The sequence below is a fragment of the Acinetobacter sp. 148 genome (assembly GCF_031196675.1).
Lineage (GTDB): Bacteria > Pseudomonadota > Gammaproteobacteria > Pseudomonadales > Moraxellaceae > Acinetobacter > Acinetobacter baumannii.
Map to the genome: position 1 here is coordinate 173014 of NZ_JAVIMT010000005.1, position 57671 is coordinate 230684.

Here is a 57671-nt window from a genome sequence, read left to right on the forward strand (position 1 = left end):
TTTATTCGAACCATCCGAGGACTGGGCTACCGTTTGGGGCAATCATAATTTAAAATTTCGGGACTTCATAAAAGTGCATTATTCATTAAAAAAACGACTAATTTGGGGCACCTCAATTTTCAGTGTCATCTTAGGTTGTATTTTAATTTTTAGTGCTTATAAGGTTGCACTTCAAGAAGTCGATGAAATTCTAGATACTCAAATGAAGTATTTAGCGGAAAGAACAGCTGAGCACCCTTTAAAAACTGTAAGCAGTAAGTTCGATTTTCATAAAACTTACCACGAAGAAGATCTGTTTATCGATATCTGGGCTTATAAGGATCAGGCCCATTTGTCTCATCATTTACATTTGCTGGTTCCACCTGTTGAGCAAGCGGGATTTTATTCTCATAAAACCGCTCAAGGTATAGTCAGAACTTATGTTTTACCTTTGAAGGATTACCAGATTCAGGTCAGTCAGCAAGAGAGGGTTCGTGAAGCTTTCGCTTGGGAGCTTGCGGGCAGTATGTTTATTCCGTATTTAATTATTTTACCTTTTGCAATATTTGCCTTAGCAGCCATTATTCGTCGTGGTTTAAAACCAATAGATGATTTTAAAAATGAGTTAAAAGAACGCGATTCCGAAGAACTCACTCCAATTGAAGTACATGATTATCCTCAAGAGCTTTTACCTACTATTGACGAAATGAATCGTCTTTTTGAGCGCATCTCTAAAGCGCAAAATGAACAGAAGCAATTTATTGCCGATGCTGCTCATGAACTACGAACACCTGTGACTGCATTGAACTTACAAACCAAGATTTTGCTAAGTCAGTTCCCCGAGCATGAATCATTGCAAAACTTAAGCAAAGGTTTGGCACGTATTCAGCATTTGGTGACTCAGCTTTTAGCATTGGCAAAGCAAGATGTAACTTTAAGTATGGTCGAGCCTACTGGATATTTTCAACTCAATGATGTGGCATTAAATTGTGTGGAGCAGTTGGTTAACTTGGCTATGCAAAAAGAAATCGATTTAGGTTTTGTTAGAAATGAACCCATCGAAATGCATAGTATTGAACCTACTGTACATTCGATTATTTTTAATTTAATTGATAATGCAATTAAGTACACCCCGCATCAGGGTGTTATTAATATTTCAGTTTATACCGATCCAGATCACTACGCATGTATTCAAATTGAAGATAGCGGTGCAGGAATAGACCCTGAAAATTACGATAAAGTCCTTAAGCGTTTTTATCGCGTGCATCACCATCTTGAGGTGGGAAGTGGTCTAGGTTTATCTATTGTAGATCGTGCAACTCAAAGGCTTGGTGGGACTTTAACTCTCGATAAGAGCTTAGAGCTTGGCGGTCTTTCTGTATTAGTGAAATTACCTAAAGTCTTACATTTACATGAAACAAGAGCGTGATTACGTAAGCTCTTGTTTCACTTGTTTTTCGAACTCAAAACGATGAATACAAATCGCATAAAATAAAATATTTATTGCCCAAACGACCCAGCCTGTCCATAAGTTATGGCTTAGGAAATGTGCTCCTCGCATCATTTGCGCCCAACCCATCATGAAACCTAATAAAATACCGGAGAATAAATAAAAGTAAGCACGTTTAGGTTGTTCAAGACGATAAACAAAATATCCTGTCATTAAAATAAAACCTGCACTTGCATGACCGCCTGGAAAACAATGGCCATGTTTAGCGCTAAAGTCCCAAATATAGCTTCCTAAAGTATTAGGGTGAACCATATTCCAAGGGCAGGCGTGAGCAGATTGTGATTTTATTAGGCCAACTATACTGCTACCGAGCATACTGACAAAAAACATATAGCCATATTGCCAGCGATAAGGTTTTAATTTTTTTAATTTAAATGACGCAAGCCATAAACCAAAAAAGATAACATAAACGGCGGTGATGATTTGTTTTACAATTTCATGATTAAGTCTTTCAAGATACCAATTGTCCCGATTGAAAAAATGACCTGTTGAATCAATCCAAGGTTGGATGAGGTACATATCAATCTTCCCACCGACTGGAAATACAAATAGAAGAATAAAAAAACTGAAAAAAAGAAAGAGAATATTAATTTGGAAAAAAAGTTTTTGATTAGTCATTCTGATGCAATATCAATCGACAATAGGTGCGACTAATTACATAAAATTAACCTTAAATTGCTCTTAAACTATATTAGTGAAAGAAGTTCAATTTTCCATAAAAAATAAAAAAGCGACGAGTAGTATCGTCGCCTTAAGCACTTTAGAAAGTATTAAAACATACCTTCTTCAGAGTTTGCTGAGATCTTATGAATAGATAAGTCTGCACCACGGAACTCATCTTCTTGAGATAGGCGAATGCCAATGGTCGCTTTAAGGATGCCATAAACAATGAAACCGCCAGCCAGTGCAATGGCAATCGCGAGTGCTGTACCGATGAGCTGAGAGATGAATGATACGCCGCCTAAACCACCTAGCCATTTTTGACCAAAAATACCTACGGCAATACCACCAAATGCACCGCATACACCATGTAGCGGCCAGACACCAAGAACGTCATCAACTTTGAGTTTGTTTTGGGTATAGGTGAATAGATACACGAACATGGCACCCGCTGCACCACCAATCACAAGAGCACTGACTGGATGAACAATGTCAGAACCTGCGCAAATAGCGACTAAACCCGCAAGTGGACCGTTGTGTAAGAAACCAGGGTCATTTTTTCCAATCGCATTTGCTGTAATCGTTCCGCCGACCATTGCCATAAGGGAATTAATCGCAACGAGACCAGAGATTGCGTCAACACGCTGAGCACTCATCACGTTAAAGCCAAACCAGCCTACAATCAAAATCCATGAACCAAGTGCCAAAAATGGAATAGAAGAAGGTGGGTGAGCACTTACACGACCATCTTTCTTATAACGGCCAGAACGTGCGCCCAACAATATGACAGCAGCAAGTGCAATCCAACCGCCCATAGCATGTACTACGACTGAACCGGCAAAATCATGAAAAGCTGCGCCAAAAGTTGTTTCTAACCACTTTTGCAGACCGTAGTTGCCATTCCAGACCATTCCCTCGAAGAACGGATAAACCAGTGCAACCAATGCGAGTGTGGCAATCGCTTGTGAACGCATTTTTGCGCGTTCTGCAATACCGCCAGAAATAATGGCAGGAATGGCCGCAGCAAAAGTGAGTAAGAAAAAGCAACGCATGAGGTTATAACCATGATCATTGGATAAAACCGTACCATCATGAAAGAAGTGCTGACCATACGAAATGTAGTAGCCAACAAAGAAATATGCGATTGCGGAGAGGGCAAAGTCAGTCAGAATTTTACTAAGCGCGTTCACCTGATTTTTGTGGCGAACTGTACCAAGTTCCAAGAATGCAAAACCTGCGTGCATGGCAAGAACCAAAACTGCACCAAGTAATAAGAAAAACAGATCTACATTTTGCATAGCATGCTCGAAAAAAGTGCTAAATTCCATTTTGGAACAAATCTGGGTCTGTAAATTGCACCAAAATAGATTTAAGGAATCTAAAAACCTAAGTTTGTCGAAACAAACTCAATTGCATAAAAGTGAATATGCAATAAGCGCACCAATTTGGATTGAAATAGAGGATTTTGGCGATAAATGGTGCGTTGATTTATTCAAGATAGGGCAATAAGGGCACTTTTTACGTTACAAGTCATCTAATATGTTGATAAATTGATCTGAAAGAGATCGTTATTAAATTTTTAAAAATTATCTATATTCAATTAATGATCGGACCAAACCTCTTGAGCAACTTCAATAAATGCTTTTACGGCTGGACTGATGTGTTTCTTATTTTTTACTGCAAGACCAATAGAACGTTTAAGGTTTGGTTTAAATGGTCGTTTAACTACGTTTGGATAAAGCGAGAGTAACTCTTTGGTGATTACCATATCAGAGACAATCGAATTCCCTAACTGGTTGTGGACCATACTCACAATGCTTAGAATTTGTGAAACATAAAATTTGATATCTGGTTTGACATTAAAATTTTTTAAAATTAATTCGACCTGATGTCGACTACCCGCCATTGTCATAATGAAAGGACAATTTTCTAGCTGTGCTGGATCAATATAGAGTTGCTGCGCGAGCGGGTAACCACTCGGAATTAGGGCCACAAAACGATCTTCAATTAAGGGAAATGTATCAAAACGCTCATCTGGCATAATCAAAAAACCAACTTCGATGCGTCGCTCTAATAACCACTGAGCAACTTCTTTATCCTCACCTTCATCGATATAAATTTCGATTTTTGGGTAGCGTTGCCGAAAGGTTTCTAAAATTTCAGGCAATAGATAAATAGAGGATGAAGCTCCAAAAGAACCGATACGTAATGTGCCTTCATTTAAACCATGAATGGCAGCTACTTCTTTTTCTAAGGTATCGGAAATACTCAACAGCTCTTTTACATGGGTTAATAACTGCTGACCTGTCGTCGTCAGCTCAATATCGCTTTGAGTTCTTGAAATCAGGTTAATGCCCCATTGTTGTTCTAATGATTTAAGCGCATGGGAAACTGCCGACTGTGAAATTCCCAGCTTTTCTGCGGTAGCTGTAAAGCTTTTTAGTTCAGCAATGAGTGCGAAAATTTCAAGCTGGGTAAATGTCATGTTGTACTTATTATGAGTAAAAACTCATTTTATCATGAGTTTTCATTATCTTTAATATATGAGTAAGCCAAGCTAATTGCCGAAACAGTAAGCCTCAACAAAACTCGAGTAAAGAAATGAATAGTATTGTTTTATCTCTTTTTCCTTTAGTTGCATTAATTGCATCGGGATACTTATTTAAAAAATATCGTTTTTTTAGCGATGAGTTTTGGGCTGGGGCAGAGAAGCTCAATTACTATATTTTATTCCCCGCTTTGCTTTTTAGTACGCTCTCGACTGCAAAAATTGGCTTAAAAAGCTTGAGTACAGCCATCATTGCGATGTTGATTGTAGTTTTGGCAGTCACCGCCTTTTTATACATACTTCGAATGTTTTGGCACATACCACCCGCACGTTTTGGTGTGCATGTACAAAGTATGGTTCGCTTTAATACCTATATTGGTTTGGCTCTAGTCACTTCGCTTTTTAAAAGTGAAGGAATGGCAATTCTGGCAATTTTATTAGCGCTTTGTATTCCGCTTGTGAATGTTATTTCGGTGCTCGCTTTAACGTCTAAAGAACACATGGCAATTAAACCTGTTTTGATTGCTCTTCTTAAAAATCCATTAATTGCATCGTGTGTAGTCGGGGCAGCAGTCAATGCACTTCACCTCCCGATTTGGGAAGGCTTTACTCAGTTTATTAAGCTTTTTTCAGTGTCGAGTTTGCCACTAGGTTTGTTATGTGTTGGCGCAGCTTTACAGTTTATGCAAATTAAAAAAGACATTGTGGTATTGGCGGCAGATACGTTTGCTCGACTTTTAGCAGTACCTGCTTTGGCTTATATGGTCTGCATGTGGTTTGATTTACCAAGCTTGCAAACTCAAATTTTAGTTATTTTCTTTGCGCTACCGACTGCTTCTGCTTCATACATTTTAACCAAAGTTTTGGGTGGCGATAGTCAGCTCATGGCAGCCGTAATTAGCTTTCAAACGTTATGCGCCGCCGTGACTTTGCCACTAGTGATTTGGTGGATTTCTTGAGATATAAATCTTTAGTCTGACTCGTATTTAAAGAAGGCTTTGCTACCTTCCTCATATAATTATTGCTACACTTTTTTCTTTTTCGGGTGGATGAGTATGTCCTTTGATCTCAAAGTGAGCTTGCAGCAAAGGTCTGAACCATCTGCACAGCAGAAAAAACTGAATCGCCTGATTGATAAAATAGAACAGCAAAAAGTTAGCCTGAGCGCTTGGCAAAATGCACAAGCTGAGATTCAACAGCACATACGACAAAAACTGATGCCTGTGTATAGCGATTTGCATGCGGTGCTATTTCAACAGTTAGAGCAACTTTGGAATATGTTACATAGCCATGAGTTTTCCAAAGCAGACATGCAACAACTCGATGAAAAAAATGCCCAGCTTGCACAAATGTTGAAACGCTCCAAAATGCTATCTGCTGAACAGTTGGAGCTAGTGAAGCAGATCGATACTTTTTATCAGCAGCATGCAGGGGAATCGGTAAAAAAGAATAAAAAAGCTCAGCCAATAGAATTTGAATATGAAGAAAATGCTGATAAAGGTTCAGAGTTTGAAGAAGAATTTGAAAAGTACGCTGCTGAGCAACAACAAGCGCGGGAACAAGCTAAACAGCAAAGACAACAACAGAAACGTGAACAAGCTGAGCAAATGGCAGCGCAGTCACTTAAAACAGTCTATTTAAAAATTGCCGCGATGATTCACCCAGACCGTGAGCAAGATGAAACTAAAAAATTAGAAAAAACGGAGCTGTTCCAACAGGCAAGTCAGGCTTATGAAAAGCAGGATTTGTTTTATTTACTCAAACTCCAGTTACAGCTTGAACAGAATAAAGGGCTAGGCGCTAAAGAATTATCTGCCGAACAGTTGCGATTTTATAAACTTGCTTTGGATGCACAAAGTCAGCAGCTTGAAAGCCAAATTACTGAGATTTTGGATTCTTTTCAGTTAGCAAAGAATGTGAAAGCAGAATATGTAAATATTAGTGATGTGTATAAAGCTATAGATGCTGACTGTGCTGAGCTAAAGCAGCAGGTGAAGTGGGAAAAGGAACGTTTAAAGCATATGAAAAAAGTGAGAGGGGTGGAGATGTTGTTGGGGCATGGGGTGCTTTAATCAGTTTCTAGGTTTTATGTGCAGCCATGAGACTACCGATGATTTGATAAGGTATAAATTCTGAAATAGGAAATCGTTGAGATTGGATTTTTTATAAAATATAGTGTGGAAATTATAAAAATTAAAAGATCGGATTTATGAATGAAAAATTTATTCAATTATCAAGAGAACTTAAACATAGACCTATTTTAGAAAAGGCTTTAGTTCATTTTCCTAACTTACCTTTAATTGCTATAGATTGCGGCTGTGGTGCTGGCAATGAATCTGCTTATCTACTCTCAAAGGGATTTAATGTTCATGCTTTTGATATTTCAATTGATGCACAAAAAGTCTGTACTGAGCGATTTAAAGATGAGTCTAGATTTAGTTTTTATCATGAATCTTTTGAAGACTTTAATTTCCCATCTGCAAGCTTAATTATTGCCTCATCAAGTCTATTCTTTTGTGAGCCAAGCTATTTTTATAGTGTAATTAAACGAATTATAAATGCGCTTCCTGAAGGCGGAATTCTGGTAGCTGATTTATTGGGGACTCAAGATGAATGGGTTGCTAGAGAACCTGCAAAATTTATAGGATTTACTTATCAAGATATAGCTGATCTATTCTTATATGATTTTAATTTATTGTTTCATAAAGAAATGAATGAAAATCTTCCTTTGTTGAGTGGTCATATAAAATCATGGCATCTCCATATGCTGATTCTACAAAAAAAGTAATTTTTAAATATAGAAAACCCAGGACCTGCTTGCACAGATTCTGGGTTCGTTTAACTAATTAAATTAAAGCGCAGCAATTTGCTCCATATTCGCTTTAACTTTCTCTAACTGAGCAGCAAACTCAGCAAGCTTCGCTTTTTCACCTTCAACAACCGCTGCTGGTGCTTTAGAAACAAAGCCTTCATTTGCAAGTTTATTTGCAATTTGGTCGTGTTGCTTTTGGATTTTATCCAAGTCTTTTTGCAAACGGCCAAGCTCAGCTTTAGGGTCAATTAAGCCTTTCATTGGTACAAATACCGATGCATGACCTACAACACTGGAAGAAGAAAGCGGTGGTTCTTGGTCTTTACCTAAGAACTCAATACTTTCGACTTTAGCCAATGCTTTGAACAATGCTTCAATACGAGTAATTTGTTCACGTTCAGCATCAGAAATGTTTTGAAGTAATACTGGTAATAAACGCGCATTACCTAAGCCCATTTCACCGCGAATGTTACGTACCGCACCAATCAAACCTTGAAGCCATTGCATATCTGCTTCAGCTTGTTCATTGATTTTTGCTTGCTCAGGAATAGGGTATTGAGCAGTCATAATTGTTGGGCCGCCTTGACCAAGCATTGGTGCAAGTGTTTGCCAGATTTCTTCTGTCAAATATGGCATTAATGGATGAGCTAAACGTAAAGAAGCTTCCATCACAGCAAGCAATACACGGCGTACTTCAGCTTTACGCTCTTCTGAAACTTCTGCATCGTTCAGAACTGGTTTAGTTAACTCAACGTACCAGTCACAGTATTCATTCCAGATAAAGTCATAAATCGCTTGAGCAGCAAGGTCTAAACGATACGTTGCAAACGCTTGGTGTACAGCAGCTTCAGCTTTTTGCAGACGGCTGATAATCCATTGTTCTGGAAGTTCCCAAAGATCAGGACGAGCATCGGTACCAACAGTTTGGCCTTCAACATTCATGAGAACGAAACGAGTTGCGTTCCAGATTTTGTTACAGAAGTTACGGTAGCCTTCAACACGTTTTAAGTCGAATTTGATGTCACGACCCGTGTTTGCAAGGGCACAGAACGTGAAACGAACTGCGTCAGTACCATAAGCATTAATGCCTTCTGGGAATTCTTTACGCGTTGATTTTTCAATCTTCGCAGCATCTTTCGGGTTCATGAGGCCAGTCGTACGTTTTGCGACTAAGCTTTCTAAATCAATACCGTCAATCAAGTCTAATGGGTCAAGAACGTTACCTTTAGACTTCGACATTTTCTGACCTTCACCATCACGTACCAAGCCGTGAACGTAAACCGTCTTAAATGGAATTTGAGATGAACCATCTTCATTTTTCATGAAGTGCATGGTCATCATGATCATACGGGCAACCCAGAAGAAGATAATGTCAAAACCAGTCACCAACACATCAGTCGGGTGGAAAGTTTTGAGTTCAGGCGTTTGTTCTGGCCAACCTAAGGTAGAGAATGTCCAAAGTGCAGATGAGAACCATGTATCAAGTACGTCTTCGTCTTGTTTAAGCTCAACATCAGCCGCGATGTTATTTTTCGCGCGAACTTCTTCTTCGCTACGGCCAACATAGATGTTGCCATCAGCATCGTACCAAGCTGGAATACGGTGACCCCACCAAAGCTGACGTGAAATACACCAGTCTTGAATGTCACGCATCCATGCCATGTACATGTTGCTGTACTGCTCTGGAACAAACTTAATACGACCATCTTGAACCGCTTCAATTGCAGGCTCTGCAAGAGGCGCAATTTTTACGTACCATTGGTCAGTTAATAATGGCTCAATAATCACGCCTGAACGGTCACCGCGTGGCGCTTTTAAGTCATACGGTTGGATTTGGTCTAACCAGCCTTCAGCTTCCGCTTGAGCAACTAATTTTTTACGTGCTTCAAAGCGCTCTAAACCAGCATAATCTGCAGGGGCAGTAATAGTTTTAGATATTTGTTCACCAGCTTTGGCAATATATTCAAACTCACCTAAAACTTCGGCGTTTTTGTTGAAGATATTAATGATTGGCAAGCTATTGCGTTTACCTAACTCATAGTCGTTAAAGTCATGAGCAGGGGTGATTTTTACACAACCAGTACCGAAGTCTTTTTCAACGTAGTCGTCAGCAACGATCGGAATTAAACGACCAGTAATTGGCAATACAATATTTTTACCAACAAGGTGCGCATAACGCTCATCTTCTGGGTGAACAGCAACAGCAGTATCACCAAGTAAAGTTTCAGGACGAGTCGTTGCAACTACGAGATAGTCTTTGCCATCTTGAGTTTTAACTGATTTATCTTCAAAGAAATATTTAAAGTGCCAAAGTGAGCCTTTTTCTTCTTTGCTTTCTACTTCAAGGTCAGAAAGAGCAGTTTGAAGTTTAGGGTCCCAGTTTACAAGGCGCTTACCGCGGTAAATTAAACCGTCTTCGTGCAATCGAACGAATACTTCTTTAACGGCGTTTGATAAACCTTCATCCATCGTGAAGCGTTCACGTGACCAGTCTACAGACGAACCTAAACGGCGAATTTGTTTGGTAATTGTGCCGCCAGATTGCTCTTTCCATTCCCAAACTTTTTCGATGAACTTTTCACGGCCTAAGTCGTGACGAGTGATACCTTGTAAGCCAAGTTGACGCTCAACAACCATTTGAGTTGCAATACCAGCATGGTCAGTACCCGGTTGCCACAAAGTGTTTTTACCCATCATACGGTTATAACGGGTGAGGGCATCCATAATGGCATTGTTAAAGCCATGGCCCATGTGCAAACTACCAGTGACGTTTGGTGGTGGAATCATGATACAGAATGATTCACCGTGACCAGAAGGTTTGAAGTAACCTTGTTCTTCCCACGTTTTGTACCACTTCTTTTCGATCTCGGTTGGATCGTAAGTGGTGGCAATATTTTGAGCGGTTTGAGCGTCAGTCATAGTAGCTTAGATCGAATATGCATAAAAAATTGCATCTATTGTAGCAAAAAATTGCCTCGAAATTAATGTGCTGAAAACAGATAAACGGTTTTGTATTTTTTTCAAAAAACGGTAGATTTATGAAGCATGGATCACAATTTAATCGTGTAGCGGCACGGCAGAAAAATTACAAAAGAATTGAAAAGGGATGCGACACATGAGCTACAAAGTTTTTTTAAAGATTTCCGATTCAACCTATACCCAGTTTGCTTCAATTCGAGAGAAATTACATGCTGGGGTAAGAGAAAGCCAGTCGAAAGTATTGGGGGATGTTCTTTCCGATTTGTCGTGTGAAATTATTGAGCAAGTTTTCTCTGTATTGTTAAAGGATGAGCAAGACAACTCTACTATGACTCAAAAACAGCGGTATGAGTCCGAGAAAGTTCTTCGGCAAATTTTAGATACTTTCCGAAAATATATGCCTTGGTCAGTCTCTTTTTTCGGTAATGAACGACTATTACCTTTAGTTGATTATATGACCTCACTCATGAAAGAACGTGAGCAAGAGGTTTATATTACATACCCGATCACACCTCAACTTGTACAACAGGCCCAAACACTGACTGAACAAATACGTGAGGGCAATATGCAAAGCGTAGAAAAAGCTTTTCAGACCTTAATTCAAATTGTGGATTTAGGTGTAACAAGCCTAGTACGTGAACCTAAAAAACGTTTAAAATTTAATTTGGTTGTCGATAAAACCCTAAATGGGGTCATTAATATGACAACGCATTTGGGCTATAAACGTTTGGAAAAATTGGGGACGCAGGTTGATCAAATGACCGCAACTCACTATATCAACCACTTTTTGGCCTTCATGCATCAAGCAGCATAATTTAAAAAGATAATAGGAAGTTAAAATGGCCAAACTTGATACTTTGCAAAATAAAGTGGTGTGGATTACGGGAGCCTCTTCCGGTTTAGGTAAAGCTTTAGCTGGTGAGTTTGCTTTGCAAGGTGCTCAAGTGATTTTAACTTCGCGTCGCTTTGAAGAGTTAGAAGAAGTTCGCGTTGGTTTACTCCATCCGGATCAGCACTTGTCGGTAGTTGCAGACATTACCAATCAAGAGCAAGTTCAAGAGGCTTATGAGCAGATTTTAAAAGCAAAAGGACGAATTGACTGGCTTATTAATAATGCGGGTTTAAGTCAACGTGCTCTTATTCAAGACACCACAATGGCAACAGAACGCGCCATTATGGAAGTCGATTATTTTTCACAAGTCGCTTTAACTAAAACCGTATTACCGACCATGCTAAAACAAAAGTCTGGCCGAGTCGTATTTGTCTCTAGTGTAGCAGGGCTTTTAGGTACGCAGTACCGTGCCAGTTATTCGGCTGCTAAAGCTGCTATTCACATGTGGGCCAACAGTTTACGTGCCGAGGTTGCCGATCAGGGCGTTGAAGTTTCGGTTATTTTCCCGGGCTTTGTAAAAACTAATGTTTCGTTTAATGCACTAAATGGTGCAGGGCAACCTCAAGGCCATCAAGATGAAGCAATCGAAAATGGACTAGAAGCCGATGTTTTTGCAGAACAGTCAGTTAAGGCATTAATGCAAGGACAGGAATATATTGTAGTGGGCGGTACTAAAGAAAAATTAGGCGTGATGGTTTCCCGTATGTCACCGAAACTACTCTATAAAATGATCCGGAAAACAAAAGTGAAATAAAAAAAAGATTTCGCCGTGCTAAATTGATGGAAAAACCCGCATAGAAGGTTCACCATGGATCAAGACTACCATCGTATTTTAGAGGTCATTACGCGTTTTCAATTGGTTTTTGACCAGAAAAATTGGGATGCGTTTGATGAGTTGTTAGCCGATCAACTTGAGGTGGACTATTTGCAGTTTAGAGGGGAGCCTTTATGTGTGGTGTCTTGTCATGAATATAAAGGTTCACGGCAACAAGCTTTGTCACATTTGCGGCTACAGCACAATTTAAGCAATCCTCTTATTCGGATTGAACAAGACCAAGCATGGTTAGAATGTAATTATCAAATTTATCGTTTTTCGGAAAATGATTATTTTCATTCTTTTGGTCGCTATTATTTTACTTTGGCAAAACAACGGGGCATATGGAAAATTACCGGAATTTGCCAACACTTAACTAAAAATATTGGCAATCCGCGTATACATTTTTCTGCTATGGGTCAGTTTAATCTTTGACTGCTGTTCCGTAGGCAAATACCTCTACCATTCCACCTTGCATACCCAGTTCGGTTGTACTCAGCCGAACTCCCATAATGTGATTGGCACCGACACTTTGAGCTTGTTGTTTTAGTCGTACAATCGCCTCGCGGCGAGCACGTTCAACAATACTTTCATAACTGGTCAGCCGACCACCTAAAATATTTTTTATAGAGGCCAGCACATATTTAAAGTAGTCATGCGAAATAACCACATTACTGCTAATAAAATGACCCAACTGGTCGCTTGTGGCAAAACGATTGGTATCAATTCTGATATGGGCAAATCGTTGCTCTTTTTCTAGAAGTTCATTTAAATGTTTTCGTTCAATATGGCGGCCAAAAGCCCAACCAATACTGAAAAGAATGAGAAAAATAACAAGCTGAAAAATAAGATTTTCCATTTTCTACCTATGCACTAAATGGATCGGGTAGATGAGGTGTTTGAGGCTGCACAACTACTGCTGTGCCATATACGAATAATTCAGAAGCACCTTGGGCAATATTTGAAGTTGAAAAACGAATACCCACAATTGCATTGGCACCAAGTTGCTGGGCTTTTACAATCATACGTTGCATAGCCTCTTGGCGAGATTCTTCTAATAATTCGGTATAACCCGTAAGTTCACCACCTACAATATTTTTTAAACTTGCCATCAAGTCGCGACCCACATGCTTACTACGGACGGTACTCCCGTAAACAACATCAAGCTGCTTTAAAATTTGGTGGCCTGGAACACTTTCTAAATTACTTAATAACATTGTTTTTTATCAAACTAAATTTCTTAAGCTTTCAAGATAAAAAATATTCAGATGAGTTGCAATAAAAAAGCCCACCGAAGTGAGCTTTTATAAGAAAGTGATTTAAAACTTATTGCTTTTTAAGTTCAGCACTAGATGGTTGGTGTACCACTGTATCTGAAGTATTTGCTTTTAAACCACCACCTAGAGTTTTGTATAACTCGATTTGGTTGTTTAAGTTTGCTTGTTGAAGCAATAACAAACCTTGTTCAGCTGCATATGAAGAACGCTGCGCATCAAGAACAGTCAAGTAACTATCAATACCAGCACGGAAGCGGGCATTTGAGAGTGTGTAGTTGCGGTTAGTCGCTTCTACTAGACGTTGTTGTGCTGTTAAACGCTCACCAATGTTGGCACGAGTTGCAAGCGCGTCATTAACTTCACGGAACGCAGATTGAACTGATTTTTCATAATCAGACAATGCAATTTTCTGATCGGTTTCAGAAATTTTTACATTGGCACGGCGTGTACCCCAGTCAAAGATTGGTAAATCTAAGCTTGGACCAACTGACCATACAAAACCACCAGACTTAAATAGATCACTTAAGTCAGTTGATGCATAACCAGCCGAACCCGTTAAGCTAATGGTTGGGAATAAACGTGCTTTTGCAGCACCGATATTCGCACCCGCAGCGCTTAAGTTGTATTCAGCAGCTTTTACATCCGGACGGTTATTTAACAAGTCACTTGGTAAACCGGCAGTAAACACATTTTGTTGAGCAATGCGTTTCACAGGTTGTGTAGGTAACAAGTTTTGTGGAACAGGTTGGCCTACAAGCAAGTTCAACAAGTTTTGTGCTTGGGCAATTTGAGTTTTGTAGTTCGCTACATCATTGCGCGCAGTTTCTACGGAAATCTGTGCTTGACGTAATGGAACTTCACTGTCGATACCTACATCAAAACGTTTTTTGTTGAGATTGTAAGAATCTAACTGTGCTTTAAGCGTTTGCTCTGCCAGTCTTAAGTTTGCTGTTGCAAACGAATAATTTAACCATGCTTGAGCAACTTGGCTAATCAGACTGATTTGAGTCGAATCACGAGCACTTTGTGTTGCAAGATAACTATCTAAAGCAGCATCTTTGAGGCTACGAACACGACCCCAGAAATCTAGCTCATAAGCAGTTACACCCAAACCTACTTGATAAGTAGAGTAGGGGTTATTCGGATCACGGCTTTGAGAAACCTGACGAATTGCACTACCACTTGCACCGATTGTTGGAAGCTGGTTGTTCTGTGTAATCTGATATTGCTGTTGAGCACGTTCAATATTGAGCGTTGCTGTACGTAAGTCACGGTTATTGGCAAGAGCCAAATCAATCACTTCAAGCAAACGCGGGTCAGCAAAGAACTGTTTATAACCCTGTTCAGCAATAGACGTACCAGAAGCGCTGTTATATGCATAGCTTTGTGGTATATCGGTTTTCACGACTGGTTCTGGGCCGCGCATGCTTTGACAAGCTGCCAAAGCAAGCGCAAGTGCAGATACCGCAATGCTACGACCTGAAATAGACCATACTTTTTGCATCACGATTTATGCTCCTGAGTGTTTATGGTTTTTGGTTTGTACTTAAAGATACTACGAATCCACACATAGAATACAGGGATAAAGAAGATACCTAAGAACGTCGCGCTGAGTACGCCACCAAGTACACCAAAGCCTACAGAGTGCTGACTTCCTGCACCGGCACCTGTTGAAAGTGCAAGTGGAAGTACACCGAAACCGAAGGCAAGGGTGGTCATGATAATTGGACGTAAACGCATTTTTGCAGCATGTAAGGTTGCATCAAGTAGATCTTCACCTTTTTCCTGCAATTCTTTTGCGAATTCAACAATCAAGATCGCATTTTTTGCAGAAAGACCGATAACCGCAATAATCGCTACCTGGAAGTAAATGTTATTTGAGAGATTTGGATCTCCTTTAATAATCATGCCCAAGTAGGTCAATACGATTGCACCAATGACACCAAGTGGTACCACAAGTAAAACCGAGAACGGAATTGACCAGCTTTCATATAGTGCAGCCAAGCAAAGGAATACGATTAACAATGAAAGTGCGTATAAGAACGGCGCTTGAGCACCAGACTCACGTTCTTCAAGTGATAAGCCTGTCCATTCATAGTCGAAACCTTGTAAGCCCATAGACGGTAACTTACCAATAATTTCTTCCATTGCTTTCATGGCATCACCAGAGCTCACGCCAGGTGCAGGTGTACCTTGAATGTTAACTGATGACACGCCGTTATAACGTTCGAGACGTGGAGAACCATACGTCCATTCGCCTGTAGCAAACGCCGAGAATGGAACCATCTCACCTTTGTTATTACGTACATACCATTTGTTTAAGTCTTCAGGCATCATACGGCTGCCCGCATCACCTTGAACATAAACTTTTTTCACACGACCACGGTCAACGAAATCGTTAATGTATGAGCCACCCCATGCAATACGCATTGTATTGTTGATTTCGGCAATACTAACGCCCATAGCACCAGCTTGAGCCTGATCTACATTAATTTGATACTGAGGAGTATCTTCCTGACCATTTGGACGCACACCTACAAGACGTTTATCTTGTGATGCCAAACCTAAAATCGTATTACGAGCTGCAATCAGTTTCTCATGGCCTTGACCACTTGAATCTTTAAGCTGCAAGTTAAATCCGGCAGTTACACCAAGTTCAGGCATTGCTGGAAGCTGTAACGGCATAACGTATGATGCATCTTTAATGATCATATTTAATGCCATACCACGCTGAATCAATGAACCAATTTGAGTTTCTGGTGTCGTACGTTTGCTCCAGTCTTTCAACTTAACGAAGCCAATACCCGCGTTTTGACCAACACCTGTGAATGAGAAACCAGAAACAGTGAAAATAGATTCCACGGTATCTTTTTCATTCATAAAGAAGTTAGTCATGGTGTCAATCACTTTACCGGTACGGTCAAGCGTTGCATTTGGTGGTAATTGTACAAGTGTCATGACCACACCCTGATCTTCTTCTGGTAAGAATGAAGACGGGAGTTTTTGGAACAAGAAGACTAAAAGGGCAACTACAACAGCATAGAGCACGCCAGAGAAGATTTTGCCTTTAAGCATGCGGCTAACACCATTTTGGTAGCTATGCGACATGCGGTCAAAACCATTGTTAAAGCTTCTAAAGAAACGCGCAAAGATATTATTGCTTGGTTCTTTATTAGGATCATGCTGTTTCAAGATAGTTGCACAAAGTGCCGGTGTGAACGTCAACGCTACAATTAACGACAGAACCATTGCAGTTACAAGGGTAATCGAGAACTGGCGGTAAATTACACCTGTTGTACCACCAAAGAAAGCCATTGGTACGAATACCGCTGTCAATACGCTGGTAATACCTACTAACGCACCAGAAATCTGCTGCATTGAGCGAGAAGTGGCGGTAACCGGATCGGTATGGTCTTCACTCATCACACGTTCAACGTTTTCGACTACAACAATGGCGTCGTCGACCAGAAGACCGATTGCCAATACCATAGCGAACATGGTTAAGGTATTAATTGAGAAGCCAAAGATATTAATGACCGCAAATGTACCTAATACAACTACTGGAACTGCAAGCGTTGGAATAATCGTTGCACGCCAGTTTTGTAAGAATAGGAACATGACAATGAATACCAAAATCACGGCTTCAATTAATGTGTGTACTACACTTTCAATTGAAAGACGGATAAATGGAGTCGTGTCATAAGCCAGTTTATCTGCAAGACCTGTTGGATAGTTCTTACGTAGTTCAGATAAACGTTGTTCAACTGCTTCGGCTGTGTCGAGTGCGTTAGCACCTGTTGCAATTTTAATTGCAAGACCAGCTGCCGGTTTACCGTTAAACTTCGAGTCGAATTGATAGTTATCCGAACCTAATTCTACGCGAGCAACATCTTTTAATCGAACCTCAGCACCTGATGCTGTGTTCTTTAAGAAGATATTTTTAAACTGTTCAGGAGTCTGCAATAAGCTTTGTGCATTTACTGTTGCGTTAAGAACTTGACCTTGTACAGCCGGAGCACCACCTAACTGACCTACGGCAACTTGCGAGTTCTGCGCTTGTAAGGCAGTTGCAATATCACTAGGCGTAAGTTGATAGCTTGTTAATTTAGCTGGATCAAGCCAGATACGCATTGCGTATGAGCCACCGAAGACCTGTACCTCACCAACACCGGCAACACGGCTAAGCGGTTCTTTAATTGACGAGTTTACATAGTCTTTAATATCAGAGTCTGACAGGTTGTTATCTGGTGAATAGAATGCAATAACTTGCAAGAAGCTCGCACCAGATTTAGTAACTGTTACACCTTGACGTTGTACATCTTCAGGTAAAAGCGCAGTTGCAGATTGCAATTTGTTTTGAACTTGAACCTGTGCAATATCAGGGTCAACACCTTGTTCAAAGTTTAATTGAATAGATGCCTGACCATTACCAGCACTGTTAGATGAAATATAACGTAAGCCATCAAGACCATTCATTTGTTGTTCAATGATCTGGGTTACAGTATTTTCAACTGTTTCAGCCGATGCACCAGGATAAGTCGCAGCAATCGTTACGGTTGGTGGTGCAATCGTTGGATATTGTGCAATAGGCATTTTTGTTAGCGTAAGAATACCCGCCAACATAATGACTAATGCAATCACCCACGCAAATATGGGGCGATGAATAAAAAATTGTGCCATTCAATCTACCCCTTATGCATTTGAAGCTGCTTTCTGTTCTGCTTGAGGTTTACCTGATTGAGCCGGTTTCGCAGCATTTGGTGCTGCACCTTGAGAGTTTGCTGGTTGAGCTTGATAAGGTTTTGCTGATACTTCTTGCCCTTCTTTAACTTTGGCAACACCATCAACAATGACTTTATCGCCGGCTTTTAAGCCGTTAGTCACAATCCAGTTTTGTCCTTGAACACCAGAGGTTTCAACAGGACGGCTCTCAACAACCCCTTTAGCATTAACAAGCATCGCTACAGCTTGTCCTGTAGGTAAACGAGTAATGGCAGCTTGAGGAATCAGGTAAGCATTTGGAACAACGCCCTGAACAATTTGCGCAGTGGTATACATACCCGGAAGCAATAAATGATTCGGGTTAGAGAATACGGCACGTAATGTAATTGTTCCTGTATCTTGGTTTACAGAAGCGTCAGAGAAAGCAAGTTGCCCTTCGATTGGATAGGTAGAACCATCTTCAAGCTTTAATTTTACTTTCGTGTTGTTACTGTTATTTAAACTGCCTTTGCTTAGTTGTTGACGTAAACGCAATAACTCAGCACTAGACTGATTAATATCAACATAGATAGGATCTAATTGTTGAATCGTTACCAACGGGTCAGTCTGGTTTGCAGTAACCAAAGCACCAGCCGTTACTGAAGAACGACCAGATTGGCCAGAAATAGGAGAGCGAATTGTAGAATAACCAAGATCTACATTTGCATTTGTTACTTGAGCCTTAGCTGCTGCAACTTGTGCTTCTGCAACGTTGACTTGACCAAGTAAGTCATCATATTCCTGTTTAGACACAGCATTACTAGAAACAAGTTGTTTATAACGATTTAACTTGGTACGTAGTGAAGCTAGATTTGCCTGTTGTTGTAGGAGTGATGCTTTTGCATTTTCTAACGTTGCACGGTTCGTTCTAGAGTCGAGCTCATAAAGCGCCTGACCTTCACGAACATAGCTTCCTTCAGCAAATAAACGTTTTAAAATCACGCCACTTGTCTGAGGACGAACTTCAGAAATTTGATATGCTGAAGTACGGCCTGAAAGCTCAACGCTTTGTTCAACACTTTGTGGTTGAGCAACAATAACACCTACTTCTGCAGGCGGCATTTTCTGAGCAGCAGCAGCTTGCTGTTTCTCATCGGAGCCTTTGCTACAACCAACAAGCGCGATACTTGTTGCTAATGCGCAAGCAGTAAGGGCTGGTGCCCAAAGCTTAGCCGACATCATTGTTCCACCTCGTTTAGATAAAATCTAAAAATATATTTGTTTTCTACTTAACCTACTTTGTGTTTGTAATAACCAGAGCCAAAGCAGTGCAATCCAAATAAAACCAATGCCCCAACCAGCGAGTACGTCTGTTGGGAAATGAACTCCTGCATATATTCTTGAAAGCCCCATACACACAAACCAAAGACAGGAGATCAAAACAATATAAGGAGAGTTAATGTTGTGCTTATGGCATAACATAATCATTGCCAGACAAGCCAGTGTTGATGCATAAACACTATGTGCACTTGGGAACGATGCACCGTAACTTTCAACAATATGATATGCCTCAGGAGGTCTAGGCCGGTTAACACACCACTTGAGCAGCCAACCCATGGTGATACTGCCAATAACTCCCAAGCTAATGAAAATAACAGTAATATATTTTTTATACCATGCTAAATATATACATACTAGAAAGGATAAAAAACATACAAAAGGCATGCCGCCTACGCGTGCAAGAAAGGTGGTTATACTATTAAGATAATCTAAACGATGGTGACTCAATGTTTGAACAGTGAGCAAGTCCAAAGATTGAAGACTTGGTACAAAAAGACCAAGAACACCTAATCCTAAAAAAACGCAACCAATACAAAGCAATAGATAGGGCATAAACACACCTTTGCTTATTCATATAGTTTTTCACTATTGAACGCCGTTGAAAGTGTACTTGCCAGTACACTTTTTTTCAAGCCTGATAGATCATCGTAAATTCATTTTGAAATTTTTTTAACATTTGGAAAAACAATCACAACAAAATTGACGGACATCACATTTTATGTACAAAGCAAAACATTTAGTGTTCTGCTTTTTTCCCACTATTGGCTTGGGCATTTTCTTCTAATTCTAGAGGCTGTTTCGGTGGCCAGAAGAAGTCACTTGGTCGGGTAAGAAAATGGGTCATGACCAGTTTAGCTAATGGCTTCCATTGTTCAAAGCGAACTCGACGTGCACGTAATGCCACAATAATAGTGAGTGTGAAACTCACAAATAAGTTGGTGAGGCCAATACAGAGTACGCCTAAAAATGAAACTATAATCAAGCCAATATCAGGACTACCATTAATAGTCATTAAACCTTGAATGAAGTTCGCTGACGCAAAGGCAATGTGACGAATATCTAGAGGTAGGCCCAAAATAAAGCCAATTGTTCCCATACTTCCTAACATTACACCAAATAGGAAATTACCTGCGAGCGCCCCTAAATTACGTTCAATATATTCTGCAAAACGGTTCAGGCGTTCTTGTCCAAATAAGTTTCTTAAACGTCGATGTGCTTTTAAACGGGGTCCTACTTTTCTATAAACTGCCATGTTGTCGAAGTAGCCCGCAATGAGGCCAGATAAAAACAAACATACCCCAGCAATCGCTGCATGCGGAACGGCTAATGAGGTAAAAGGGTTTAGGCTATGTAATAGATAAGTTGCCTTGGTATGAGTTAATAAAGGCTCATCAAGATAGAACTGCCAAGCAAAGGTAATAAGAGCAGCAGTAGGAATTGCAATCGAGATATTACCCAAAATAGCAATAAACTGAGTTCGAATAATATTGATAATAAGTGCGGCTAATTCTGCAATTTGTGCAGTTTTAGAGCCTTTACGTTGCTGAACTGTGGCTGCAAGTGCGGCAGCTGTCATTGCGGGTTGTTTTGTTGCAACAGTAAAGTGCAATACATGAATCAGAATAAAGCCAAGTGAATAGTTCATACTGAACGTAAAGGCTTGCATGAGCGGAGCCATAGTCATACGTGCAGCAAGAATTTTTAATGAGGCCATACAGGCAATAATCACACCTGCACCAGCAGCGGCTTTATACATGCCCCAAAAGCCTTTAGTGTCTGTACTTACATAGTGTTCACCAGTACGGCTTGCATTCTCTGTGACTTGAAAGGCAATAAGCTCACTGGTCGTGCTGAGTAACGAGCGGACACTTTTTTCACTATAATGTGCTTTAGTTAAGTCTGAAATTAAGTTTCCTAAAGAAACGTAACGTCCCTCGCTATCGTCTACAACTAGATAGAGTAATAATTCAATCCGATCTAAACACTGTTCAAGTAAAGACAAAAGATAGGTCAAACTTAAACTTACACCGATTCTTTTGGTCGCTCGGCGTATTTTTAAAACGACGTCTCGACACTGCTCTAGCATTACAAATGCTTGAGAGGCATCAGGAGGTGGAAGCACAGCAATGTCGTTGCTAGAAATATCCTGTTTTTTGTACTTCTCTATAAACTCAATAATTTCACGGTTTTGTACCAAAAATGGCGATTCATATTCGGTTAATTCAGGTTGTGCATTAATAAATTCAGGATAAAGACCGATACCACTAATACGGTAAGATAAGACAGTAATTGCCTTAATCATTTCTCGCTGAATGGCATGCTTTTCATCGACATTACTGTTACTTTGCCCAATAAGTCCGAACAAAGTTGCCCAATCCTTGTCATCGACATTGTTTAACCAGATTGAATCACTTTCTAAATAGAAAATTTTTCCAATCAGAATTTTTAGCTGGCTTGCATCTTCAATAAGTGGCAGAAAATGGCCGCCAAGTCTTTGCCCAAGCTGGTTCCAGAAGCCATCTAAAGACAAAATACCGCTATCTGCATATAAGCTGACTTGCTTATATTGATTAATGAGGCGTAATAAAAAGGTTTGTAAAAGGGCTGGAGCGGTAGGAGTAAGTAATAGGCTATCAATAAAGGCTTGTATTTTTTGCTCTATTTCATCCGTATCTTGGGGATCGGATGGCCGTAAAGCATTGACTAGGTCAATGAGAATATTTTCGTCAATAACAGCTTGAGGGTTTTCAAGCTGTTTCTGGATTTTAAAAAAATGTTCTGAAAAATTTATATGCATAGGCAAAATAATATCTACTGTATTCGATGTAATGCAAGCCGAGTTAAATTAATCAACGCTTGACGATAAGGTGTATCAGGCAAGATTGATAAGGCTTGCAGTGCTGCTTCTGTTTCTTCTTGGGCACGGCGCTGGCAATAGTCTAAAGCACCAGACTTTTGCACAATTTCAATCACTTTAGGTAATTGGTCAACACCACCAGTCGCAATACTGCGTCTAATAATGGCATGCTCTTCACCGGTTGAATGTGCTAATGCTGAAATTAACGGTAAAGTCGGTTTACCTTCCATTAAATCATCACCAATATTTTTACCTAATGTTTCAGCATCTGAAGTGTAGTCTAAAATATCGTCAATAATCTGGAATGCATTTCCGAAATGACCTGCAAATAATCTTAAAGGTTCGCGGTAAGCTTCTTGCCCAGCTAAAATAGCTGCACCTTCGGTTGCAAGTTCAAATAAACGAGAAGTTTTCCCGTGAATAATTTTTAAATATGTTTCTTCGGTTGTATCCGGTTGATGCTGAGATTGGAGTTGTAATACCTCACCTTCAGCAATTTCACATGTACCTGTTGAGAAGTCTTTTAATAAGGTCATGTTGTTTAAATCAACCAAAAGGTCAAAAGCGCGGGCAATAAGGAAGTCACCAACCAATACGGCCGTTTGATTGTTCCATGTTGCATTTGCAGTAGGACGACCACGGCGAAGTCCAGATTCATCAACTACATCATCATGCACTAAAGTTGCGGTATGAAGCATTTCAATAATAGCTGCCAGACGCTGTGCATTTTGCATATTGTCGAGGCCGCAAGCGCGTGCTGCAAGTAAACACATGATTGGGCGCATACGTTTGCCGCCAGCTTCAACTACATGTTTACTCACTGACATGACCAAGCCGACTTTTGAGCTAATTCCTTCATTAATCAAGTGATCCATCGCAGCAAAGTCTGTAGCAACAGGAGCGAGAATGTCTTGCTTAAAATCGATGACCATATGAAGAAAAAACCCGTATTGGTAGATAAGTGGCGTTAGTGTATCAATTAAAAGTGCATTAAACAGGGAAACAAGCAATTGATATTAATCATTTGTATGTTCATGAAGAGTTTTTTGTTCTTTATTTCGGCAAAACCATGTGTTTCCGACAAAACAATAAATTTTAATAACGTCAACATGAATACAGCTTGTTCTTGTTGCAAGTTGTGTTTGGAACTGTATTTTAAATTCCATTCAGAATCAATGAAAAGTACTAAAATCAAATTGAAGCTATTTTTATTATGTAAGAATGATGGCTTCTGTTGCTTAGTTAAAGATAAAGCACTTGTCGTTTGATCAAATTTCACTTAAAATCTGTCGCCTTGTATAACCCCAGTGGCGTTCGTTTTAAGATCGATATATCCCTTTATCGGCACGACGACACGGGCTGATTGGAGTACGTTATGTACGCAGTAATCCAAAGCGGTGGTAAACAGCACCGTGTAGTTGAGGGTGAAACCCTTAAAGTTGAATTATTGAAGGCTGAATCTGGCGCAACTATTACATTTGATGATGTATTAATGGTTGTAAACGGTGACAACATTCAAATCGGTGCTCCAGTTGTAGCTGGCGCTAAAGTAACTGCAGAAGTGATTGGTCATGGTCGTCACGACAAAATCCGCATCATCAAAATGCGTCGTCGTAAACACTACCGTAAACAACAAGGTCACCGTCAATGGTTCACTGAGTTGAAAATTACTGGTATTTCAGGCTAATCACGAGGAGTAAGAGACATGGCAACTAAAAAAGCCGGTGGATCGACGAAGAACGGTCGTGATTCAAACCCAAAAATGTTAGGTGTTAAAGTTTACGGTGGTCAAACTGTAACTGCTGGTAACATCATCGTTCGTCAACGTGGTACAGAATTCCACGCTGGTGCAAATGTTGGTATGGGCCGTGACCATACTTTATTTGCTACTGCTGACGGCGTAGTAAAATTCGAAGTGAAAGGTCAATTTGGCCGTCGCTACGTAAAAGTTGAAACTGTTTAAGTTTTAGCTTAAGAAAAAGCCCACATTTTGTGGGCTTTTTTTATGGAAATACATCAATATTGTCTTCATGATGATGAATGAAATTCTACAAACAACATGAATAACATAACAAAATATCTTATTTTCTCAATGATTAGCACAAAGTTTGTCGGTTAATATAAGTCTTGAATGAAGAGCTTGTTTAGCTGGATTAATTGAAAGGCTAGCAAGTTATCTTACAGCAACTAAAAAGGTGATGACATGAATATGCTTCGTAAAACCATGTGTGCTATTACACTCAGCGCCTCAGTGCTTGCTCCTGTAATGAGTACTACAGCGTTCGCTGCACCCGTAGCAGCACCGGAGCAACAGGCAATTGGGAACCTGGTAAATCAGTTATCAGGCTTACAGCGTTTGACTGCCGATTTTGAACAGACAACGAAAGCGAATACAAAAACTGTAGCACAGAAAAAAGGCTTAAGTGCTCAGCATATGAACCAGACATTTAAAGGTTCAATGAAAGTTGAACGTCCGGGGAAATTTTATTGGGAAACTGTAAGTCCCTCTAAGCAAACTATTGTAACAAGTGGAAAAACAGTCTGGATTTATGATCCTGATCTGCAACAGGCTGTGCGCCAAAGCCTAGATGATCAGGTCGCTGATACACCGGCTTTATTACTTTCTGGTAATACTAACCAAATCATGAAGTCTTACCGAGTAACTCAGCCAGATAAATCTAAGTTATATTTCACTTTATTCCCTAAAAAAGAAGATGGAGCTTTCCAAAGCTTAACGATTAGTTTTGGTGCCAACAAAGCACCTACACTCATGGTATTACAAGATTCTTTAGGTCAAACGACTTATGTTCGTTTCAAGAATGTTAAAGTAAATGCCTCAATTCCGGCTTCAACCTTCAATTTTACGCCTCCGAAAGGTACCGATATTATTGATCAATAAGTCTGATTATTTAGAAAGCCATCTTTACGATGGCTTTCTTTTTATATATCAAGCCTAGATACATTTTTTAACCCCGTCTTAAACTTACGCTTTGTATAGTGGTAGGAGTAAGTTTACGGGGATTAACATGCAACTTTACGATAAAAAAATTATTTTCATTCTTCCAATGTTGGCTGCCATGGTTGCGGTGAGCGGTTGTCAGCCAAAATCTACGGCTAAAGATGAACAACCGGCTTCTAGTGCTTCAGTAAAAGAGCAAAAGCAAGCTGAAGTCCCTGTCATTCAAGCAAAAGTTGTTCCGGTAAAGCTGCCAAAACCTAAAGTTTGTCTTGAAGACGGCTGCACTGAATATGATTTTCAGACCGTACAAACCAATCAAAAATGGATTAATGATTATTTTACGAACCGTATAAAGAAAGCAGACCCGAATGCTTTTGCAAATTTGGCTGATAAACCTGTTGAGGTACCGGAAGGGGAACCGAGCTCAAGTCAGAGTGCAATCTATGTCCGTTATTTAGGGCAAAATTATAACCTTGCAACCTTTGCATTCCAGACATATTCATACTCTGCGGGGGCAGCACATGGTATGTCACATCAAGAGTTTGTAAATTTTGACTTGCTAAATAAAAAGCACATTACCGTTGAAGAACTTATTAAGCCAGATGTTGAAAAACAGTTGGTTGATGCACTTTTTGATGCAAATACTAATTGGCTTCAAGAGCACAATATTAGCCGCGAAAAACTGCAATTAAGTGATAATTTCTACTATGGTGCAAATGGGATTGTTTTTGTCTATCCAATTTATGAATTAGCTTCTTATGCAGAAGGTATGTCTGAATTAACCTTGCCATATTTTGAAGCAGCTAAATATATTAAACCTGAGTATTTACCGAGTGTACCGAACTATAACTTATAAAATATAAGATCTATTCTAAGAATTGTGTGAAAGCTATTCGTTATGAAGATGATCACTATATTTTTTAGTGTTAAGGGCTTACACTATAGCCAGTTTTTTACCCATATTATGATTGATTATGATCGACCCTAAGTTACTCAGAAATAATATTGAAGTCGTTAATGCAGCTTTGGCAAAACGTGGTGTTCAGTTAGATGTTCAAGAATGGGCATCTTTAGAGACTCGCCGTAAAGACTTGCAATCAAAAACTGAAAAGTTACAGGCAGAGCGAAATGCCGGTGCTAAACAAGTGGGTCAGATTAAAAAATCCGGTGGTGATGCTTCTGAAATCATGGCACGTATGCAAGCCATTGGTGATGAAATTAAAGCTGCCGAAGTTGCTTTATCAGAGCTACAAAACGAGATTGAGCAAAAAGCGCTTAGCATTCCTAACTTGCCGGACGAATCTGTACCAGCTGGTAAAGATGAAAATGATAACGTTGAAATCTCAAAATGGGGTACACCTCGTCAGTTCGATTTTGAAATCAAAGATCATACTGATTTAGGTGAGTGGATGGGCGGACTAGAGTTTGAAACTGCCACTAAACTCACAGGCTCACGTTTTAGTGTATTGAAGGGACCTTTAGCTCGTCTACAACGTGCTTTAACTCAGTTCATGCTCGATACCCATACTTTAAAGAATGGTTATACCGAAGCTTATGTGCCTTATTTGGTAAATGCTGATTCATTACGTGGGACAGGTCAGTTACCAAAATTTGAAGAAGATCTATTTAAACTTCAAGGTGAAAAAGAATACTACCTCATCCCTACAGCAGAAGTTCCAGTCACTAACTTTGTCCGTGATGAAATTATTGATGCAGATCGCTTACCATTAAAATATGCGGCCCATACACCATGTTTCCGTAGTGAAGCAGGTTCTTATGGTCGTGATACACGTGGTTTAATTCGTCAGCACCAATTTGATAAAGTTGAAATGGTGCAAATCGTTAAGCCTGAAACATCTATGCAGGCACTTGAAGAGCTTACTGCACATGCTGAGGGCATTTTACAGGCACTTGGTTTGCCTTACCGCAAAATTTTGCTCTGTGGTGGTGATATGGGCTTCGGGGCGACTAAAACTTATGATTTAGAAGTTTGGGTTCCAAGTCAAAATACTTACCGTGAAATTTCAAGCTGCTCTAATATGGGTGATTTCCAGGCACGTCGTATGAAAGCACGCTACCGTATGGATCAGAAGAAGACCGAATTGGTGCACACTCTAAATGGTTCAGGCCTTGCTGTTGGGCGTACTTTACTTGCAGTAATGGAAAACTACCAACGCGAAGACGGTTCAATTGAGATTCCAGAAGTATTACGCCCATATATGGGTGGTGCAACGTTTATTGATTAAGCTTTGCATCTAAATTGTGCACGGTTTTTGCTTAAACATAGTCAGATGATTGATGTAGAGGTTTAAGGTGGATATTTTTCCAATCTCTTTGAAGTTGCAACAGCAACGTTGTCTGATTGTGGGCGGAGGGCATATTGCTTTACGCAAGGCAACCTTATTGGCTAAGGCAGGAGCAATAATTGATGTTGTTGCTCCTGCAATTGAAGATCAGCTTTTGCAATTAATTACAACAACAGGCGGCGTGTCGTTTATTGAAGCTTTTGCTGAAAAGTTTTTAAGTACACCCTATCGTTTAGTTATTGCAGCGACCAATGATGCAGAAGTAAATAAAACAGTTTTTGAGCAGTGTGAAGCGCGCAATTTACTTGTAAATAGTGTCGATGATATTCCACATTGCCGTTTTATGGTGCCTGCGATTATTGATCGATCTCCATTAATTGTTTCAGTGGCTTCAAATGGAACATCTCCTGTTCTATCTCGTCAAATCCGTACGCAGTTAGAAACCTCTATTCCACACGGCATGGGCAAGTTAGCTGAGTTTTCAGGAAAATGGCGCAATCAGGTTAAGGAAAAAATTTCTAATCCAGATGAACGCCGTATATTTTGGGAAAACTTGTATGCGAGCCCCTTAAAAGAACAAGTTTTTAATGACAATCTAGATGTTGCCGATAGCATGCTTGAACAAGCATTGCAGGAGTGGAAAGCACCTAAAGGCGAGGTTTATTTGGTGGGTGCAGGTCCAGGTGATCCTGAACTCATTACTTTAAAAGCTTTACGTTTAATGCAGCAAGCTGATGTGGTCATTTATGACCGTCTTGTTTCTGCACCTATTTTAGAATTGTGCCGTCGAGACGCAACAAAAATATATGTGGGTAAAGCGCGTTCTAACCATAGTGTTCCTCAAGAAGGTATTAATGCATTATTGGTTGACTACGCGAAAAAAGGTAAACGTGTTTGTCGTTTAAAAGGGGGAGACCCTTTTATTTTTGGCCGTGGTGGCGAAGAGATCCAAGAGTTATTCCAAGCTGGCGTCCCATTTCAAGTTGTTCCCGGTATTACTGCTGCGTCAGGTTGTTCAGCTTATGCAGGTATTCCGCTTACCCATCGTGATTATGCCCAGAGTGTCCGCTTTCTTACAGGCCATCTAAAAGAAGGTTCTCCTGAGTTACCGTGGAACGAACTGGTATACGAAAACCAGACATTAGTACTGTATATGGGGTTGGTGGGATTAGAGCGTATTTGTGAGCAGCTGATTGCGCATGGACAACGTCCAGATATGCCAGTCGCATTAATTTCAAAGGGTACGACACCTGAACAGAAGGTTGTGGTGGGGTCACTTGCTGATATTGCATCTAAAGTGACAGAACATCAAATTCATGCGCCGACACTCACAATTATTGGTGAGGTTGTACGTTTGCGTGAACAGTTACAGTGGAATTAGTCGGCTTATTGATATCTGCAAAAGAGATGTAATTATTGCCTGAGCTAACCAATAAGTAATTTAAGTGAGTAATTAAGTGATTCATGTTGTTCTATACGAGCCTGAGATTCCTGCTAATACAGGTAATATTATTCGTCTATGCGCGAATACAGGCGCTCAATTGCATTTAGTTAAGCCTTTAGGCTTTGAACTTGATGATAAAAAGCTTAAACGTGCAGGGCTTGATTATCATGAATGGGCAAGAATGCAAATTTGGGACAACATAGAGCTTTGTCTTGCGGACTTAAAAGCAAAAGGTGTTGAGCATGTTTTTCCTTTAACTACGAAAGGTTCTGCTACGCCTCATACAGTTGATTTAAATAGACCTGTGGCTTTATTGATGGGGCCAGAAACACGCGGTTTGCCTGAACATGTTCGTCTGATGTTCCCTCAAGAACAATGGATTCGTTTACCAATGGCAGAAAACTCAAGAAGTTTAAACTTATCTAATGCAACTGCCGTAATTGTATATGAAGCATGGCGTCAGCAAGGCTTTAAAAAATTAGGTTAATTTCTTAAGTACTAAATAAAAATAAGGCCCTTAGTGGCCTTATTTTTATTCAAACTTGCTCTAGCACTTTTTCATCATAAGTCATTTGGGCTGCTAAAACTTGCTCAATATTAGTTTCAGCCCATTCTTTTAACTGATATGCCATAGCAGCTACATTTTGCCCAAGTGGCGTGAGGGAATAATCGACACGAATAGGGGAAGTATCCTGAATTTTTCGTTCGATAAAACCGTCTCTCTCTAACATTTTTAACTTCTGAGACAAGACCTTAGGTGAAATCCCTTCAATATTTTTTTTAAGTAAGTTGAAGTGCTGAGTTTCATGCTCAAGAATATTTAAGATGAGTAAAACCCATTTGTCTGCAATTTTTTCAAAAAACAGTCGAGCAGGGCAATGTTGTTGAAAAATATTATATTTTAAACATTCATTCATCTAATTTACCCTCTCTTTTCTAAAAAAATAAGATAGTTACCAAATGGTAACTAATTGACACCTAGTATCTAAAATATATCATTAAATGGAATTTAATAAAACATAGGTTTTCTTCCATGTCTAATTCTAATATTGCGGTTGTATATTTCTCAGGTTATGGCCACACTAAAGTAGTGGCTGAAACTTTTGCTAATGAAATTAATGCTCAACTTATCCAGATTGATCAGGAAGGTAATATCACTGAGCAAGATTGGGAAACATTGAATAATGCAAAAGGTATTGTGTTTGGTGCGCCGACCTATATGGGTACAGCACCATGGCAATTTAAAAAATTTGCTGATGCAACTTCAAAGGTTTGGTTTACACGTGGTTGGCAAGATAAAGTATTTGCAGGCTTTACGAATAGTGCAAGTTTAAATGGGGATAAACAAGTTACGCTTATCCAGCTGCAAACTTTAGCATCACAGCATGGTGGCATTTGGGTGAGTCTGGGTTTATTGCCAGCGAATACAAAAGATGCAACACGTGAAGATGTAAACAACTTAGGCGGTTCGGTAGGACTTTTAGTTCAATCACCTTCGGATGCAAGTGTAGATGAAATTCCAACAGGAGATTTGGAAACAGCTAAAGTTTATGCAAAACGTGTACAAGCCGTTGTAAATAAAATATATGGTTAATGAGTCCATAAAAAAGGCGCTTTTAAGCGCCTTTTTTATTATTCATGCTCATTATGTTGAGGAGCATTATATTTAAAGCCTTTGGTTTTATAGGCAAGATAACCTACTCCAAACACTGCCCAAGCTAAGCCAATTTGCAAAGCAAGCTTGTCAATTTCTAACCACATTAAGAACACACTAGCAAAGCCAAGCGTTGGTACAATAATGTAATTAATAATATCTTTGATAGATTTGTTTTTACCATCTCTAAGTGCGTAGCGCGAAATCACCGAGAAATTTACAAAACTAAAAGCAGTTAAGGCGCCGAAACTAATTAAGTTAACAATATGCTCAAGGTCTAAAAAACCAGCAGATAAGGCAACCACACCAACAATAAGAATATTGTAAGTCGGAGTATGCAATCTTGGGCTAATATGACCAAACAGCTTTTTATTGATAACCCCATCACGACCCATTACATACATTAAGCGAGATACACCAGCATGTGCTGAAATACCGGATGCCATTACTGCAACTACAGCAAAATATAAAACTAATGTTTTAAATGCAATGCTGCCAATTGCTGCAACCATAACAGGTTGTGATTCATCTAACGGTTTAAAATAGATGTTTGGGTTGCTAGGGAAATACAACTGGATAAAGTAAGTGCTTACAATAAAAATAATACCTGCGAGCAATGCTGTTGAGAAAATCGCTTTTGGAAGCGTTTTTTCAGCATCTTTAGTTTCTTCTGCAAGTGAAGATAAAGCATCAAAACCTGTAAAAGAAAAGCACAGTACTGTTGCACCACCAATCAAAGCACTAATAGAAGTCATATCATTCCAAAAAGGAGTTAATGACCATAATTCGGCTTTATCGGGATTAAGCGTACCATCAGCATATACGCCTTGGGTAAGAAGAATATATACTTGATAAACAAAGTAAAAAATAACACCAAGTTGAATAACCACAATTGTACTGTTAAAACGCGCGACAAAGCGTGCGCCAAATAAGTTAATCACAGTCATTAATGCAGTTAAGCCAATAACCCATAGCCAATTATTTACTTCTGGAAATAAAGCTCTTAAATAAATATCGGCCAAAATGATATTGACGAGTGGTGAAAGTAGATAGTCTAGCCAAGATGACCAACCCACCATAAAACCAACATTAGGGTGAATTGACTTTTGGGCGTAGGTATATGCTGATCCTGAAGAAGGATAGCGTTTGATCATGTGTCCATAACTGATCGACGTCAATAAAATTGCAACTAAGGCAAAGATATAAGAAGTAGGTACATGTCCACCACTTCGTTCTGATACTAAACCAAAAGTATCAAATAAAGTTAATGGCTGAATATAAGCTAAACCAATAATAATGATGTGCCAAAGCACAAGATTCTTTTGAAGTTTAGCTGTTGGTTTAGTCCCAGATAAGTTTGTCAACGGCGTTATCCTCATAATCGTTGATCAAGGATCAGCTTGGTGTTAAGGATCGTTTGAGACGAACGATCCCCCCTACATAAAAGATAAAGTGCGCCAATCTATCCTAAATTGATGCAAATTGTCAGTACTTTCGTGGATTTTTTAGCAAATTTTTTGCCATATTTCCAAAGAAAATGATGAATAAAAATTCATAGATATAAAAAAGGTCTGATTTGTCATAAAAATCAGACCTTTAGCTTTTTGCTTTAGATATCTAAATCTTAACTTACCAAGCTTTTTGTAAGATCTCTCGTAGATCTTTTAAGCTTGCTTCTTTAGGATTATAAATAATTGAGCCATCATTTAGTGCTTTCTCTGCCACTTCATCAAGCTGTGCTTCAGTAACTTTACCTGTTTCACGTAAGGTACGTGGTAATTTGGTTAAGCTAAATAAACGATCACGCATTGCTAAAATAGTTGCGATTGCTCTGTCTGCACGCTGAGTAGCAGGAGTCTGGGCATAAATATCCGCACCTGCAAGTGGTAATAGCAACTCGCCAATTTTCTGACCATTGACTTGTTTATTGTACTCAAGCACATAAGGTAAGAATAAGTTCATGCACAGCCCGTGGGGCAGGTGAGCAACTGCACCTAATGCATGTCCTAATGAGTGTACAAGGCCTACCATCGAGTTAGAGAATGCAATGCCTGCCATTGTAGAAGCTTGAGCGAGTTCTAAACGACCTTGTGAGTCATTTGGATTTTCTAAGACATTAAATAGATTTTCGCTAATCTTTTTAATACCCGCACTTGCATAGGCATCACTAAGCGGGTTAGCTGCCATACAGGTGTACGCTTCAACACAATGTGTTAACGCATCCATACCCGTCATTGCAGTTAAGTGAGGTGGTAAAGTTAATGTCATGCGTGGATCTAAAATCGCAGCATGTGGCATTAAGTAATATGAAGCAAATGCCAATTTAACATTCTTTTGTGTATCAGACACAACAGCAACCATGGTCACTTCAGATCCCGTACCTGATGTAGTCGGGATGACGAAAAATGGTTTTAATGGTTTTGGTAGGTTGTGTGCACCAGAATATTGGAGAAGATCATCTCCACCTTCTGATACTAAAATGTTAGTTGCTTTAGAGGTATCGATAACAGAACCACCGCCCACAGCAATAATCGCATCACATTTATTTGTGCGATAAGCTTCCGCGGCAAGTCGAACAACTTCAAGACTTGAGTCTGGTGGAACATCATCAAAAACATGACCAATGACTGCATCAGTTGTGCTAAAAGCAGCTTCAATAGGGTTTAACAAGCCATTTGCACGAACGCCTTTATCGGTAATGATAAGAGGGCGTTTTGCACCTAAAGTCGCAAGTTCAAACGGAATATGTTCTAAAGCAGCATTACCGGCAATGACTTTTACAGGACAAAAGAATTCGTAATATGGTTTAGCCATGTTATGCGCTCCGCTTGAAGTAAGACTTAGCTACTTTTAAATAAATATTTGCAGCTTGGTTGAATTTTTCTTTTAGGGTAAGTTCAGTTGGGTATTCTTTAACAGCGAGTGAAGCCACCAATTTCGGTAAAATGAGAGACTCCATTTTATTGAGGCAGCGGACTAAACGAATTGCTGCGGATACATCGCCATCAGCAATCATGCGGTCATTTGCAAAGGCTTGAGCAGTACTTTCCTGAAAAGAGAAAACCAAAAAAGCATGAGTTACATGCTTAAACGTAATGGTTAAGTCAGGCTTTTTTTCCGCTCTTTTTAGCAGTTCTAATTGTTTATCTTCTGTCACTCGTGCAAAAAATGCTGGTCCATTTGGGAAGACATTCATTGAAAGTACAAAGTGAACAGGAAATTTAGACACTTCCTCTTGTATTTCACTATCTACTTGACTCGCCATGACTAAGCCTCGACCAACAACGTCCATCATGAGCTTAACGTAGGCAAGTTGCAGAGTGGGCTTTACAGCTTTTGTCGAAATCACTTGCTATCCCTTCTTAAAATTATGCAAAAGCAAATTTAGAGTAATTACTCTAATATATTTTTATTCCATCTCAAAATCATTTATTCAATTTTGACTTCTGGGTCATTAAAGTACCCAGTAGTTTTAATATACTCAATAAAGTCCTGACAAAGTTGTTCAAATGATGGATATGGAGTCACTAAATCTTGTATGCGGACCATTTCTAGCCCTGCATAACCACATGGGTTGATGGTTTGAAAACCAGTTAGAGCACAGTCCAAGTTTAGGGCTAAACCGTGATAACTACGTCCACGGCGAATTTTGAAGCCTAATGAACCAATCTTTCTGCCATCCACATAAACGCCTGGTGCATCAGGCTTTGCATATGCTTCAATGTTATATTTCTTTAAAACATCTATCATAAATTGTTCAGCAAAACTGACCAATGTGCGTACATTCCATTTCAGTCGATTAAGGTCAAACATAAAGTAAGCGACGAGTTGACCAGGACCATGCCATGTCACTTGTCCACCACGGTCAGTTTGTACCACAGGAATGTTTGATGGAATCAGAATATGTTCTGGTTTTCCAGCCTGACCTTGAGTTAGTACTTCATGATGCTGGAGTAACCACAGCTCGTCTGCTGTATTTTCATCACGTTGATTGGTCAGGTTCTTCATCGATTCGAATTTGCTTTGATAATCTTGTAAATCGTTCCACTGACGAATAATCAAAGTGGGTTTATCAAGGCTCATTAAACATTTTCCTGTGCATGGTACTTAACAGAAGGGAAGTCTCTCAACTTTTAAATTATGAGAGTATGCTTTTGATGAGTTTAAAGTATTTTGCCTAAGCGGTTCTAAATATTTGTAATTATTTCTATAAAGATTGGTATAAATAAAAATGCCATGACATTAAATTTGTCATGGCATTTTAAAATTAAAGCGCAGTTCTTATTTGCGGACAAGCAGCCAAGTCTGCATACAAAGCATGCACTTGTTCCAATTCATCAAAGCGTAATTGCGCGGTTAATGAATGGTATTTGCCTGTACGTGATTCTTGTACTTTTAACGTTGTTTGGTCAAAGTCAGGAAAATGTTTCACTAGAATATCAACGACAGCTATACGTAATTCTTCACCCGCATCGCCAATGAGTTTAATTGGATAGTCCATTGGAAATACCCAAAGGTCTTCACGGAGTTCGCGAGATGGAGTGCGGTCTAACATAAGTAACCTCATCATGTGAAACGCCTGCATCATCGCAGGCGTTTATAGCTCTTTCTATTAAATGGGGACTAGTCTCGAAATTTCAAGATTTCAAAAATTAGTCATTCTCTAGGAAAGAACGCAAGTGTTCAGAACGAGAAGGGTGACGTAATTTACGCAATGCTTTCGCTTCAATCTGACGAATACGCTCACGTGTTACATCAAACTGCTTACCTACTTCTTCTAAAGTATGATCGGTTGGCATATCAATACCAAAACGCATCTTCAATACTTTTGCTTCACGTTCAGTTAAGTTTTCTAAAACTTCACGAGTTGCTTCTTTTAAGCCTTCTGAAGTCGCAGCATCAATTGGAGAAGTGATGTTCTGGTCTTCAATAAAATCCCCAAGATGCGAATCTTCATCATCACCGATTGGAGTTTCCATTGAAATTGGTTCTTTCGCAATTTTAAGAACCTTACGAACTTTAACCTCATCCATTTCTAAGCGTTCGCCTAACTCTTCAGGAGTAGGTTCACGGCCCATTTCCTGTAATAATTGACGCGATACACGGTTAATTTTGTTAATCGTTTCAATCATGTGTACAGGAATACGAATCGTACGAGCTTGATCGGCAATAGAACGGGTAATTGCCTGACGAATCCACCAAGTCGCATAAGTCGAGAATTTATAACCACGACGGTATTCAAACTTGTCTACGGCTTTCATCAAACCAATGTTCCCTTCTTGAATCAAGTCAAGGAACTGTAAACCACGGTTGGTATATTTTTTCGCAATCGAAATTACCAAACGAAGGTTGGCCTCTACCATTTCTTTTTTCGCACGACGAGCTTTGGCTTCACCAATTGCCATACGTTTAGAAATATCTTTAATTTCACTAACGTTTAGGCCAAGCTCTTTTTCGATATCTGCAATTTTTTGCTGGAAGGCTAAAACATCAGGACGAACTTTTTCCAAGTGAGCCTTGATTTCAGCTGGAGCTTTAGCAATTTGTTCATCTAACCAAGCAGGATTAGATTCCTGTTTCGGGAAAGATGTACGGAACTGGTTACGGTCCATACGGCCACGACGTACTGCATAACGCATAATTTCACGTTCATTGGCACGAATTTGTTCATGAGTTCCGCGAATCATTTCTGAAATGATGTCAAATAAACGTGGAGTAAATTTAAACATCATAAATACAGTTGCTAAAGACTCAAGAGCTTCATTTGCTTCAGGGCTATTACGGCCATGTTTTTCGATGACAGCTTTAGTTTGAGCCCATGCAGCTTCTAATTCAGCAAAACGAACTTTTGCAACTTCAGGGTCTGGACCTGAATCACCTTCAGAATCATCATCACCTTCAGACTCTTCTTCTTCATCGTCATCATCAAGCTTAACTTCTTTCGTTGACTTTGTAGATGATTCGTCTTCTTCCTCAAGCTCTTCAACATCTTCTAAAACTTCAGGAATATCTTCATCAGTTTCAGGGTCTAAATAACCAGATAAGATATCGGCAAGACGGCGTTCGCCAGTTAAAAAATCATTATATTCTTTTAATACAACTTCAACAGCATTTGGCCAGTAAGCGATTGAGTTCAAGACATCACGAATGCCTTCTTCAATACGTTTAGCAATGCTGATTTCACCTTCACGGGTTAACAGTTCTACTGTACCCATTTCACGCATGTACATACGTACAGGGTCTGTCGTACGTCCAGGCTCATTTTCAACAGATGCAAGTACGGCAGCAGCTTCTTCTTCAGCAACTTCATCAGTTGCATCAGCTGATTCGCCGAACATGGTATCGTCAGATTCAGGTGCACGCTCGTGTACAGGAATACCAACGTCTTGAAGCATCTGGATGATGTCTTCAATCTGTTCGCTTTCAGTAATCGAGTCCGGCAGATGATCGTTAACCTCAGCGTAAGTTAAGTAACCTTGTTCTTTGCCTCGGCTAATCAGAGCCGCTACTTGAGAAGTAGGGGAATGCATATCGCTCATCTTTGCTTACTCTTTGTTGAATCTGTGGCAGTGAAAAACCGTGCATGATAGCACAATTTGCTTGAAATGTTTGGGCTTTGATCGGTGACCGTTAAATAAAAAATATCATTGAATTCACGACTATTTTTTGAATATTGGGCTAAAATCATTTTTTTCAAGGTTAAATCATAGAAAAATTTGTAGAAATCTTCGATTATCAAAAGACTGTTCTGTTTTATAAATACACAATTTTTTGGGTGAAAAAAAGTACAAATGAGCAATTAAATGAAAAAAATATAAATAAAACTTGACAAGGAAAAGTAAGACAGATAAATAGCGGCTAGACCCATTCACATTTTTTCATTATGAGGTAGTTTTAGTGTCTTCTACAGATTTTGAACTAGATGATAACTACGGCGATGATGATGATGTCGGTTTTGATGAGTCATCAGGCAAAATCAGTGCAAAAGAATCGTTGGAAAAACGTAGATTAATTGATGATCTATTGGCACAGCGCCGTTTAGAGCGTGAGTTAAAAGATTTCGATTATGATTTAGACGATGATGATCTTGATGACGAAGACTAATCAAAACTAAATAGGGCATCGTCAGCTTAAGTGCTATGCTATCGTCAATTTCTTTTTAAAGTCAGGTAACACACAATGAGTGCATTAGATTTAGACCAATTAAGTGAATATCTAGATGGAGACCACAATGAGTATGGTCTAGACTTTGCTGCAACTCATGGATTTTTGTGTGCAATTGCAGTAGGCCCTCAGTTTGACCGTTGGTTAGATGAATTGTTCGAAGGTAACCAGAAAAAGGTTCCGGCTGAAATTATTCAACAAATCAAGGTTTGGCTAGAGTCGATTCGTCAAGATTTAGCAAATGAAAATGGGATTGAATTTCCATTTGAAGTTGAAGAAGCTGACGTTGAATCAAGCCTAGGTGATTGGAGTGTAGGGTTTGTTGACGCAATGTTCTTAAACGAAGAGGCATGGTTTGCCCCTGAGTATGAAGAACAATTGGTTGATTTGACTTTACCAATCATGGTTTTTAGCGGAATTGATGAAGAAGATCCACAGATGGAATCTTTCCGTCGCAATGGACAGTTAATGGATGAACTGGCAGAAGAAATCCCAGATAATTTGAATGAGTTATATTTGATGTACCATACTCCAAATTAATTTATTAGAAGAAATAATAAATAACGTCCTTTCTAGGGCGTTTTTTATGTTTTTAGTATTTTTAATACATAATTAAATATAATATTTTTACATTAATTTTATTTATATATAATTACTAGTAAAATTTTTTGATATTAATCTCTTAATCAAAAAATTAATTTATCTCGCCATGAATATTTTATTGGCGTCATGAAAATCTTTAATATGTTAACAATGTGATTTAATATGAATATAATTTTTAAAATTACTAGCGTACTCTCAGTAATATTACTTGTAGCCTGCGGTGTTGAAAATAGCAACAGTTTCAGTGAAGAAAAAATTGCACAATCTACCCAAAATCAAATTGCTTATAAACTAATCTCTGGTACTGCATCTTCAACTTCTACTTTAAATGGTGCAAATGTAACAGCAATTTGTAAAGATGGGCTTGGTTTTAAAAATAAAGTAATTGTTAATGCACAAGGGCAATGGCAAGGGGAAATAGACACCAGTAAATTTCCTTGTCGTTTAGAGGCAAAAGCTGAGGGGCAAACTTATCATAGTTATATCGACCATGAGGGAAGGGTAAATATTAACCCGCTTACAGATATGGTTGTTGCTTATGCAAGTAATCAGGTTCCTGTAACATGGTATCAATCTGGAAGTATGACTACAGAAAAGTTAAATTCGGCAAATTCTGCTTTGGTCGCTGAACTTATTAAAAAGGGGTACGGTATTAATAATGATATGGATCTATTTACTGCTGAGATGAAAGCAAATAACCCTATTCATCAAGCTATTCAAGAGTTGTTGGAAGCTATTCAGAATAATAGAAATATTAAAGATTATGATTCACTATTAATGTTAATTAAAGATGGGAATTTATCTCAAGTACCTGAGAAAATAGAGTTTTTAAATAATAGTGTAGCAAAAGTTTTTGGTTTTAATAAAGATGCTTGCCAAGTACTTCCGAAAACAGAAAATACCGAACAATATAATAAATGCTCTGATAAGGTTATTGATGATTTTTCGGAAAGTAATTTAGTTGCTACTGATTCTGATGAAAAATGTATTTTGGTCAAACAAGGGAATAAAGTAAGTTTCACTAAAGGGAATCAAACAGTATCGGCATTATTGGATAAAGAACAAGAGGATGGCATGGACTTTACTTTTGATGAAGGTGAATTAGAAATTATAGATCTTATAATTAATACAGGACCTTATACAGATATAAATACCTATAGTCAGATTGGATTAAGCTTTTCTAGTGATGGGAAATTGAGGGCTGTTGTTGGAAAATCTCCAATAGTGTCTTCAATGAATTGTGCTAGCCCAGAGTTTAAAAAGCTTATGGAGCTTTATAAATAAAATAGAAAAAAGAGGGCATCAAATGATGCCCTCTTTTAATTATAAACGTTTACGTTTAGCGGCAGCAATTTGTGATTGGCGCATACGGAAACCAGCTTTTTGTTTTTCAGTGGTTTTATCAATACAGTACAAGCAAGAAACACCATGTTCATAGCTTGGTAGCGCAGACTCTTCAGGAGTTAAAGGCCAGCCACAAGCATGACATTTAATGTTTGCACCTTCTTCAACACCATGAGTTACAGCAGTACGTCCATCAAATACGAAACATTCACCTTCCCAAAGGCTTTCATCAGGAGGAGTTTCTTCTAAATATTTAAGAATACCGCCTTTAAGGTGATAAACCTCTTTAAAGCCTTCTTGAAGAAGTAAAGAAGTTGATTTTTCGCAGCGAATACCGCCCGTACAGAACATCGCGATTTTCTTATCTTTATGTTGTTCTAACTCTTTTTTTACATATTCAGGAAATTCGCGGAAAGTTTCTGTTTTTGGGTCAATCGCACCCTTGAAAGTTCCGGCTTTATATTCATAGTCATTACGTGTGTCGATTAGAATCACATCATCACGTGCAATAAGCTCATTCCATTCTTTAGGATCAAGATAGTGACCCACTAAATCACGAGGTTTTACTTCAACACCTAAAGTCACGATTTCTTTTTTAAGCTTGATTTTCATTTTACGGAAAGGTTTGTCAGAACTATGGGATTCTTTATATTCCATAGCGTTAAAACCTTCGTTTAACAAAAATTGATGAATCGTATCAATTGCTTCACGGTCCCCAGCAACAGTACCATTAATTCCTTCACCTGCTACAATCAGAGTTCCGCAAAGGTTAATTGTTTTCACTAAGTCTAAAAGACGTTGTTGAAGATCAGCTGGATCTTGAACTTCTTTAAATTGATATAGTGCTGCAACAACCCAACCCGCGGTCGCTTGCTGTTCTACAGGTGCAAGCTGTTCTACAGTAGCGTTCATGGAAAACTCCAAATGTATTAAGATAGAAATTTAAGGCGCATATTTTAGCGCGAAAATTCGTAATAAGCGAGAAAACCATAAAAAGTATATGGTTTATTTAAGGAGTCTGTTTTGAGTAGTGATCATCGAATGCTCTCTCTCACCCCATGTGCAGGGCGTTGTTCAACAGTTTTTGGTGATCAGGTATGTCGTGGTTGTCGCCGCTTTAACCATGAAGTAATTCAATGGAATACCTATACGGCAGAGCAGCGTTTAGCTGTCTGGAAGCGTTTAGATGATCAATTGGATCAGATTTTGGTACCTATGTTGCCGCAGGCGAATCTACAGCATGTAGAAGGATTTATATTAGGTAAACGTGTCAGGTTAATGGAAGGGGCGAGTAAAGGGCGTAAACTCTACCATGCCTTAAAAATATGTGAAAAGAATAAGCATTTAGCTCATGAGAGTGGTTTGGGGATTTCAGAAGCGCAAGTTAAAGAAGTATGGACTGAGTTTGAAAGACGTATTTTAGCTTTGGCTAAAGCGAGTTATGAGTTGGCTTGGTTAAGAGCTGATGGTATTAGTCATCACTTATTAAATATGTTTGAAGAAGAATAACTTTTAAAAACTTATTTATAAAAAAAGCTGCCATTAGGCAGCTTTTTTACATTAATGTTCTTTCGAATATTAACGCTTGATGTCACGTTGCACTTCACCAGTGTAAAGCTGACGAGGACGACCAATTTTGTAAGGACCGCTGTGCATTTCTAACCAGTGGCTGATCCAACCAACTGTACGTGCAAGAGCGAAGATAACAGTAAACATTTCTGTTGGGATACCAATCGCTTTAAGGATGATACCAGAGTAGAAGTCTACGTTAGGGTAAAGTTTACGTTCAACAAAGTACGGGTCGTTCAATGCAATACGTTCAAGTTCCATAGCAAGCGCTAATTGAGGATCATTGATACCTAATGCTTCAAGAACTTCGTCACAAGTTTGCTTCATCACTTTAGCACGTGGGTCGAAGTTTTTGTAAACGCGGTGACCGAAGCCCATAAGTTTAACTTCTTTGCGTTTAACTTTTTCCATGAACTCAGCAACATTTTCAACGCTACCGATTTCATCAAGCATTTTAAGAACTGCTTCGTTCGCGCCACCGTGTGCAGGACCCCAAAGAGCAGAGATACCAGCAGAGATACACGCATATGGATTCGCACCAGTAGAACCAGCAAGACGAACTGTAGAAGTAGACGCGTTTTGTTCGTGGTCAGCGTGAAGCGTAAAGATACGATCCATTGCACGAGCAAGAACAGGGTTTACTTTGTAGTCACGGTCTGCAGGAGTTGCAAACATCATGTGTAAGAAGTTTTCCGCGTAATTTAAGTCATTACGTGGATAGATGAATGGCTGACCTACAGTATATTTGTAGCTCCAAGCAGCAAGCGTTGGAATTTTAGCAATCAAACGAATCGCAGTAATTTCGCGGTGGTTGATGTCTTCAATGTCAAGGTTGTTGTGATAGAAAGCAGATAATGCGCCTACTACACCAACCATGATTGCCATAGGGTGAGCATCACGACGGAAACCATTGAAGAAACGGCTAACTTGATCATGAACCATAGTATGAGCACGAACTTTCGCATCGAACTCAACTTTTTGTTCAGCAGTTGGTAACTCGCCATTTAATAATAAATAACAAGTTTCAAGGTAGTCTGCTTGAGTCGCTAACTGGTCAATCGGGTAACCGCGGTGTAATAAAATACCTTTGTCACCATCGATAAATGTGATTTTAGACTCGCATGAAGCTGTCGCCATAAAACCAGGATCAAAAGTAAAGTGACCTGAGGCCAATACATCTTTAACGTCGATTACATCGGGACCTAATGTGCCACTGTAAATTGGTAATTCAATTTCTTTGCCATCAAGATGTAATACGGCTTTTTTGCCAGTTGCTTCAGACATTCAATAGATCTCCTGTCCTGGTGAATGATTATCTGACTCGAAATCCTAATTTTCTCATGTGCGAATCAGACGGTGTCAAAATTTGCTATAAGATTAGTGAGTACTGAAATTTTGTCAATTATACTTATGGATAAAAAATGACGTTCCCACAGAGAGTTAGTCATCAAGACCCGAGCAAAAAAAGTCAGTAAAATCACTGCATCGGGATGGTATCATAAGTCAATTCAAGAAGAACGTGCAGAAAAAAAATGAAGCGTGAGTACAATTGTAAGCAAATTTTTAAATAAAAATTAAGAATAGGGTAACGTTATAAAATGCCAATCCGTTTAAAAAAATCATAAAACTCAGGCTGTAATTTTAAATTGTGATTCAAAAATCGCCACATTATCACTATTTGATAATTCCAAAAGTTGTCTTTTTTTTAAGTTTAATTGTTTAAAAAATAGCTCATTGAACAGTCTAGAAAAAATTAAAACTCATTTTTTGTAAAAATAGTGATCATTGTTAACAGTCAAGTAGCACTTTATTTCTTTTGATATAAATACGGATAATCCCTCTTTATAGATAAAACTGAATAAAATTAGCAGGTAAGAAGCAGTTTTATTTATATTTTTGTCTTGAGTTGATGATTTATTAACTTTATCTTTAGTCTAAAATGCACTTATTTTAAATAAAACTGTAGAAAAGCAATTTTTTATAAAAGATGAGATTAAACAAGCACATGTTTTGTTTATTCTTAACTTTGGGATAGGAAAGGATGCTGTTTGGCTATGTGAATGATTCTTATTTGATGAGTTTTTGCGGAAAAGCCAAAGTCGATTGTTTGTATTTTGATATTTCGCGTTTTATAATTCAGTGTCGTTTATAGGTTAGGCATGAGCTGTGCTTGCCTAACAATGCCAGCTTTCCTTGGAATTAATTCAACAAACTCCGGTCGGAGTTTCTACCTACAGGATGCCCGCTGTGAAAAGCAACAGACCTGTCAATTTGTCCATGGGTCAGGTGTTAGCGGTAAATTTACGCTCACCCGTGGCTATTGCATCAATTTTACACCGTTTATCAGGTGTCATCGTTTTCTTATTAGTACCAGTTCTCTTATGGATTCTAGATAAATCATTATCTTCACCAGAAGGATTTGACTACGTTAAAAATGTCGTTTTTGGAAATATCCTCGTACGTTTTGTTGTGTGGGTATTTGTAGCCGGCTTGATTTTCCACTTCATTGCTGGGGTTAAGCATTTGCTTGCAGATCTAGGTTTTGCTGAAGAACTGCAAAGCGGTCGTATTGCAGCGACAATTTCATTGATCTTATCTGTGGTAGCCATTATCGCAGCCTTTGTATGGATTATGTTCTAATGAAAAGTGCTACAGGTTTAACAGGTTCAGGTTCTCGTGATTGGTTTATCCAGCGTGTAAGTGCTGTGGTATTGGCAGCTTATACTGTTGTTCTTTTTGGTTGGATCCTCTGCAAAGGCGGATTTGACTATCAACAATGGGCTGGCTTCATGATGACATTACCAATGAAGATTTTCTCTTTATTGGCAATTTTGTCGCTTATCGCACACGCATGGATTGGTATGTGGCAGGTTTTTACTGACTATGTCACTACTCGTCAAATGGGTCCTTCAGCGAAAGGTTTACGCCTTGTACTGACTACGGCTGTCATTATTGCAGTGTTTGTGTACGCAATCTGGGGTATCCAGATTTTCTGGGCGAATTGATAGGAAGATATCATGGGCGCGATAAACCCTAAAGAAGATTATTCAAATATTCAAAACCTCACTTTCGATGCTGTTATCGTTGGTGGTGGTGGTTCTGGTATGCGTGCATCTTACCAACTTGCTCAAGCAGGTTTGAAAGTTGCAGTACTTACTAAAGTTTTCCCAACACGTTCACATACAGTTGCTGCTCAGGGCGGTATTGGTGCGTCGTTAGGTAACATGCAAGAAGATAACTGGCATTTCCACTTTTACGATACAGTAAAAGGTTCTGACTGGTTAGGTGACCAAGACGCAATCGAATTTATGTGTCGTGAGGCGCCAAAAGTTGTTTATGAACTTGAACACTTAGGTATGCCGTTTGACCGTAACGCTGATGGTACAATTTACCAACGTCCATTCGGTGGTCACTCTGCAAACTATGGTGATAAACCAGTTCCACGTGCTTGTGCTGCTGCCGACCGTACTGGTCACGCTTTATTGCACACGCTTTATCAAAGCAACGTGAAAATGGGTACTCAATTCTTCGTTGAGTGGATCGCTCTTGATTTGATCCGTAACGAAGCAGGTGATGTACTCGGTGTAACTGCAATTGACCAAGAAACTGGTAACATTGCAGTATTCCAAGCAAAAGCAACATTATTTGCAACTGGTGGTGCTGGTCGTGTTTACCGTGCATCAACAAATGCTTATATCAACACTGGTGACGGTCTTGGTATGGCTGCTCGTGCTGGTATTCCATTACAAGATATGGAATTCTGGCAATTCCACCCTACAGGTGTTGCGGGCGCAGGCGTATTGTTGACTGAAGGTTGTCGTGGTGAAGGTGCGATCCTTCGTAACAAAGACGGCGAACCATTCATGGAACGTTATGCACCAACTTTAAAAGACTTGGCTCCGCGTGACTTCGTATCACGTTCTATGGACCAAGAGATTAAAGAAGGTCGTGGTTGTGGTCCAAAAGGTGATTATATCTTGCTTGATATGACTCACTTGGGTGCTGACACAATTATGAAGCGTTTACCATCTGTATTTGAGATTGGTAAAAAATTCGCAAACGTTGACATCACTAAAGAACCAATTCCAGTAGTACCAACAATCCATTATCAAATGGGTGGTATTCCTACGAATATGCATGGTCAAGTGTGCTTACCAGAGCCTGGTACAGACAACTACACTAAACCTGTAAAAGGTTTCTATGCAATCGGTGAGTGTTCATGCGTATCAGTACATGGTGCGAACCGTTTAGGTACTAACTCACTTCTTGACTTGGTTGTATTTGGTAAGGCTGCTGGTGAGCACATTATCGATTACGTAACTAAACATCATGGTGATGAATATGCGCCGCTTCCAACAAATGTATTAGAGCAAACTTTAGCTCGTGTACGTAAATTGGATGAATCAACTTCTGGCGAAAATGCTCAAGAAGTTGCTGATGCAATTCGTGATATCGTTCAAGACCACGCAGGTGTATTCCGTACTCAAGCATTGCTTGATAAGGGTGTTAAAGAGATTCTTGCTCTTGAACCACGCGTGCGTAACATTCACTTGAAAGATAAATCTAAAGTATTTAACACTGCACGTGTTGAAGCGCTTGAAGTTGAAAACTTATATGAAGTTGCAAAAGCTACATTAATTTCAGCTGCTGCGCGTAAAGAATGTCGTGGTGCGCATACGGTAGTTGATTATGAATTACCAGCTGATCACCCAACTTATTCATACGGTCGCCGTGATGATGAGTGGATGAAACACACTTTATGGTATTCATCAGATAACCGTTTGGAATATAAGCCAGTGCGCTTCAAGCCGTTAACTGTTGATCCAATTCCACCAGCACCACGTACATTCTAATCGGGAGTATAAAGATGAGTAGAGGTACTCGTACATTCGAAATCTACCGCTATGATCCTGATAAGGATAAAGCGCCGTACATGCAAACTTTCAAGCTTGAATTGACTGATAAGCACCGTATGTTGCTTGACGCATTGCTTGCTTTGAAGGTTCAAGACGAAACGTTAACATTCCGTCGTTCTTGCCGTGAAGGTATTTGTGGTTCTGATGGTGTGAATATCAATGGTAAAAATGGTTTGGCTTGCTTGCAAAACCTTAACGATTTACCAGAGAAAATCGTAATTCGTCCATTACCTGGTTTGCCGGTTGTTAAAGATTTGGTTGTTGATATGAACCAATTCTATGATCAGTATGACAAAATTCAGCCATTCTTGATCAATAACCAACCTGCTCCACCTAAAGAGCGTTTGCAATCTCCTGAAGAGCGTGAACACTTAAATGGTTTGTATGAGTGTATTCTTTGTGCATGTTGTTCAACTTCATGCCCATCATTCTGGTGGAACCCTGATAAATTCTTGGGTCCTTCAGCGTTGTTGAATGCATATCGTTTTATTATCGACTCTCGTGATACTGCAACTGCAGAACGTTTGGCTCGTCTTGACGATCCGTTCAGTTTGTTCCGTTGTAAAGGTATTATGAACTGTGTGTCAGTATGTCCTAAAGGTTTGAATCCAACAAAAGCAATCGGTCATATCCGTAATATGTTGTTAGATCAAGCGGGTTAATTCTGCGCAAATAGAGAACGCACATCCTTGATGTGCGTTTTTTTTTAATTTTATAATACGTGTCTTATACTTTAGTCGGTAAAAGAGGGGTTTTTATATAAAGCACCATATATTAATAGATAAAATTGGATATGTATTTCGCCAATTTATAGATGGTATGTGTCAAAAAAATCAATCGTTCGTTAAGAACATGATACGATTTGCCACAAAGTTATAGGTGAAAAAAGCGTATACTAGTGAAATTAAATTAAGTGGCACGATCTTAGATCTGTGCTTAATTTTTATGGTTAAAGTCATTTTAGAAAAGTTAATTTTAAAGTTAATTTTTCTAAAAAGATTTGCAAAAAATTGCTCGGTTTTTTATCGAGTATAAGGTGAGTGATGATGCCATTGAGGGCGTTGTGATTCATTAATTACCTATGGAGTTTTCTCTCTAGGTAGTATGACGCCCCATGGTCTTGAAGACCTGTTGGGTAAGTAGTGTCATTTTTACCAATTTGACATTATGCATCATGGGTATGCTTAAAAGGCAGCCTGTAATATTTTTTGCAATAGGAAATGGGTCCACAAATGCAAGAAGTTGCTGACGCATTGCGTCTTGACACTGAACTTTCCGCTGATAGTGCAGCGTATATTGAAGAACTTTACGAGCAGTACCTGACTTCCCCAACCTCCGTCGCTGAGGACTGGCGCCAATATTTCGATAAATATCCAAAGGGTGACCAACCACACAGCGCTGTGCGTGAGCAATTCCTATTACTAGGACGTAATGCTAATCGTGTTCAACCTGTTGTACAAAGTACTGTAAGTACTGAACATGAGCGTCGTCAAATTGGCGTTTTACAACTCATTGCTGCTTATCGCAATCGCGGACATCAAAAAGCTAAGTTAGATCCGTTAGGTCTTGCTAAGCGTGAAGATATTCCTGATTTAGATCTTTCAGCACACGGTTTAACCAAATCAGATTTAGACACAGTATTCAACACAGGCAATCTTGAGATCGGTAAAAGCGAAGCAACGCTTGCTGAGATGATTGAAGCAATGGAAGCAATCTATTGTGGTTCGATCGGTGTTGAATATATGCATATCGTGGACACAAAAGAGAAACGTTGGATTCAACAACGTCTTGAAAGTGCCCGTGGTAAATTCAATTTCTCAAATGAACAAAAGAAAGGCTTCTTAGAGCGCTTAACTGCTGCTGAAGGCTTAGAAAAATATCTCGGTAATAAATACGTCGGCGCTAAACGTTTTGGTGTTGAAGGCGGCGAATCTTTTATTCCTATGGTAAATGAGATTATCCAGCGTGCTGGTGCCGTAGGTTGTAAAGAAGTTGTTATCGGTATGCCACACCGTGGTCGTTTGAACCTTCTTGTTAATATTATGGGTAAAAACCCTGCGGACTTATTTGGTGAGTTCGAAGGTAAAGCACTTCATAAGAAAGGTTCTGGTGACGTTAAATACCACCAAGGTTTCTCAAGTAATGTAATGACTCCAGGTGGTGAAGTTCACTTGGCATTGGCATTTAACCCATCTCACTTGGAAATCGTTGGCCCTGTAGTTGAAGGTTCTGTACGTGCGCGTCAAGTACGTCGTAGAGATATCGGCGGTGATGACGTATTACCAGTTATTGTTCATGGTGATGCTGCATTTGCAGGTCAGGGCGTGAACATGGAAACCTTCCAGATGTCACAAACTCGTGGCTATACGGTTGGTGGTACAGTTCATATTATTGTGAACAACCAAGTTGGTTTCACAACTTCTGATCCACGTGATGCGCGTTCGACAGAATACTGTACAGACGTTGCTAAAATGATTCAGGCTCCTATCTTCCATGTAAATGGTGATGATCCTGAAGCTGTTATCTTTGCTACTCAATTAGCACATGATTTCCGTCACGAATTCCGTAAAGATGTAGTCATCGATTTGTTCTGTTACCGTCGTCGTGGCCATAACGAAGCAGATGAGCCATCTGGTACACAACCATTGATGTATCAAGTGATTGCGAAGAAAGCAACTACTCGTACACTTTATGCTGATCAATTGGTACAAGAGAAAGTACTTGACCGTGCTGAAGCTGACCAAATGGTTGAAGATTATCGCGCTGATTTAGAAGCGGGTAATCATGTAGCGAATGCTTTGATTCTTGAGCCGAACACTAAAATGTTTGTAGATTGGACTCCATATTTGGGCCATGAATATACAGACGATTGGGATACTTCATTTGACATAAACCGCCTTAAAGAATTAGGCGAGGGCATGAGCAAGCTTCCTGAAGGGTTTGTAATGCAGCGTCAGGTTCAAAAAGTAATTGAAGACCGCGTGAAAATGCAAACTGGTGAAACTCCATTGAACTGGGGTGCAGCAGAAACTTTAGCTTATGCAACTTTATTAGATGAAGACTATCTAGTTCGTATTACTGGTGAAGACGTGGGTCGTGGTACCTTCTCACACCGTCATGCAAAATTGCATAACCAAGTTGATGGTTCAACTTACATTCCTCTTTGCCATGTGAAAGAGAACCAACCACGTTTTGCGATTTACGACTCTCTTTTATCAGAAGAAGCAGTTCTTGCATTCGAATATGGTTACGCAACTACGATTCCTAAGAGCTTGATTATTTGGGAAGCACAATTTGGTGACTTCGTAAACTGTGCTCAAGTTGTGATTGACCAGTTTATTGCTTCTGGTGAGACTAAGTGGGAGCGTGTTTGTGGTTTAACAATGTTGTTACCACACGGTTTCGAAGGTCAAGGTCCAGAGCACTCTTCAGCTCGTTTAGAACGTTTCTTACAGTTATGTGCTGAAGACAACATGCAAGTGATCACTCCAACGACACCTGCACAGATTTTCCATGCATTACGTCGTCAGGCTGTACGCCCAATTCGTAAGCCATTAATCGTAATGTCACCGAAATCTTTACTTCGTCATAAACTTGCGACTTCTACTTTAGAAGAGCTAGCACATGGTTCATTCCAAACTGTAATTGACGAAATCGATCAAATTAACAAGTCAGATGTAACTCGTCTTGTACTTTGTGGCGGTAAAGTTTATTACGACTTACTCGAAAAACGTCGTGAACAAAACTTAACTAATGTTGCAATTGTACGTATTGAACAGTTGTATCCATACCCAGAGCAACGTCTTGCGGAAATCTTGGCTGCTTATCCAAATGTGAAAGAACTCGTTTGGGCGCAAGAAGAGCCGAAGAACCAAGGTGCTTGGTTGTTTATCGCACCGCGTTTATATGACGATATCTTAAAATCTGGCAAACAAATCCGTATCAGTTTTGCAGGTCGTGAAGCTTCTGCTGCACCAGCTTGTGGCTCACCGTACTTGCATGCAAAACAACAAGCTCAGCTAATTAATGATGCATTGGCAATCGAAGCTGAACAATCAGGAGATTCTCAATAATGGCAACCGAAATTAAAGCACCGGTATTCCCAGAGTCTGTTGCAGATGGAACCATCGCAACTTGGCATAAAAAGGTGGGTGAACCTGTATCACGTGATGAAGTAATCTGTGATATTGAAACCGACAAAGTTGTTTTAGAAGTTGTTGCTCCTGCAGATGGTAGCTTGGTTGCAATCATTAAAGGTGAAGGCGATACAGTTCTTTCTGACGAAGTTATTGCTCAATTCGAAGCTGGTGCTGGCGCAGCGGCTGCTGCTCCTGCGGCAGTAGAACAAGCAGTTGCTCAGACTCAAGCTGGTGCTGCTCCTGTTGTTGAGCGTAATGAAACTGTATCTGATCAAGCTCCTGCGGTACGTAAAGCGTTAACTGAATCTGGTATTGCTGCTTCTGACGTACAAGGTACTGGTCGTGGTGGTCGTATCACTAAAGAAGATGTTGCAAACCATCAAGCTAAACCAGCTGCTAACGTTACTCCATTAAGCGTTGCTGTTGGCGAGCGTATCGAAAAACGCGTTCCAATGACTCGTTTACGTAAACGTGTAGCTGAGCGTCTTCTTGCAGCTACTCAAGAAACAGCAATGTTAACTACATTTAACGAAGTTAACATGAAGCCAATCATGGAATTACGTAAGCAATATAAAGATGCTTTCGAAAAACGTCATGGTGCTCGTTTAGGCTTCATGTCATTCTTCGTTAAAGCAGCAACTGAAGCGCTTAAACGCTACCCAGCTGTAAATGCTTCAATTGATGGTGATGATATTGTTTATCACGGTTACTATGACATCGGTGTTGCAGTATCTTCTGATCGTGGTCTTGTTGTACCAGTATTACGTGATACTGACCGTATGAGCTATGCAGAAGTTGAAGCAGGTATTGCTGCTTACGCTGCTAAAGCACGTGATGGTAAATTATCTATCGAAGAAATGACTGGCGGTACTTTCACAATCACTAACGGTGGTACTTTCGGTTCATTACTTTCAACTCCAATTTTGAACCAGCCGCAAACTGGTATCTTGGGTATGCATAAAATCCAAGAGCGTCCTATGGCGGTAAATGGTCAAGTTGAAATCTTGCCAATGATGTACTTAGCGCTTTCTTATGACCACCGTATGATCGATGGTAAAGAAGCTGTAGGTTTCTTAGTAGCAATCAAAGAATTGTTAGAAGAACCAGCTAAACTCATTCTTGATCTTTAATTTCTTCGAATAAATACCTACCAGGGTAGAGTAATCCTCTATCCTGGTTTATGGAGATAAAAATGTCTCAACAATTTGATCTTGTTGTCATTGGCGGTGGTCCTGGTGGTTATGAAGCTGCGATTCGCGCTGCTCAACTAGGCTTCAAAGTCGCTTGTATTGAAAAACGTATTCACAACGGTAAGCCTTCTTTAGGTGGTACTTGCTTAAACGTAGGTTGTATCCCTTCTAAAGCTTTGCTTGATTCTTCTCATCGTTATGAAGATACAGTGCATCATTTAGCTGATCACGGTATTACAACTGGTGAAGTGAATTTCGATCTTGCAAAACTTCTTGCTCGTAAAGACAAAATTGTTGACCAATTAACTGGCGGTATTGATCAATTGCTTAAAGGCAACGGTATCGAGTGGTTAAAAGGTACAGGTAAATTACTTGCTGGTAAAAAAGTTGAGTTTGTTCCACATGAAGGTGAAACTCAAATTTTAGAACCTAAATACGTAATTCTTGCGTCTGGTTCTGTGCCTGTAAATATTCCTGTAGCTCCTGTAGATCAAGATATTATTGTTGATTCAACTGGCGCATTAAACTTCCCTGAAGTACCTAAGCGTTTAGGTGTAATTGGTGCAGGTGTAATCGGTTTAGAACTTGGTTCAGTATGGCGTCGTCTTGGTGCAGAAGTTGTTGTATTTGAAGCAATGGATGCATTCTTGCCAATGGCTGATAAAGCACTTTCTAAGGAATATCAAAAAATCTTGACTAAACAAGGTTTAGATATCCGCATTGGTGCAAAAGTATCTGGTACTGAAGTAAACGGTCGTGAAGTGACTGTTAAATACACTCAAGCTGGTGAAGACAAAGAACAAACGTTTGACAAGTTAATCGTTTGTGTTGGCCGTAAAGCTTATGCGGAAGGTTTATTGGCTGAAGATTCAGGTATTAAATTAACTGAACGTGGTTTAGTTGAAGTAAATGATCACTGTGCAACTTCTGTAGAAGGTGTATATGCGATTGGTGACTTAGTACGCGGTCCAATGCTTGCTCATAAAGCAATGGAAGAGGGCGTAATGGCTGTTGAACGTATTCACGGTCATGCAGCTCAAGTAAACTATGACACAATCATTTCTGTTATCTATACACACCCTGAAGCGGCGTGGGTTGGTTTAACTGAAGAGCAAGCTAAAGAAAAAGGTCATGAAGTAAAAACTGGTCAATTCGGTTTTGCTGTAAATGGTCGTGCTTTAGCTGCTGGTGAAGGTGCAGGTTTTGTTAAGTTTGTTGCTGATGCAAAAACTGACCGTTTATTAGGTATGCATGTGATTGGGCCTGCGGCATCTGATATCGTTCACCAAGGTATGATTGCACTTGAATTTGTATCTTCTGTTGAAGATCTTCAGTTGATGACTTTTGGTCACCCAACATTCTCTGAAGTTGTTCATGAAGCTGCACTTGCTGTAGATGGTCGTGCAATTCACGCGATTCAACGTAAGCGTAAATAAAATAAAGAGCGGTCCTCCGCTCTTTTTCACATTCGATGGTGTGATTAAAAAATCATCAAGTTGATAGACGTAGACAGCAATTTGCTTATACAACATGAGAATGTTGCGCAAATTGAAGACAACAAACAAAGTTAAGTAGGTAACTAAATGAACTTACATGAGTATCAAGCTAAAGCGTTATTGAAAGAATATGGTATGCCGGTACAAGAAGGTATCTTGGCAACCAATGCAGACGAAGCAGTTGCTGCATTTGAACAGCTTGGTGGTAAATTCGCTGTAATGAAGGCGCAAGTTCATGCTGGTGGTCGTGGTAAGGCTGGTGGCGTTAAAGTTGCAAAATCTAAAGAAGATGTTATCGAATTTGCAAACAATATCATTGGTACTCGTCTTGTAACGTATCAAACAGATGCAAATGGTCAACCAGTAAACAGCATCATTGTTGCTGAAGACGTATATCCAGTTGAGCGTGAGCTTTACTTGGGCGCGGTTGTAGACCGTTCTAGCCGTCGTATTACTTTCATGGCTTCTACAGAAGGTGGTGTAGAAATCGAGAAAGTTGCGGAAGAAACTCCAGAAAAAATTATTAAAGTTGAAGTTGATCCATTAGTTGGTTTACAACCATTCCAAGCACGTGAAGTTGCGTTTGCTTTAGGTTTGAAAGACAAGCAAATCGGTCAATTCGTGAAAATCATGACAGCTGCTTACCAAGCATTTGTTGAAAATGATTTCGCTTTATTTGAAATTAACCCACTTTCAGTTCGTGAAAATGGCGAAATTTTATGTGTAGACGCGAAAGTAGGTATCGACTCTAACGCGCTTTACCGTTTACCTAAAGTTGCTGCTTTACGTGATAAATCTCAAGAGAATGAGCGTGAGTTAAAAGCATCTGAATTTGATCTTAACTATGTTGCTTTAGAAGGTAACATTGGTTGTATGGTTAACGGTGCTGGTCTTGCAATGGCAACTATGGACATCATTAAACTTTATGGTGGTCAGCCTGCAAACTTCCTTGATGTTGGTGGTGGTGCAACTAAAGAGCGTGTAATCGAAGCGTTCAAAATCATTCTTGCTGATACGTCTGTACAAGGTGTTTTAATCAACATCTTCGGTGGTATCGTACGTTGTGACATGATTGCTGAAGCAATTATTGCAGCGGTTCAAGAAGTAAACGTAACTGTTCCAGTGGTTGTTCGTTTAGAAGGTAACAACGCTGAGTTAGGTGCGAAATTACTTGATGAATCTGGTTTGAAATTAATTTCTGCGAACGGTTTGTCTGATGCCGCAGAAAAAGTTGTAGCTGCAGTTAAAGCGTAAGGGGAGTATCAATCATGAGCGTATTAATTAATAAAGACACTAAAGTATTGGTACAAGGTTTTACTGGTAAAAACGGTACTTTCCACTCTGCACAAGCTTTAGACTACGGTACAAAAGTTGTTGGTGGTGTTACTCCAGGTAAAGGTGGTACAACTCACCTTGACTTACCAGTATTCAACACAATGAAAGAAGCTGTACGTGAAACAAATGCAGATGCATCTGTAATCTATGTACCAGCTCCATTCGTTTTAGACTCAATCGTTGAAGCGGTTGATTCAGGTGTTGGTCTAATCGTTGTGATCACTGAAGGTGTTCCAACAATCGACATGCTTAAAGCAAAACGTTATTTAGAAACTAACGGTAACGGTACTCGTTTAGTTGGCCCTAACTGCCCAGGCGTGATCACTCCAGGTGAATGTAAGATCGGTATTATGCCTGGTCACATCCACCAACCAGGTCGTATTGGTATCATCTCACGTTCAGGTACATTGACTTATGAAGCTGTTGCTCAAACAACTAAGCTTGGTTTAGGTCAGTCTACTTGTATCGGTATCGGTGGTGACCCAATCCCAGGTATGAACCAAATTGAAGCTCTTCAATTGTTCCAAGACGATCCAGATACTGATGCAATCATCATGATCGGTGAGATCGGTGGTACAGCGGAAGAAGAAGCTGCTGAATTCATCAAATCTAACGTGACTAAACCTGTAGTAGGTTACATCGCTGGTGTAACTGCGCCTAAAGGTAAGCGTATGGGTCACGCTGGTGCGATCATTTCTGGTGGTCAAGGTACTGCTGAAGAGAAATTCGCTGCATTTGAAAAAGCAGGTATGGCTTACACTCGTAGCCCAGCTGAGCTTGGTTCAACTATGTTGCAAGTATTAAAAGAGAAAGGTTTAGCTTAATTGCTTCCTTGAATCTTTAAAAAATACCGCATCTGAAAAATGATGCGGTATTTTTTTGTATTATTGAAAGTTAAATAAAATGATGTAAGAAATAATCTGGCTAAAAAAGACAAAAAAATACGCAATGATTGGGGTGATCACTGCGTAGAACAACGAATCTGTTAAAAACAGTTTCGGCTTAAGGAGAAATGTCGTGAGGTTCATATCAACCTACTCAAGTTATATTAGTGACGCATTCTTATTTGTTCATTAAGGTTCACGTTAATTAGTGTTACTTCACGTTAAAAGGGTAAAAGCGTGTGAATCATAATAAATATATAGAAATTCTAAAAAATTAAATTATTGAATCTAAATATAATTATAAAAAAAGCCCCGTAGGGCTTTTTTTATTTATATCTCTAATATAAAAATTAGAACTTAAATAAGCCTAATCCATCTTTAACTTCGTCCAAAGTCTGCTGAGTAATGATTCGACATTTATCAGTACCTTGGCGTAAAACATCCATAATGTAGTCAGGATCTTTAGCAAGTTCTTCTCGACGTTCACGTATAGGTGTAATTAATTCTTTTAGTACACCTTCAAGACGTTTTTTAACTGTACCATCACCAAGACCACCACGGCGGTAGTGTGCTTTTAGCTCTTCAACTTCTTCTTTATTTGGATCAAATGCATCTAAATAAGTAAATACAATGTTTCCTTCAACTTGACCCGGATCTTCGATGCGAAGATGATTTGGATCGGTATACATCGCATTTACAGCTTTTTTAATGTCTTTGTCAGAAGCATTTAAAACAATGGTATTGCCTAATGACTTAGACATTTTCGCTTTACCATCAAAACCAGGTAGACGAGCCATATTAGAAAGCAATGCTTTACATTCAGGTAAAAGGTCTTGACCAATTTGACGGTTTACACGACGCACGATTTCGTTAGTTTGCTCAATCATTGGAATTTGATCTTCGCCTACTGGTACTACAGTCGCTTTAAAAGCCGTAATATCAGCTGCCTGTGCTACAGGGTAGCAAAGGAAACCAGCAGGAATATCACGTTCAAAACCACGCATTTGAATTTCAGATTTGATGGTTGGGTTGCGTTCCAAACGAGCTACAGTTACAAAGTTAAGATATAACATTGTAAGCTCATTCAGTGCAGGCAAGCATGACTGTACACAAATTGTGGTTTTAGTTGGATCAATGCCTACCGCTAAATAGTCTAGAGCAACTTCTAAAATGTTACGGCGTACTTTATCTGGGTTGTCGGCATTGTCTGTTAACGCTTGTGCATCTGCTAATAAGAGATGTTGATGATGGCTATCCTGTAGACCTACACGAGAACGCAAAGAACCGACAAAATGCCCGAGGTGAAGTTGTCCGGTTGGGCGGTCGCCTGTCAAAATAATTGGACGCTGATCAACATTACTCATTATTTATTCCACTATGGTATTGGCTTAATCAGGGATAATAAGCCCTGCAATATAAAAGATTGGCATTATTGTACGGGAAATAAAGTTTTTTCGTCAGCAATTGGGTAAACTTTTCTTAAAATAATATTGTGAATTTATTCAGTAAAATTACAAAAATTGAAAAAAATCATCTTACAATAGTTTAATAAATACAAACCTGGATAAGAAATGGCAAGTGGCTTACTTTTACTACTAGATGATATTGCAACAATTTTAGATGATGTCGCCTTAATGAGCAAAATGGCAGCAAAAAAAACTGCTGGTGTTTTAGGTGATGATTTGGCTTTAAATGCACAACAGGTTACAGGTGTCCGTGCTGATCGCGAATTACCGATTGTGTGGAAAGTTGCTAAAGGCTCCTTTGTTAATAAGCTCATTTTAGTTCCTCTAGCTTTATTAATTAGCGTGATTGCTCCTTGGTTGATTAATCCTTTATTAATGCTTGGCGGGCTATTCTTATGTTATGAGGGTGTTGAAAAAGTTCTTCATACCATTACACATAAAAAAGCCTCAACCTCAGAAGAAGCACAAAAAGAGTTTGATAGTGAAGAGTTAGACTTGGCGACTTTTGAAAAAGATAAAGTGAAAGGAGCTATTCGTACAGACTTTATTTTGTCAGCTGAAATTGTGGTTATTTCTTTAGGTACTGTGGCAACTGCAACTTTAATGACTAAAGTTAGTGTCCTCAGCATTATTGCAGTTGTGATGACGATTGGCGTTTATGGTTTGGTCGGCATGATTGTTAAGATTGATGACTTGGGTCTATATTTAACAAAACAGGCTGCTTCTTTTAAACAAACTATTGGTCGCGGGCTGCTTGCATTTGCGCCACTTTTAATGAAGTTATTGTCTATCGTCGGCACTATTGCGATGTTTTTGGTAGGTGGAGGGATTA

The 57671-nt window shown here is 39.4% G+C and carries 53 protein-coding genes and 1 pseudogene (2 of these 54 only partly in view); 31 read left to right on the top strand and 23 right to left on the bottom strand.

Features of this window, described 5'->3' with window-relative positions; translation table 11 throughout:
- Nucleotides 1-48, top strand: the final stretch of a protein-coding gene (locus RFX69_RS00845) for a response regulator transcription factor (protein ID WP_289332949.1). Its footprint begins 627 nt before the window's first position; only the last 48 of its 675 coding nucleotides appear in the window; its start codon lies beyond the left edge, outside the window; the stop codon is at nucleotides 46-48.
- Between the two features lie 25 nt (nucleotides 49-73).
- Nucleotides 74-1408 carry a two-component system sensor histidine kinase PmrB gene (locus RFX69_RS00850; protein ID WP_000559381.1) on the top strand — a complete coding sequence of 445 codons (1335 nt, stop codon included), beginning with the start codon at nucleotides 74-76 and terminating at the stop codon, nucleotides 1406-1408.
- Here the strand turns inward: RFX69_RS00850 and RFX69_RS00855 are convergent, their stop codons facing one another.
- The 3 genes from RFX69_RS00855 to RFX69_RS00865 form a co-directional block, all read right to left on the bottom strand.
- Nucleotides 1409-2107, bottom strand: a complete 699-nt coding sequence (locus RFX69_RS00855) for a phosphatase PAP2 family protein (RefSeq protein WP_000184466.1) — start codon at nucleotides 2105-2107, stop codon at nucleotides 1409-1411.
- A 152-nt stretch (nucleotides 2108-2259) separates the two neighbouring features.
- Entirely contained in the window at nucleotides 2260-3447 is a 1188-nt protein-coding gene (locus tag RFX69_RS00860) for an ammonium transporter (protein WP_002001094.1), read from the bottom strand.
- 302 nt (nucleotides 3448-3749) lie between these two features.
- The gene (locus RFX69_RS00865; RefSeq protein WP_289332950.1) at nucleotides 3750-4634 is read right to left on the bottom strand and encodes a LysR family transcriptional regulator; all 885 of its coding nucleotides are present in this window, start codon (nucleotides 4632-4634) and stop codon (nucleotides 3750-3752) included.
- 116 nt (nucleotides 4635-4750) lie between these two features.
- On the opposite strand from RFX69_RS00865, the gene RFX69_RS00870 reads away from it, so the two are divergent.
- The 3 genes from RFX69_RS00870 to RFX69_RS00880 all read left to right on the top strand — a co-directional run bounded on the left by RFX69_RS00870 (nucleotide 4751) and on the right by RFX69_RS00880 (nucleotide 7485).
- Nucleotides 4751-5656: an AEC family transporter gene (locus RFX69_RS00870; RefSeq protein WP_032001064.1), complete on the top strand. Its 906-nt coding sequence runs from the start codon at nucleotides 4751-4753 to the stop codon at nucleotides 5654-5656.
- A 96-nt stretch (nucleotides 5657-5752) separates the two neighbouring features.
- Entirely contained in the window at nucleotides 5753-6769 is a 1017-nt protein-coding gene (locus RFX69_RS00875) for a molecular chaperone DnaJ (RefSeq protein WP_289332951.1), read from the top strand.
- A 137-nt stretch (nucleotides 6770-6906) separates the two neighbouring features.
- On the top strand, nucleotides 6907-7485 hold the full coding sequence (locus RFX69_RS00880) for a methyltransferase domain-containing protein (protein ID WP_289332952.1): 579 nt from the start codon (nucleotides 6907-6909) through the stop codon (nucleotides 7483-7485).
- 63 nt (nucleotides 7486-7548) lie between these two features.
- Here the strand turns inward: RFX69_RS00880 and RFX69_RS00885 are convergent, their stop codons facing one another.
- A complete protein-coding gene (locus RFX69_RS00885) occupies nucleotides 7549-10428 on the bottom strand; it encodes a valine--tRNA ligase (RefSeq protein ID WP_000128721.1) in 2880 nt (959 codons plus the stop codon).
- Nucleotides 10429-10624: 196 nt separating this feature from the next.
- Here RFX69_RS00885 and RFX69_RS00890 point away from each other — a divergent pair, with 196 nt between their 5' ends.
- The 3 genes from RFX69_RS00890 to RFX69_RS00900 are packed head-to-tail and all read left to right on the top strand — an operon-like array spanning nucleotide 10625 to nucleotide 12629.
- Nucleotides 10625-11302, top strand: a complete 678-nt coding sequence (locus RFX69_RS00890) for a hypothetical protein (RefSeq protein ID WP_271056339.1) — start codon at nucleotides 10625-10627, stop codon at nucleotides 11300-11302.
- 25 nt (nucleotides 11303-11327) lie between these two features.
- The gene (locus tag RFX69_RS00895) at nucleotides 11328-12134 is read left to right on the top strand and encodes an SDR family NAD(P)-dependent oxidoreductase (RefSeq protein ID WP_001086059.1); all 807 of its coding nucleotides are present in this window, start codon (nucleotides 11328-11330) and stop codon (nucleotides 12132-12134) included.
- A gap of 54 nt (nucleotides 12135-12188) precedes the next feature.
- Nucleotides 12189-12629 carry a nuclear transport factor 2 family protein gene (locus RFX69_RS00900; RefSeq protein WP_289332953.1) on the top strand — a complete coding sequence of 147 codons (441 nt, stop codon included), beginning with the start codon at nucleotides 12189-12191 and terminating at the stop codon, nucleotides 12627-12629.
- Here the strand turns inward: RFX69_RS00900 and RFX69_RS00905 are convergent.
- The 9 genes from RFX69_RS00905 to RFX69_RS00945 form a co-directional block, all read right to left on the bottom strand.
- A complete protein-coding gene (locus RFX69_RS00905) occupies nucleotides 12619-13053 on the bottom strand; it encodes a YbjQ family protein (RefSeq protein WP_289332954.1) in 435 nt (144 codons plus the stop codon). The two genes, RFX69_RS00900 and RFX69_RS00905, sit on opposite strands and share 11 nt — an antisense overlap.
- A 7-nt stretch (nucleotides 13054-13060) precedes the next feature.
- Nucleotides 13061-13411: a YbjQ family protein gene (locus RFX69_RS00910; RefSeq protein ID WP_000927246.1), complete on the bottom strand. Its 351-nt coding sequence runs from the start codon at nucleotides 13409-13411 to the stop codon at nucleotides 13061-13063.
- 109 nt (nucleotides 13412-13520) lie between these two features.
- Nucleotides 13521-14975 (bottom strand): multidrug efflux RND transporter outer membrane channel subunit AdeK, encoded by a 1455-nt coding sequence (gene adeK / locus RFX69_RS00915; RefSeq protein ID WP_001174793.1) that lies wholly within the window; start codon nucleotides 14973-14975, stop codon nucleotides 13521-13523.
- On the bottom strand, nucleotides 14975-18151 hold the full coding sequence (gene adeJ / locus RFX69_RS00920; protein WP_000046678.1) for a multidrug efflux RND transporter permease subunit AdeJ: 3177 nt from the start codon (nucleotides 18149-18151) through the stop codon (nucleotides 14975-14977). The genes adeK and adeJ overlap by 1 nt, the downstream gene beginning before the upstream one ends.
- Before the next feature lie 12 nt (nucleotides 18152-18163).
- Entirely contained in the window at nucleotides 18164-19414 is a 1251-nt protein-coding gene (gene adeI, locus RFX69_RS00925; protein WP_000986589.1) for a multidrug efflux RND transporter periplasmic adaptor subunit AdeI, read from the bottom strand.
- Between the two features lie 24 nt (nucleotides 19415-19438).
- On the bottom strand, nucleotides 19439-20065 hold the full coding sequence (locus tag RFX69_RS00930; RefSeq protein ID WP_001982009.1) for a phosphatase PAP2 family protein: 627 nt from the start codon (nucleotides 20063-20065) through the stop codon (nucleotides 19439-19441).
- Nucleotides 20066-20249: 184 nt separating this feature from the next.
- Nucleotides 20250-22310: a site-specific recombinase gene (locus tag RFX69_RS00935; RefSeq protein WP_000547886.1), complete on the bottom strand. Its 2061-nt coding sequence runs from the start codon at nucleotides 22308-22310 to the stop codon at nucleotides 20250-20252.
- A 14-nt stretch (nucleotides 22311-22324) separates the two neighbouring features.
- The gene (sdsA, locus tag RFX69_RS00940) at nucleotides 22325-23302 is read right to left on the bottom strand and encodes an All-trans-nonaprenyl-diphosphate synthase (RefSeq protein ID WP_000234081.1); all 978 of its coding nucleotides are present in this window, start codon (nucleotides 23300-23302) and stop codon (nucleotides 22325-22327) included.
- Nucleotides 23303-23349: 47 nt separating this feature from the next.
- A complete protein-coding gene (locus RFX69_RS00945) occupies nucleotides 23350-23649 on the bottom strand; it encodes a hypothetical protein (protein WP_000667116.1) in 300 nt (99 codons plus the stop codon).
- Nucleotides 23650-23745: 96 nt separating this feature from the next.
- Between RFX69_RS00945 and rplU the strand changes: the two genes are divergently transcribed.
- The 7 genes from rplU (at nucleotide 23746) to RFX69_RS00980 (ending at nucleotide 29566) form a co-directional block, all read left to right on the top strand.
- Nucleotides 23746-24057, top strand: a complete 312-nt coding sequence (gene rplU / locus RFX69_RS00950; RefSeq protein WP_000271409.1) for a 50S ribosomal protein L21 — start codon at nucleotides 23746-23748, stop codon at nucleotides 24055-24057.
- An 18-nt stretch (nucleotides 24058-24075) separates the two neighbouring features.
- Nucleotides 24076-24333 (top strand): 50S ribosomal protein L27, encoded by a 258-nt coding sequence (gene rpmA / locus RFX69_RS00955; protein ID WP_000201632.1) that lies wholly within the window; start codon nucleotides 24076-24078, stop codon nucleotides 24331-24333.
- Between the two features lie 240 nt (nucleotides 24334-24573).
- Nucleotides 24574-25269, top strand: coding sequence for an outer membrane lipoprotein chaperone LolA (gene lolA, locus RFX69_RS00960; RefSeq protein WP_001056757.1), 696 nt, complete (start codon nucleotides 24574-24576; stop codon nucleotides 25267-25269).
- Between the two features lie 127 nt (nucleotides 25270-25396).
- A complete protein-coding gene (locus tag RFX69_RS00965; protein WP_001177768.1) occupies nucleotides 25397-26185 on the top strand; it encodes an RsiV family protein in 789 nt (262 codons plus the stop codon).
- 118 nt (nucleotides 26186-26303) lie between these two features.
- Nucleotides 26304-27575, top strand: coding sequence for a serine--tRNA ligase (gene serS / locus RFX69_RS00970; protein WP_000566834.1), 1272 nt, complete (start codon nucleotides 26304-26306; stop codon nucleotides 27573-27575).
- A gap of 67 nt (nucleotides 27576-27642) precedes the next feature.
- Nucleotides 27643-29016, top strand: a complete 1374-nt coding sequence (gene cysG, locus RFX69_RS00975; RefSeq protein WP_000350922.1) for a siroheme synthase CysG — start codon at nucleotides 27643-27645, stop codon at nucleotides 29014-29016.
- Nucleotides 29017-29092: 76 nt separating this feature from the next.
- On the top strand, nucleotides 29093-29566 hold the full coding sequence (locus tag RFX69_RS00980) for a tRNA (cytidine(34)-2'-O)-methyltransferase (RefSeq protein WP_000582207.1): 474 nt from the start codon (nucleotides 29093-29095) through the stop codon (nucleotides 29564-29566).
- A gap of 49 nt (nucleotides 29567-29615) precedes the next feature.
- Here RFX69_RS00980 and RFX69_RS00985 read toward each other — a convergent pair whose 3' ends face one another.
- Nucleotides 29616-29996: a helix-turn-helix domain-containing protein gene (locus tag RFX69_RS00985; RefSeq protein ID WP_271056336.1), complete on the bottom strand. Its 381-nt coding sequence runs from the start codon at nucleotides 29994-29996 to the stop codon at nucleotides 29616-29618.
- Between the two features lie 116 nt (nucleotides 29997-30112).
- Between RFX69_RS00985 and RFX69_RS00990 the strand changes: the two genes are divergently transcribed.
- Nucleotides 30113-30673 (top strand): flavodoxin family protein, encoded by a 561-nt coding sequence (locus RFX69_RS00990; RefSeq protein ID WP_289332955.1) that lies wholly within the window; start codon nucleotides 30113-30115, stop codon nucleotides 30671-30673.
- Between the two features lie 38 nt (nucleotides 30674-30711).
- Here RFX69_RS00990 and RFX69_RS00995 read toward each other — a convergent pair whose 3' ends face one another.
- The 6 genes from RFX69_RS00995 to rpoD all read right to left on the bottom strand — a co-directional run bounded on the left by RFX69_RS00995 (nucleotide 30712) and on the right by rpoD (nucleotide 37272).
- Nucleotides 30712-32097, bottom strand: coding sequence for an APC family permease (locus tag RFX69_RS00995; RefSeq protein WP_000183443.1), 1386 nt, complete (start codon nucleotides 32095-32097; stop codon nucleotides 30712-30714).
- A gap of 265 nt (nucleotides 32098-32362) precedes the next feature.
- Nucleotides 32363-33547, bottom strand: a complete 1185-nt coding sequence (locus tag RFX69_RS01000) for an iron-containing alcohol dehydrogenase (RefSeq protein WP_001118410.1) — start codon at nucleotides 33545-33547, stop codon at nucleotides 32363-32365.
- Between the two features lies 1 nt (nucleotide 33548).
- A complete protein-coding gene (locus RFX69_RS01005) occupies nucleotides 33549-34082 on the bottom strand; it encodes a hypothetical protein (RefSeq protein ID WP_000626048.1) in 534 nt (177 codons plus the stop codon).
- A gap of 80 nt (nucleotides 34083-34162) precedes the next feature.
- The gene (lipB, locus tag RFX69_RS01010) at nucleotides 34163-34816 is read right to left on the bottom strand and encodes a lipoyl(octanoyl) transferase LipB (protein WP_257259935.1); all 654 of its coding nucleotides are present in this window, start codon (nucleotides 34814-34816) and stop codon (nucleotides 34163-34165) included.
- A 184-nt stretch (nucleotides 34817-35000) separates the two neighbouring features.
- Nucleotides 35001-35288 carry a YbeD family protein gene (locus RFX69_RS01015; RefSeq protein ID WP_000887099.1) on the bottom strand — a complete coding sequence of 96 codons (288 nt, stop codon included), beginning with the start codon at nucleotides 35286-35288 and terminating at the stop codon, nucleotides 35001-35003.
- A gap of 97 nt (nucleotides 35289-35385) precedes the next feature.
- Nucleotides 35386-37272 carry an RNA polymerase sigma factor RpoD gene (rpoD, locus tag RFX69_RS01020; RefSeq protein WP_001281941.1) on the bottom strand — a complete coding sequence of 629 codons (1887 nt, stop codon included), beginning with the start codon at nucleotides 37270-37272 and terminating at the stop codon, nucleotides 35386-35388.
- A 358-nt stretch (nucleotides 37273-37630) separates the two neighbouring features.
- On the opposite strand from rpoD, the gene RFX69_RS01025 reads away from it, so the two are divergent.
- The 3 genes from RFX69_RS01025 (at nucleotide 37631) to RFX69_RS01035 (ending at nucleotide 39784) form a co-directional block, all read left to right on the top strand.
- Nucleotides 37631-37837 (top strand): PA3496 family putative envelope integrity protein, encoded by a 207-nt coding sequence (locus RFX69_RS01025; RefSeq protein ID WP_000099358.1) that lies wholly within the window; start codon nucleotides 37631-37633, stop codon nucleotides 37835-37837.
- A 75-nt stretch (nucleotides 37838-37912) separates the two neighbouring features.
- Nucleotides 37913-38437, top strand: a complete 525-nt coding sequence (locus tag RFX69_RS01030) for a YecA family protein (RefSeq protein ID WP_001274941.1) — start codon at nucleotides 37913-37915, stop codon at nucleotides 38435-38437.
- A gap of 225 nt (nucleotides 38438-38662) precedes the next feature.
- Nucleotides 38663-39784 carry a hypothetical protein gene (locus RFX69_RS01035; RefSeq protein WP_289332956.1) on the top strand — a complete coding sequence of 374 codons (1122 nt, stop codon included), beginning with the start codon at nucleotides 38663-38665 and terminating at the stop codon, nucleotides 39782-39784.
- 39 nt (nucleotides 39785-39823) lie between these two features.
- On the opposite strand, the gene RFX69_RS01040 is transcribed toward RFX69_RS01035, so the two are convergent.
- Entirely contained in the window at nucleotides 39824-40756 is a 933-nt protein-coding gene (locus tag RFX69_RS01040; RefSeq protein WP_000994655.1) for a rhodanese-related sulfurtransferase, read from the bottom strand.
- Nucleotides 40757-40867: 111 nt separating this feature from the next.
- Here RFX69_RS01040 and RFX69_RS01045 point away from each other — a divergent pair, with 111 nt between their 5' ends.
- Nucleotides 40868-41353 carry a DUF1289 domain-containing protein gene (locus RFX69_RS01045; RefSeq protein WP_001981983.1) on the top strand — a complete coding sequence of 162 codons (486 nt, stop codon included), beginning with the start codon at nucleotides 40868-40870 and terminating at the stop codon, nucleotides 41351-41353.
- Nucleotides 41354-41422: 69 nt separating this feature from the next.
- Here the strand turns inward: RFX69_RS01045 and gltA are convergent, their stop codons facing one another.
- Complete coding sequence (gltA, locus tag RFX69_RS01050) at nucleotides 41423-42697, bottom strand: citrate synthase (RefSeq protein ID WP_001287579.1); 1275 nt, start codon at nucleotides 42695-42697, stop codon at nucleotides 41423-41425.
- Between the two features lie 954 nt (nucleotides 42698-43651).
- On the opposite strand from gltA, the gene sdhC reads away from it, so the two are divergent.
- From sdhC to sucD, 10 genes and pseudogenes are all read left to right on the top strand, one after another.
- Nucleotides 43652-44053 (top strand): succinate dehydrogenase, cytochrome b556 subunit, encoded by a 402-nt coding sequence (sdhC, locus tag RFX69_RS01055; RefSeq protein ID WP_001984863.1) that lies wholly within the window; start codon nucleotides 43652-43654, stop codon nucleotides 44051-44053.
- Nucleotides 44053-44418, top strand: coding sequence for a succinate dehydrogenase, hydrophobic membrane anchor protein (gene sdhD, locus RFX69_RS01060; RefSeq protein WP_000833672.1), 366 nt, complete (start codon nucleotides 44053-44055; stop codon nucleotides 44416-44418). The genes sdhC and sdhD overlap by 1 nt, the downstream gene beginning before the upstream one ends.
- A gap of 12 nt (nucleotides 44419-44430) precedes the next feature.
- Nucleotides 44431-46266, top strand: a complete 1836-nt coding sequence (gene sdhA, locus RFX69_RS01065) for a succinate dehydrogenase flavoprotein subunit (RefSeq protein WP_000500957.1) — start codon at nucleotides 44431-44433, stop codon at nucleotides 46264-46266.
- A gap of 14 nt (nucleotides 46267-46280) precedes the next feature.
- Nucleotides 46281-46991 (top strand): succinate dehydrogenase iron-sulfur subunit, encoded by a 711-nt coding sequence (locus RFX69_RS01070; protein ID WP_000086385.1) that lies wholly within the window; start codon nucleotides 46281-46283, stop codon nucleotides 46989-46991.
- 283 nt (nucleotides 46992-47274) lie between these two features.
- Nucleotides 47275-47404, top strand: a pseudogene (locus RFX69_RS01075) (hypothetical protein).
- Between the two features lie 157 nt (nucleotides 47405-47561).
- Nucleotides 47562-50402, top strand: a complete 2841-nt coding sequence (locus RFX69_RS01085) for a 2-oxoglutarate dehydrogenase E1 component (RefSeq protein ID WP_001984866.1) — start codon at nucleotides 47562-47564, stop codon at nucleotides 50400-50402.
- Nucleotides 50402-51598, top strand: a complete 1197-nt coding sequence (gene odhB, locus RFX69_RS01090) for a 2-oxoglutarate dehydrogenase complex dihydrolipoyllysine-residue succinyltransferase (protein ID WP_000179879.1) — start codon at nucleotides 50402-50404, stop codon at nucleotides 51596-51598. Before RFX69_RS01085 ends, odhB begins: the two co-directional genes overlap by 1 nt.
- Nucleotides 51599-51660: 62 nt before the next feature.
- Nucleotides 51661-53094 (top strand): dihydrolipoyl dehydrogenase, encoded by a 1434-nt coding sequence (gene lpdA / locus RFX69_RS01095; protein ID WP_000082610.1) that lies wholly within the window; start codon nucleotides 51661-51663, stop codon nucleotides 53092-53094.
- A gap of 147 nt (nucleotides 53095-53241) precedes the next feature.
- Nucleotides 53242-54408, top strand: coding sequence for an ADP-forming succinate--CoA ligase subunit beta (gene sucC / locus RFX69_RS01100; RefSeq protein WP_001048573.1), 1167 nt, complete (start codon nucleotides 53242-53244; stop codon nucleotides 54406-54408).
- A gap of 14 nt (nucleotides 54409-54422) precedes the next feature.
- Nucleotides 54423-55313: a succinate--CoA ligase subunit alpha gene (gene sucD, locus RFX69_RS01105; RefSeq protein WP_000114637.1), complete on the top strand. Its 891-nt coding sequence runs from the start codon at nucleotides 54423-54425 to the stop codon at nucleotides 55311-55313.
- 410 nt (nucleotides 55314-55723) lie between these two features.
- On the opposite strand, the gene trpS is transcribed toward sucD, so the two are convergent.
- Complete coding sequence (gene trpS / locus RFX69_RS01110; protein ID WP_000072941.1) at nucleotides 55724-56737, bottom strand: tryptophan--tRNA ligase; 1014 nt, start codon at nucleotides 56735-56737, stop codon at nucleotides 55724-55726.
- Nucleotides 56738-56944: 207 nt separating this feature from the next.
- On the opposite strand from trpS, the gene RFX69_RS01115 reads away from it, so the two are divergent.
- On the top strand, nucleotides 56945-57671 hold the 5' portion of the coding sequence (locus tag RFX69_RS01115; RefSeq protein ID WP_000146247.1) for a DUF808 domain-containing protein. Its footprint extends 197 nt past the window's final position; 727 of the gene's 924 nt are visible here — the first part of the coding sequence; the start codon lies at nucleotides 56945-56947; its stop codon lies off the right edge, out of view.

Bases quoted from the DNA above. Each gene is read 5' to 3' on its own strand.
- RFX69_RS00855 (WP_000184466.1), bottom strand. From the start codon at position 2,107: ATGACTAATCAAAAACTTTTTTTCCAAATTAATATTCTCTTTCTTTTT.
- RFX69_RS00860 (WP_002001094.1), bottom strand. From the start codon at position 3,447: ATGCAAAATGTAGATCTGTTTTTCTTATTACTTGGTGCAGTTTTGGTT.
- RFX69_RS00865 (WP_289332950.1), bottom strand. From the start codon at position 4,634: ATGACATTTACCCAGCTTGAAATTTTCGCACTCATTGCTGAACTAAAA.
- RFX69_RS00870 (WP_032001064.1), top strand. From the start codon at position 4,751: ATGAATAGTATTGTTTTATCTCTTTTTCCTTTAGTTGCATTAATTGCA.
- RFX69_RS00875 (WP_289332951.1), top strand. From the start codon at position 5,753: ATGTCCTTTGATCTCAAAGTGAGCTTGCAGCAAAGGTCTGAACCATCT.
- RFX69_RS00880 (WP_289332952.1), top strand. From the start codon at position 6,907: ATGAATGAAAAATTTATTCAATTATCAAGAGAACTTAAACATAGACCT.
- RFX69_RS00885 (WP_000128721.1), bottom strand. From the start codon at position 10,428: ATGACTGACGCTCAAACCGCTCAAAATATTGCCACCACTTACGATCCA.
- RFX69_RS00890 (WP_271056339.1), top strand. From the start codon at position 10,625: ATGAGCTACAAAGTTTTTTTAAAGATTTCCGATTCAACCTATACCCAG.
- RFX69_RS00895 (WP_001086059.1), top strand. From the start codon at position 11,328: ATGGCCAAACTTGATACTTTGCAAAATAAAGTGGTGTGGATTACGGGA.
- RFX69_RS00900 (WP_289332953.1), top strand. From the start codon at position 12,189: ATGGATCAAGACTACCATCGTATTTTAGAGGTCATTACGCGTTTTCAA.
- RFX69_RS00905 (WP_289332954.1), bottom strand. From the start codon at position 13,053: ATGGAAAATCTTATTTTTCAGCTTGTTATTTTTCTCATTCTTTTCAGT.
- RFX69_RS00910 (WP_000927246.1), bottom strand. From the start codon at position 13,411: ATGTTATTAAGTAATTTAGAAAGTGTTCCAGGCCACCAAATTTTAAAG.
- adeK (WP_001174793.1), bottom strand. From the start codon at position 14,975: ATGCAAAAAGTATGGTCTATTTCAGGTCGTAGCATTGCGGTATCTGCA.
- adeJ (WP_000046678.1), bottom strand. From the start codon at position 18,151: ATGGCACAATTTTTTATTCATCGCCCCATATTTGCGTGGGTGATTGCA.
- adeI (WP_000986589.1), bottom strand. From the start codon at position 19,414: ATGATGTCGGCTAAGCTTTGGGCACCAGCCCTTACTGCTTGCGCATTA.
- RFX69_RS00930 (WP_001982009.1), bottom strand. From the start codon at position 20,065: ATGCCCTATCTATTGCTTTGTATTGGTTGCGTTTTTTTAGGATTAGGT.
- RFX69_RS00935 (WP_000547886.1), bottom strand. From the start codon at position 22,310: ATGCATATAAATTTTTCAGAACATTTTTTTAAAATCCAGAAACAGCTT.
- sdsA (WP_000234081.1), bottom strand. From the start codon at position 23,302: ATGGTCATCGATTTTAAGCAAGACATTCTCGCTCCTGTTGCTACAGAC.
- rplU (WP_000271409.1), top strand. From the start codon at position 23,746: ATGTACGCAGTAATCCAAAGCGGTGGTAAACAGCACCGTGTAGTTGAG.
- rpmA (WP_000201632.1), top strand. From the start codon at position 24,076: ATGGCAACTAAAAAAGCCGGTGGATCGACGAAGAACGGTCGTGATTCA.
- lolA (WP_001056757.1), top strand. From the start codon at position 24,574: ATGAATATGCTTCGTAAAACCATGTGTGCTATTACACTCAGCGCCTCA.
- RFX69_RS00965 (WP_001177768.1), top strand. From the start codon at position 25,397: ATGCAACTTTACGATAAAAAAATTATTTTCATTCTTCCAATGTTGGCT.
- serS (WP_000566834.1), top strand. From the start codon at position 26,304: ATGATCGACCCTAAGTTACTCAGAAATAATATTGAAGTCGTTAATGCA.
- RFX69_RS00985 (WP_271056336.1), bottom strand. From the start codon at position 29,996: ATGAATGAATGTTTAAAATATAATATTTTTCAACAACATTGCCCTGCT.
- RFX69_RS00990 (WP_289332955.1), top strand. From the start codon at position 30,113: ATGTCTAATTCTAATATTGCGGTTGTATATTTCTCAGGTTATGGCCAC.
- RFX69_RS01000 (WP_001118410.1), bottom strand. From the start codon at position 33,547: ATGGCTAAACCATATTACGAATTCTTTTGTCCTGTAAAAGTCATTGCC.
- lipB (WP_257259935.1), bottom strand. From the start codon at position 34,816: ATGAGCCTTGATAAACCCACTTTGATTATTCGTCAGTGGAACGATTTA.
- RFX69_RS01015 (WP_000887099.1), bottom strand. From the start codon at position 35,288: ATGTTAGACCGCACTCCATCTCGCGAACTCCGTGAAGACCTTTGGGTA.
- rpoD (WP_001281941.1), bottom strand. From the start codon at position 37,272: ATGAGCGATATGCATTCCCCTACTTCTCAAGTAGCGGCTCTGATTAGC.
- RFX69_RS01030 (WP_001274941.1), top strand. From the start codon at position 37,913: ATGAGTGCATTAGATTTAGACCAATTAAGTGAATATCTAGATGGAGAC.
- RFX69_RS01035 (WP_289332956.1), top strand. From the start codon at position 38,663: ATGAATATAATTTTTAAAATTACTAGCGTACTCTCAGTAATATTACTT.
- RFX69_RS01040 (WP_000994655.1), bottom strand. From the start codon at position 40,756: ATGAACGCTACTGTAGAACAGCTTGCACCTGTAGAACAGCAAGCGACC.
- gltA (WP_001287579.1), bottom strand. From the start codon at position 42,697: ATGTCTGAAGCAACTGGCAAAAAAGCCGTATTACATCTTGATGGCAAA.
- sdhC (WP_001984863.1), top strand. From the start codon at position 43,652: ATGCCCGCTGTGAAAAGCAACAGACCTGTCAATTTGTCCATGGGTCAG.
- sdhD (WP_000833672.1), top strand. From the start codon at position 44,053: ATGAAAAGTGCTACAGGTTTAACAGGTTCAGGTTCTCGTGATTGGTTT.
- sdhA (WP_000500957.1), top strand. From the start codon at position 44,431: ATGGGCGCGATAAACCCTAAAGAAGATTATTCAAATATTCAAAACCTC.
- RFX69_RS01070 (WP_000086385.1), top strand. From the start codon at position 46,281: ATGAGTAGAGGTACTCGTACATTCGAAATCTACCGCTATGATCCTGAT.
- RFX69_RS01085 (WP_001984866.1), top strand. From the start codon at position 47,562: ATGCAAGAAGTTGCTGACGCATTGCGTCTTGACACTGAACTTTCCGCT.
- odhB (WP_000179879.1), top strand. From the start codon at position 50,402: ATGGCAACCGAAATTAAAGCACCGGTATTCCCAGAGTCTGTTGCAGAT.
- lpdA (WP_000082610.1), top strand. From the start codon at position 51,661: ATGTCTCAACAATTTGATCTTGTTGTCATTGGCGGTGGTCCTGGTGGT.
- sucC (WP_001048573.1), top strand. From the start codon at position 53,242: ATGAACTTACATGAGTATCAAGCTAAAGCGTTATTGAAAGAATATGGT.
- sucD (WP_000114637.1), top strand. From the start codon at position 54,423: ATGAGCGTATTAATTAATAAAGACACTAAAGTATTGGTACAAGGTTTT.
- trpS (WP_000072941.1), bottom strand. From the start codon at position 56,737: ATGAGTAATGTTGATCAGCGTCCAATTATTTTGACAGGCGACCGCCCA.